The 56,925-nt window shown below is 63.8% G+C and carries 47 protein-coding genes and 1 pseudogene; 22 read left to right on the forward strand and 26 right to left on the reverse strand.

Annotated elements, in window-relative coordinates; all coding sequences use genetic code 11:
• Positions 1–32 precede the first annotated feature (32 nt).
• The 6 genes from D3872_RS20125 to D3872_RS20150 all read left to right on the forward strand — a co-directional run bounded on the left by D3872_RS20125 (position 33) and on the right by D3872_RS20150 (position 5,498).
• Positions 33–1,334 (forward strand): M20/M25/M40 family metallo-hydrolase, encoded by a 1,302-nt coding sequence (locus tag D3872_RS20125; RefSeq protein ID WP_119812492.1) that lies wholly within the window; start codon positions 33–35, stop codon positions 1,332–1,334.
• A 99-nt stretch (positions 1,335–1,433) separates the two neighbouring features.
• Positions 1,434–2,882, forward strand: a complete 1,449-nt coding sequence (locus D3872_RS20130; protein ID WP_119812493.1) for a PQQ-dependent sugar dehydrogenase — start codon at positions 1,434–1,436, stop codon at positions 2,880–2,882.
• 37 nt (positions 2,883–2,919) lie between these two features.
• Positions 2,920–3,363, forward strand: a complete 444-nt coding sequence (locus D3872_RS20135; protein ID WP_119812494.1) for a thioesterase family protein — start codon at positions 2,920–2,922, stop codon at positions 3,361–3,363.
• A 72-nt stretch (positions 3,364–3,435) separates the two neighbouring features.
• Positions 3,436–4,029, forward strand: coding sequence for an RNA polymerase sigma factor (locus D3872_RS20140; protein ID WP_229459439.1), 594 nt, complete (start codon positions 3,436–3,438; stop codon positions 4,027–4,029).
• On the forward strand, positions 4,026–4,538 hold the full coding sequence (locus D3872_RS20145; protein WP_229459440.1) for a hypothetical protein: 513 nt from the start codon (positions 4,026–4,028) through the stop codon (positions 4,536–4,538). The genes D3872_RS20140 and D3872_RS20145 overlap by 4 nt, the downstream gene beginning before the upstream one ends.
• A 21-nt stretch (positions 4,539–4,559) precedes the next feature.
• Positions 4,560–5,498 carry a hypothetical protein gene (locus D3872_RS20150; RefSeq protein WP_119812495.1) on the forward strand — a complete coding sequence of 313 codons (939 nt, stop codon included), beginning with the start codon at positions 4,560–4,562 and terminating at the stop codon, positions 5,496–5,498.
• A 51-nt stretch (positions 5,499–5,549) separates the two neighbouring features.
• On the opposite strand, the gene D3872_RS20155 is transcribed toward D3872_RS20150, so the two are convergent.
• Positions 5,550–6,038, reverse strand: a complete 489-nt coding sequence (locus tag D3872_RS20155; protein WP_119812496.1) for a DUF3016 domain-containing protein — start codon at positions 6,036–6,038, stop codon at positions 5,550–5,552.
• Positions 6,039–6,399: 361 nt separating this feature from the next.
• Here D3872_RS20155 and D3872_RS20160 point away from each other — a divergent pair, with 361 nt between their 5' ends.
• A complete protein-coding gene (locus D3872_RS20160; RefSeq protein ID WP_119812497.1) occupies positions 6,400–7,905 on the forward strand; it encodes a DUF3369 domain-containing protein in 1,506 nt (501 codons plus the stop codon).
• A 127-nt stretch (positions 7,906–8,032) separates the two neighbouring features.
• On the opposite strand, the gene D3872_RS20165 is transcribed toward D3872_RS20160, so the two are convergent.
• The 3 genes from D3872_RS20165 to D3872_RS20175 form a co-directional block, all read right to left on the reverse strand.
• Complete coding sequence (locus tag D3872_RS20165; RefSeq protein WP_119812498.1) at positions 8,033–9,997, reverse strand: GAF domain-containing sensor histidine kinase; 1,965 nt, start codon at positions 9,995–9,997, stop codon at positions 8,033–8,035.
• Between the two features lie 224 nt (positions 9,998–10,221).
• The gene (locus D3872_RS20170; protein ID WP_119812499.1) at positions 10,222–10,716 is read right to left on the reverse strand and encodes a hypothetical protein; all 495 of its coding nucleotides are present in this window, start codon (positions 10,714–10,716) and stop codon (positions 10,222–10,224) included.
• A gap of 89 nt (positions 10,717–10,805) precedes the next feature.
• The gene (locus D3872_RS20175) at positions 10,806–11,009 is read right to left on the reverse strand and encodes a hypothetical protein (RefSeq protein ID WP_119812500.1); all 204 of its coding nucleotides are present in this window, start codon (positions 11,007–11,009) and stop codon (positions 10,806–10,808) included.
• A gap of 205 nt (positions 11,010–11,214) precedes the next feature.
• On the opposite strand from D3872_RS20175, the gene D3872_RS20180 reads away from it, so the two are divergent.
• A complete protein-coding gene (locus D3872_RS20180) occupies positions 11,215–11,589 on the forward strand; it encodes a hypothetical protein (RefSeq protein ID WP_119812501.1) in 375 nt (124 codons plus the stop codon).
• A gap of 10 nt (positions 11,590–11,599) precedes the next feature.
• Here the strand turns inward: D3872_RS20180 and D3872_RS20185 are convergent, their stop codons facing one another.
• The gene (locus tag D3872_RS20185) at positions 11,600–12,343 is read right to left on the reverse strand and encodes a metallophosphoesterase family protein (RefSeq protein ID WP_119812502.1); all 744 of its coding nucleotides are present in this window, start codon (positions 12,341–12,343) and stop codon (positions 11,600–11,602) included.
• A 1-nt stretch (position 12,344) separates the two neighbouring features.
• Positions 12,345–13,058 (reverse strand): 7-cyano-7-deazaguanine synthase QueC, encoded by a 714-nt coding sequence (gene queC, locus D3872_RS20190; RefSeq protein ID WP_119812503.1) that lies wholly within the window; start codon positions 13,056–13,058, stop codon positions 12,345–12,347.
• A gap of 135 nt (positions 13,059–13,193) precedes the next feature.
• Between queC and D3872_RS20195 the strand changes: the two genes are divergently transcribed.
• The 3 genes from D3872_RS20195 to D3872_RS20205 all read left to right on the forward strand — a co-directional run bounded on the left by D3872_RS20195 (position 13,194) and on the right by D3872_RS20205 (position 20,177).
• Entirely contained in the window at positions 13,194–14,990 is a 1,797-nt protein-coding gene (locus tag D3872_RS20195; protein ID WP_229459441.1) for an autotransporter assembly complex protein TamA, read from the forward strand.
• Positions 14,990–19,393: a translocation/assembly module TamB domain-containing protein gene (locus tag D3872_RS20200; protein WP_119812505.1), complete on the forward strand. Its 4,404-nt coding sequence runs from the start codon at positions 14,990–14,992 to the stop codon at positions 19,391–19,393. Before D3872_RS20195 ends, D3872_RS20200 begins: the two co-directional genes overlap by 1 nt.
• 277 nt (positions 19,394–19,670) lie before the next feature.
• Positions 19,671–20,177, forward strand: coding sequence for a CcdC protein domain-containing protein (locus D3872_RS20205; protein WP_119812506.1), 507 nt, complete (start codon positions 19,671–19,673; stop codon positions 20,175–20,177).
• 67 nt (positions 20,178–20,244) lie between these two features.
• On the opposite strand, the pseudogene D3872_RS20210 reads toward D3872_RS20205, so the two are convergent.
• The 8 genes and pseudogenes from D3872_RS20210 to D3872_RS20250 all read right to left on the reverse strand — a co-directional run.
• Positions 20,245–20,508: pseudogene (locus D3872_RS20210) on the reverse strand (group II intron maturase-specific domain-containing protein); the annotation flags it as partial.
• 79 nt (positions 20,509–20,587) lie between these two features.
• Entirely contained in the window at positions 20,588–21,832 is a 1,245-nt protein-coding gene (gene ltrA, locus D3872_RS20215; RefSeq protein WP_119812508.1) for a group II intron reverse transcriptase/maturase, read from the reverse strand.
• A gap of 403 nt (positions 21,833–22,235) precedes the next feature.
• Positions 22,236–23,465, reverse strand: a complete 1,230-nt coding sequence (ltrA, locus tag D3872_RS20220; protein WP_119812509.1) for a group II intron reverse transcriptase/maturase — start codon at positions 23,463–23,465, stop codon at positions 22,236–22,238.
• Positions 23,466–23,912: 447 nt separating this feature from the next.
• Positions 23,913–26,744: an AAA family ATPase gene (locus tag D3872_RS20230; protein ID WP_119812510.1), complete on the reverse strand. Its 2,832-nt coding sequence runs from the start codon at positions 26,742–26,744 to the stop codon at positions 23,913–23,915.
• Between the two features lie 3 nt (positions 26,745–26,747).
• Positions 26,748–27,470 carry a hypothetical protein gene (locus D3872_RS20235; protein ID WP_119812530.1) on the reverse strand — a complete coding sequence of 241 codons (723 nt, stop codon included), beginning with the start codon at positions 27,468–27,470 and terminating at the stop codon, positions 26,748–26,750.
• Positions 27,463–28,836 carry a hypothetical protein gene (locus D3872_RS20240; RefSeq protein WP_229459442.1) on the reverse strand — a complete coding sequence of 458 codons (1,374 nt, stop codon included), beginning with the start codon at positions 28,834–28,836 and terminating at the stop codon, positions 27,463–27,465. The genes D3872_RS20235 and D3872_RS20240 overlap by 8 nt, the downstream gene beginning before the upstream one ends.
• A 110-nt stretch (positions 28,837–28,946) precedes the next feature.
• Positions 28,947–29,675, reverse strand: a complete 729-nt coding sequence (locus D3872_RS20245; RefSeq protein ID WP_119812511.1) for a DUF3108 domain-containing protein — start codon at positions 29,673–29,675, stop codon at positions 28,947–28,949.
• A complete protein-coding gene (locus D3872_RS20250) occupies positions 29,672–30,742 on the reverse strand; it encodes a DUF3108 domain-containing protein (RefSeq protein ID WP_229459443.1) in 1,071 nt (356 codons plus the stop codon). Before D3872_RS20250 ends, D3872_RS20245 begins: the two co-directional genes overlap by 4 nt.
• 245 nt (positions 30,743–30,987) lie before the next feature.
• On the opposite strand from D3872_RS20250, the gene D3872_RS20255 reads away from it, so the two are divergent.
• On the forward strand, positions 30,988–31,461 hold the full coding sequence (locus D3872_RS20255) for a PhaM family polyhydroxyalkanoate granule multifunctional regulatory protein (protein ID WP_229459444.1): 474 nt from the start codon (positions 30,988–30,990) through the stop codon (positions 31,459–31,461).
• Between the two features lie 6 nt (positions 31,462–31,467).
• On the opposite strand, the gene D3872_RS20260 is transcribed toward D3872_RS20255, so the two are convergent.
• The 5 genes from D3872_RS20260 to pdxR are packed head-to-tail and all read right to left on the reverse strand — an operon-like array spanning position 31,468 to position 37,579.
• On the reverse strand, positions 31,468–33,156 hold the full coding sequence (locus tag D3872_RS20260; RefSeq protein WP_119812512.1) for a tetratricopeptide repeat-containing response regulator: 1,689 nt from the start codon (positions 33,154–33,156) through the stop codon (positions 31,468–31,470).
• Positions 33,153–33,860, reverse strand: coding sequence for a sensor histidine kinase (locus D3872_RS20265; RefSeq protein ID WP_119812513.1), 708 nt, complete (start codon positions 33,858–33,860; stop codon positions 33,153–33,155). Before D3872_RS20265 ends, D3872_RS20260 begins: the two co-directional genes overlap by 4 nt.
• Entirely contained in the window at positions 33,860–35,524 is a 1,665-nt protein-coding gene (gene mnmC1 / locus D3872_RS20270) for an FAD-dependent 5-carboxymethylaminomethyl-2-thiouridine(34) oxidoreductase MnmC1 (RefSeq protein ID WP_119812514.1), read from the reverse strand. Before mnmC1 ends, D3872_RS20265 begins: the two co-directional genes overlap by 1 nt.
• A gap of 4 nt (positions 35,525–35,528) precedes the next feature.
• Positions 35,529–36,089 (reverse strand): DNA-3-methyladenine glycosylase I, encoded by a 561-nt coding sequence (locus tag D3872_RS20275; RefSeq protein WP_119812515.1) that lies wholly within the window; start codon positions 36,087–36,089, stop codon positions 35,529–35,531.
• A gap of 14 nt (positions 36,090–36,103) precedes the next feature.
• A complete protein-coding gene (gene pdxR / locus D3872_RS20280; RefSeq protein ID WP_119812516.1) occupies positions 36,104–37,579 on the reverse strand; it encodes a MocR-like pyridoxine biosynthesis transcription factor PdxR in 1,476 nt (491 codons plus the stop codon).
• A 110-nt stretch (positions 37,580–37,689) separates the two neighbouring features.
• Here pdxR and D3872_RS20285 point away from each other — a divergent pair, with 110 nt between their 5' ends.
• Both D3872_RS20285 and D3872_RS20290 read left to right on the forward strand, forming a co-directional pair.
• Entirely contained in the window at positions 37,690–38,151 is a 462-nt protein-coding gene (locus tag D3872_RS20285; protein ID WP_119812517.1) for an OsmC family protein, read from the forward strand.
• Positions 38,152–38,700 carry an FMN-binding negative transcriptional regulator gene (locus D3872_RS20290; protein WP_119812518.1) on the forward strand — a complete coding sequence of 183 codons (549 nt, stop codon included), beginning with the start codon at positions 38,152–38,154 and terminating at the stop codon, positions 38,698–38,700.
• A 435-nt stretch (positions 38,701–39,135) separates the two neighbouring features.
• Here the strand turns inward: D3872_RS20290 and D3872_RS20295 are convergent, their stop codons facing one another.
• Both D3872_RS20295 and D3872_RS20300 read right to left on the reverse strand, forming a co-directional pair.
• Positions 39,136–40,317 carry an IS91 family transposase gene (locus tag D3872_RS20295; protein WP_119809002.1) on the reverse strand — a complete coding sequence of 394 codons (1,182 nt, stop codon included), beginning with the start codon at positions 40,315–40,317 and terminating at the stop codon, positions 39,136–39,138.
• Between the two features lie 8 nt (positions 40,318–40,325).
• The gene (locus D3872_RS20300) at positions 40,326–41,192 is read right to left on the reverse strand and encodes a tyrosine-type recombinase/integrase (protein ID WP_119809001.1); all 867 of its coding nucleotides are present in this window, start codon (positions 41,190–41,192) and stop codon (positions 40,326–40,328) included.
• A gap of 244 nt (positions 41,193–41,436) precedes the next feature.
• On the opposite strand from D3872_RS20300, the gene D3872_RS25355 reads away from it, so the two are divergent.
• The 3 genes from D3872_RS25355 (at position 41,437) to D3872_RS20315 (ending at position 45,436) form a co-directional block, all read left to right on the forward strand.
• A complete protein-coding gene (locus tag D3872_RS25355) occupies positions 41,437–42,456 on the forward strand; it encodes a hypothetical protein (RefSeq protein ID WP_147373945.1) in 1,020 nt (339 codons plus the stop codon).
• Positions 42,457–43,343: 887 nt separating this feature from the next.
• Complete coding sequence (locus D3872_RS20310) at positions 43,344–44,357, forward strand: hypothetical protein (protein ID WP_119812519.1); 1,014 nt, start codon at positions 43,344–43,346, stop codon at positions 44,355–44,357.
• A gap of 2 nt (positions 44,358–44,359) precedes the next feature.
• A complete protein-coding gene (locus D3872_RS20315; protein WP_119812520.1) occupies positions 44,360–45,436 on the forward strand; it encodes a hypothetical protein in 1,077 nt (358 codons plus the stop codon).
• Between the two features lie 840 nt (positions 45,437–46,276).
• Here D3872_RS20315 and D3872_RS20320 read toward each other — a convergent pair.
• Together D3872_RS20320 and D3872_RS20325 are read right to left on the reverse strand one after the other, a co-directional pair.
• Positions 46,277–47,458: an IS91 family transposase gene (locus D3872_RS20320; RefSeq protein ID WP_119812521.1), complete on the reverse strand. Its 1,182-nt coding sequence runs from the start codon at positions 47,456–47,458 to the stop codon at positions 46,277–46,279.
• 9 nt (positions 47,459–47,467) lie between these two features.
• The gene (locus D3872_RS20325) at positions 47,468–48,334 is read right to left on the reverse strand and encodes a tyrosine-type recombinase/integrase (RefSeq protein WP_119812522.1); all 867 of its coding nucleotides are present in this window, start codon (positions 48,332–48,334) and stop codon (positions 47,468–47,470) included.
• Positions 48,335–48,517: 183 nt separating this feature from the next.
• Here D3872_RS20325 and D3872_RS27660 point away from each other — a divergent pair, with 183 nt between their 5' ends.
• The 5 genes from D3872_RS27660 (at position 48,518) to D3872_RS20350 (ending at position 52,476) form a co-directional block, all read left to right on the forward strand.
• The gene (locus D3872_RS27660; RefSeq protein ID WP_119812523.1) at positions 48,518–48,736 is read left to right on the forward strand and encodes a DUF7661 family protein; all 219 of its coding nucleotides are present in this window, start codon (positions 48,518–48,520) and stop codon (positions 48,734–48,736) included.
• A 301-nt stretch (positions 48,737–49,037) separates the two neighbouring features.
• Positions 49,038–50,450: an IS66 family transposase gene (gene tnpC, locus D3872_RS20335; protein WP_119811618.1), complete on the forward strand. Its 1,413-nt coding sequence runs from the start codon at positions 49,038–49,040 to the stop codon at positions 50,448–50,450.
• A gap of 32 nt (positions 50,451–50,482) precedes the next feature.
• Complete coding sequence (locus D3872_RS20340; RefSeq protein WP_119808949.1) at positions 50,483–50,743, forward strand: hypothetical protein; 261 nt, start codon at positions 50,483–50,485, stop codon at positions 50,741–50,743.
• Positions 50,727–51,515, forward strand: coding sequence for a hypothetical protein (locus tag D3872_RS20345; RefSeq protein WP_147373946.1), 789 nt, complete (start codon positions 50,727–50,729; stop codon positions 51,513–51,515). Before D3872_RS20340 ends, D3872_RS20345 begins: the two co-directional genes overlap by 17 nt.
• Positions 51,516–51,708: 193 nt before the next feature.
• Positions 51,709–52,476, forward strand: a complete 768-nt coding sequence (locus D3872_RS20350) for a tyrosine-type recombinase/integrase (protein ID WP_119812525.1) — start codon at positions 51,709–51,711, stop codon at positions 52,474–52,476.
• Positions 52,477–52,608: 132 nt separating this feature from the next.
• Here D3872_RS20350 and D3872_RS20355 read toward each other — a convergent pair whose 3' ends face one another.
• The 3 genes from D3872_RS20355 to D3872_RS20365 all read right to left on the reverse strand — a co-directional run bounded on the left by D3872_RS20355 (position 52,609) and on the right by D3872_RS20365 (position 56,567).
• Positions 52,609–53,121 (reverse strand): hypothetical protein, encoded by a 513-nt coding sequence (locus tag D3872_RS20355; protein WP_119812532.1) that lies wholly within the window; start codon positions 53,119–53,121, stop codon positions 52,609–52,611.
• A gap of 280 nt (positions 53,122–53,401) precedes the next feature.
• A complete protein-coding gene (locus D3872_RS20360; RefSeq protein ID WP_441295136.1) occupies positions 53,402–54,757 on the reverse strand; it encodes an IS4 family transposase in 1,356 nt (451 codons plus the stop codon).
• A gap of 238 nt (positions 54,758–54,995) precedes the next feature.
• Positions 54,996–56,567 carry a hypothetical protein gene (locus D3872_RS20365; protein ID WP_147373947.1) on the reverse strand — a complete coding sequence of 524 codons (1,572 nt, stop codon included), beginning with the start codon at positions 56,565–56,567 and terminating at the stop codon, positions 54,996–54,998.
• Positions 56,568–56,925: the final 358 nt, after the last annotated feature.

Here is a 56,925-nt window from a genome sequence, read left to right on the forward strand (position 1 = left end):
CGATTTGCCAACCTCGGTCTGACCATACCCAAATGAAAATCTACGCCGCCGCCCTCTGTACCTTCGCCGCCCTCGCATCGACGCCGGCGTCAAGCCAGCAGCTTTCGCCCGCCGAGCAAAGGATCGTGGCGGAAGTCAAAGCCAATTCCGCCGCCGCGCTGGGCCTGCTCGAACGCAGCGTCAACATCAACAGCGGCACCATGAACCATGCGGGCGTGCGCGAAGTGGGCGCCCTGTTCCGCAAGGAACTCGACCAGCTCGGCTTCGCCACGCGCTGGATCGACATGCCGAAGGAGATGCAGCGTGCCGGCCACCTGCTCGCCACCCGCACCGGCACCCAGGGCAAGCGGGTGCTGATGCTGGGCCACCTCGACACCGTGTTCGAGCTGGACAGCCCGGTGCAGAAGTGGAAGCTGAACGGCGACCGGGTCAGCGGCCAGGGCGTGTCGGACATGAAGGGCGGCAACGTCGTGATGATCGAGGCCCTGCGCGCGCTGCACCGCACCGGCGCGCTGGACAACACCAACATCGCCGTGATGTTCACCGGCGACGAGGAGAGCGCCGGCGAGCCGAAGGCCGTGTCGCGCGGCGACATGGTCGCGCTGGCCAGGCAGAGCGACGTGGCGCTGGCCTTCGAAGGCACCGTGCTCGACCAGGACGGCAGGGCCACCGCCACCGTCGGCCGCCGCTCCTCGTCCGGCTTCGAACTGCAGGTCACGGGCAAGCAGGGGCATTCCTCCGGCATCTTCGGCGAACGCGCCGGCTACGGCGCCGTGTACGAAGCGGCGCGCATCCTCGACGGCTTCCGCCAGCAGGTGGTCGAGCCCGACCTGACCTTCAATCCCGGCCTGATCCTGGGCGGCACCGCGGTCAGCCACGACGAGCAGGGCTCGCGCGGCACCGCCTTCGGCAAGACCAACGTGATCGCCAACACCGTGACGGTCAAGGGCGACCTGCGCTACCTCGACAGCACCCAGCGTGACCGCGCCCACGCCAGGATGCGCGCGATTGCCGCCGACAGCCTGCCGGGCACCAGCGCCAGCATCAGCTTCCACGAGTCGTATCCGCCGATGGCCGTGACCCCGGGCAACCTGAAAGTGCTGGAACTGTTCTCGCAGGCTAGCAACGACGCCGGCCTCGGCCCGGTCGCGGCGGTGCCGGCCGGCTTGCGCGGCGCAGGCGACATCCAGTTCGCAGCGCCACACGTCGACAGCCTGGACGGCATCGGCGCCACCGGCTCCGGCGCCCATTCGCCGTCCGAGGACCTGGAACTGGCTTCGATCGAGCGTGCCGCGATCCGCACCGCCATCATGCTGTACCGCCTGACCCGCTGATGCAACGCAGGCGGCGCGCATTGCTGCGCCGCTCGATTTGCAATCGGCGCTAGACTGTTGGCGACCCGAACGTCCACCTGCCCCTCGGAGAGAGAACCCATGCTGATCGATCGTGCGCGCAATATCCTGCTCTGGCTTGCCCTTTCCCTGCTGGCCGCCTGTGGCGGCGGCGGCAGCCAGACCAGCGAACCGCCACCGCCGGCAAACGCAAGCCTCGCCGTCACCCTGTCCGGGCTGCCGGCCGGGCTGGTGGCGCCGGTGCGCATCACCGGACCGGCCAACTTCTCGCGCGAGATCACCCAGACCACCACCATCGGCCAGCTGGCCGCCGGCACCTACACCGTCGCCGCCTCCAACGTTGTCAGCGGCTCCACCACCTTCGTGCCGGCCCAGGCCGAGCAGGCCGTCGCCGTCGCGGCCGGCGCCACCGCCACGGTGACCGTCAGCTACAGCGCGCTCACGCTCACGCTCGGCCTGCGCGAAGTGGCCCGCTTCAACGGCGCCGTGTTCGCGCTGTCGCCGCCGGGCCAAGCCCGCCTGTACATCGTCGAGCGCGCCGGCCGCATCGGTATCCTCGATACCGCTGGCCGCATGCTGACCGTGCCCTTCCTCGACATCTCGTCGCGCGTCAGCACCCAGGGCGAGGGCGGCCTGCTGTCGGTCGCCTTCCACCCGCAATTCGCGACCAACGGCTTCTTCTTCGTGTACTACACCGATTTCCAGCGCAACATCGTGGTCGAGCGCTTCAGCGTCTCGCCCAACCTGAACCTGGCCGACGCCACCTCCGGCCTGCAAATCATCAGCATCCCGCACCCCAACTTCAGCAACCACTTCGGCGGCCTGGCCGCTTTCGGCATCGACGGCTTCCTGTACCTGGGCACCGGCGACGGCGGCGGCGCCGGCGACCCGCTGCGCAACGGCCAGAACGTGAACAGCCTGCTGGGCAAGCTGCTACGCATCGACGTCAACAACACCACCGTGGGCCAGCGCTATGCGATCCCGTCGTCCAACCCCTTCGTGGGCCAGTCGGGCCGGCGCGGCGAGATCTGGGCCTACGGCCTGCGCAACCCGTGGCGCTTCGCCTTCGACAGCAGCGGCCTGTACATCGCCGACGCGGGCCAGGACCGGCGCGAGGAAGTCGACATCGCCGCCCTGTCGCAGGCCGGGCTCAACTACGGGTGGAACACCATGGAAGGCACGCTGTGCTTCAACGCCACCAGCTGCAACCAGGCCGGGCTGACCCTGCCGGCCTTCGAATACGACCACGGCCCCACCGACACCGGCGGCTGCTCGGTGATCGGCGGTTTCGTTTACCGCGGCAAGGCGATTCCCGAACTGGCCGGGCGCTATTTCTTCTCCGACTTCTGCGGCGGCTACCTGAAGAGCTTCCAGGCCGGCGGCGGCGGCGTGCGCGAGCTGGCCAACTGGGGCATCCCCAACATCGGCAACGTGGTTTCCTTCGGCCGCGACAATGATGGCGAGCTGTACATCATCGGCCAGGACGGCCGTGTGCACAAAATTATCAGGACTTCGGCCCCAAGGAGCTAAAATTTCACTCCGCACACATTGCGAGAGAAATGAACATATGGCACGCCTGCACCTGGATTTCCCGGAAGACCAGTACTACTACACGACGCCGCTGACGGTGCGCGTCACCGACATCAACGCCGCCAACCACCTTGGCAACGACTCGATGATCTCGATGATCTCGGAAGCGCGCGCCCGCTTCCTGTTCGAGTACGGCGTCCCCGAAAACGAGCGCGACGGCACCGGCATCATCGTCACCGACCTGGCCACCACCTACCGCGCCGAGGCGCATGCGCGCGACCAGCTGCTGTTCGAGGTCGGCGTGATGGACTTCAACAAATACGGCGGCGACATCACCTTCCGCGTCACCCGCCCCAAGGACAAGGTGCTGGTGGCGATGGCCAAGTCGGGCTTTGTCTTCTTCAACTACAAGAGCAGCCAGGTGGTCGCCATGCCCGAGGAATTCCGCAACAAATTCAGCAGGGTCAACTGGATCGACTAGCCCTCTCCTCCGCATCATCGTAAAAAACGGGAACTTTTTGGCCCCGTGCCGGGAATACCGTCAGAGACTACGATGATGACCACGACCGCCGCCCCCGACACCGACACCGAACTGCTGCGCCAGATGCGCAGCGGGACGGCGGCCGCCTTCCAGGCGCTGTACCGGCGCCACCAGGGACCGCTGTTCCGCTTCTGCGTGCTGCGCAGCGGCTCGCCCGACACCGCAGCCGACATCGTGCAGGAAGTCTTCATGGGCCTTTTGACCGGCGCCCTGAACTTCGATCCGCTGCGCGGTCAGCTGCAGGGCTTCCTGTTCGGCGTGGCGCGCAACCTGATCCTGCGCCATGAGCAAGCGCGTGGCCGCACGGCTGCACTGCCCGAACACGACGACGGCGAAGATGGCGATGGCCCCGCCTGCAGCGAAGCCGAACCGCTGGCCCGCATGCTGAGCAACGAAGTAGCCGACAGCGTGCGCCACGCGCTGGCCCGGCTGGCCCCGCACTACCGCGACCCGGTCATCCTCTACGAAATGCACGGCCTGACCTACCAGGAGATCGCGGACATTTGCCAGGTGGACATCGGCACGATCCGTTCGCGCCTGTCGCGCGGGCGCGCCGCGCTGGCCAAATGGCTCGGGGCGCACCGCCCCGGCACGATCAACGCATGAGCTGCGAGAACGACATGGACATGAGAACCGACGAGGCGCGCGACCCGCGCATGGACCCCGCCCTGGACGAACTGCGGCGCGCGATGGCCGCCGTCGACACGCCGCGCGCGGTGGAAAAGGAATTGATGCAAGCCTTCGCGCGCCAGCACCGCAAGGCCAGCTGGTACCAGCGCATCGCGCCGGCGCGCTGGGCCATGGCCGGCGGCCTGGCCAGCGTGATGGCGGTGGCCATCGGCGTGCTGGTCGCCCTGCAGCCGGGGCAGCAGCCCGGCGCGGGCGCCCAGTTGATCAACCGCGATGGCGGCGACTTCTTCATCGCCATCGAATCGCTCGAAAGCATCGAGCAGGAACCGAATCCGCGCATGATCGAAGCCGACCTGCCGCGTACCGAACTGGCCAGCCTCGGCGTGCCGGTGACCCCAGAGAACGCCGGCGAGTCCGTGCGTGCCGAAATGCTTGTCAGCGCGGACGGCCGGCCGCTTGCTTTCAGGCTCAGCTCCATCCAATAATCCAACCAGCAAGAGGATCATATGAAGACCCAACACTTACTGCTCGCCGCCCTGATGGCAACCTGCCTGCCCGCGATGGCCGACGCGCCCGCGCCGCTGGCCGCCGTACGTCCGTTCGCCGCGGCGCGCATCGCCCCGCTGGTCGTCAGCCACCGCGTGGTGAAGAACGCGCCGTATTCGGCCCAGGTGGTCACCGAAAAGGTCCAGAACCTGCCCGACGGTAACCAGATTGCGCACCACGCCACCGTGATGACCTACCGCGACAGCGCCGGCCGCACCCGCAACGAGATCAGCAACGCGAACGGCGAAGTGCGCGCCATCACCCTGCGCGACCCGGCCGGCAGCAGCTATATCCTGCACCCGCAGGACAAGACCGCGACCCAGCTCGGCGGCTCGCCGGAGCAGGTGAAACAGGCGCGCAAAGCGGCGCGCGCCCGCATCGCCGAACTGCGCAAGGAAGGCAAGCTGCCGGCCACCGGCGCGGGCGGCGAGGCGATCATCGTCAAGCGTATCGAACGGGTCGACGGCGGCGCCCAGGGCAAGGTACAGGAAGAGGTGCGCATGCACGTGCGCACGCAGGAAGGGCTGCGCGGCGAACTGCCGCCGCTGCTGGCCGGCGCCTTCGGCGACCACAAGTGGGCCAGGAATGCCACCACGCGCGACCTCGGCACGCGCGAGTTCGACGGCGTCAAGGCCGAAGGCAAGATACGCAGCTACGAAATCCCCGCCGGCGAAGTGGGCAACCGCAACCCGATCGTCGTGACGCATGAGACCTGGCATTCGCCGGAGCTGCAGGTGGCCGTGTACACCAAGCACAGCGACCCGCGCCACGGCGACAGCATCTACAAGCTGGAAAACATCAAGCGCGAAGAACCGGCGGCATCGCTGTTCACGGTCCCTGGCGACTACACCGTGAAGACCCGGACGGTGCGCGTGCACAAGGCGGAAGAAAAGAAGTAAGGAAGTGCGACCTTAAAAAAACGGCCGGCACAATGCCGGCCGTTTGTCCATCTAGCGATGGGCGATGATGCGTTCCTTGAACCACTCGTCGAGCATCCGCTTCTCGTAGCGCAGCGGCTCGCCGTCGAAGTAGCGGCCGGCGCGCCGGTCGAGGTAGGTCATGTCCTTGACCCTTTCCTCGCCGCTGGCCAGCACTTGCCCGCCCCGCTCGACGGTATAGCGCAGGTGGATCACCGGCCAGTCCGCCATGCCGCGCAGCACGCGCAGGTCACGGGCGCCGCGGAAATTCGGATGCTCGCGCCCGGCCAGGTCGACGTCCAGTATCTCCACATGTAGGTTGACGTCGGGCGGCAGGCCGGCCGACATCTTCTGGAAGTGTTCCGTCAGCTCCTTGAGCACGTCATTGCGTTCCCACGTGGGGAATGGCAGGTCCGAAAACTTCTCCGGATTGGTGTAGGTAACCGTCACGCCGGCAGAGGCGCTGCCGGCCGACATCAACAACAGGCCGGCCAGTGCCAGGCCCTTTAACGCGGTGTTCATGATGCTTTCCTTTCGACTGTCGACAAGTTCCCTTGTCCGATAACACAGGTTCCTTGTTCAAATATACGCCGTTTTGCAGCAACTACTATTGTCGATATGTCGTGCTTTGTATCCAAATGTTATGCACCGCGGGTGACACTGCGGCGCAGCGTCTTCAGCGTATGCTGGCAAAAGCGCCATGCGTAAATATGCGGCAAGACAAGTTGTTAATAAAATATGTCTGATTCCATAAACAGCACACATATTGCCTGTTGTTAATAGATTGAGGTCGTACTACAATCGGAATGAAAGCGGCTGTCCGTGTATTGGCACGCAGCCTGACCGTTCGAGCGTATTACTACCGGTATCGGAACACGTCCACATGTCATTCCTGTCTTCAGCTACGCCAGCGCTCGCTCCGTGGAAGGTCCTGCTCGTCGACGACGAACCCGACATCCATGACGTGACCAAGCTCACCCTCAACCGCTTCCGCATGGACGGGCGCTCGCTGACTTTCCTGCACGCCTACAGCGGCGCGGAAGCGAAGGAGGTAATGGCACGCGAGAGCGACATCGCGCTGGTGTTCCTGGACGTGGTGATGGAAAACGAGGACAGCGGCCTGGAAGTGGCGCGCTGGATGCGCCAGGACCTGAACAACAACTTCACCCGCATCGTCCTGCGCACCGGGCAGCCGGGGCAGGCGCCCGAAGAGCGCGTGATCGTCGACTACGACATCAACGACTACAAGGAAAAGACCGAGCTCGACCGCACCAAGCTGTTCACCACCACCTTCGCCGCGCTGCGCGCCTACCGCGACATCATGAAGGTGGAGGAAGCGCGCCGGATACAGGCGAACTACCGCGAAGGCCTGGAGCGCGTGATCGCCGCCTCGGCCCACATTTTCCAGCAGCGTAACCTGAAGGACTTCGCCAGCGGGCTGCTGCAGCAAGTGGTGGCGCTGCTGCGCCTCGAGCAAAGCATGCTGCTGCGGATCTCCGCCGCCAGCATCGTGACCGGCGAAAGCCGCTACGAAGTGCTGGCCAAGATCGGCGACATCGGCGATGAGAACCTCGGCCCCGAACTGATGGCGCAGCTGGACGACGCCCGCAGCAACCGCATCTCGCGCCTGAAGGGCGACACCTACGTCGGCTACTTCCCGAACAGCAGCGGCAAGGCTTCGCTGCTGGTGCTCAAGGGCGTGGAAGAGATATCCGAGATCGACTCCAAGCTGCTGGAAGTATTCTGCAGCGGCGTCGCGATCGCCTTCGACAACATCCTGCTGACGCAGGAGATCACCGACACCCAGGCCGAGCTGATTCTGCGTTTGGGCGACGTGGTCGAATCGCGCTCCAGCGAAGCGGGCAACCACGTGCGGCGCATGTCGCAAGTGTGCTACCTGCTGGCGCAGGCGTCCGGGCTGCCGGACGACGAGACGGCGGTGCTGATGCACGCCGCGCCGATGCACGACATCGGCAAGATCGCCACGCCGGATTCGGTGCTGCTCAAGCCGGGCAAGCTGACGCCGGACGAATGGGAAATCATGAAGCAGCACCCGGAGGTGGGGCTGTCGATCCTGGACGGCTCGTCGCGCCCGATCTTGAAAGCGGCGGCGGTGATCGCGCACCAGCACCATGAAAAGTACGACGGCACCGGCTACCCGCAGGGCTTGAAGGGCAACGACATCCACCAGTACGCGCGCATCGTGGCGGTGGCCGACGTGTTCGACGCGCTGAGCCACAAGCGCTGCTACAAGGAAGCGTGGCCGATCGACCAGGTGGTGGGGCACCTGCGCGAGATCGCCGGACACCACCTCGACCCGCACTACGTCGAGATCCTGATCAAGAACATCGACAAGGCGCAGGAAATCAACCGCAGCTGGCCGGATTGATTTCGGGCCGCGCAGGCGCGGCTGGTATTCACGCAAAAACGGCGGGTGCGCTTTGCTTACCCGCCCTACTATTTTCATTCGATGACGCGTAGGGCGGATAAGCGCTTGCGCGCATCCGCCATCACATTCAAGCCGCCAGCTTCTCCTTTACCTCGCGCCGGCTGCGCGGGAACTTCAGGTAATACCGCAGCCCCTTGCCCGGCGCGCTCTCGACCCGCACCGTGCCGCCCAGCGGCCCGGTCACCAGGTTGTACAGGATGTGCGCCCCCAGGCCGCTGCCGCCCTGCCCGCGCCGGGTGGTAAAGAACGGGTCGAACAGCTTGCCCAGCACCTCCTCGTCCATGCCGGCGCCGTCATCGCTGTAATCGAACACCACCATCTCGTCCTCCAGCGCCACCTCGATGCGGATCTGGCCGGCCTGCGTGCGCTCATACCCGTGTACCAGCGAGTTCATGATCATGTTGGTTACGATCTGCGACACCGCGCCCGGGAAGCTTTCGAGATGGATGTCGGCGGCGCAGGCCACCTCCACTTTCACCGGCCGTCCCTTCAGCTTCGGCTGCAGCGACAGCAGCACTTCATCGAGATAACTCTTCAGCCGGAAGGTGCGGATATCGTCGGACGACTGGTCCACCGCCACCTGCTTGAAGCTGCGCACCAGCGCCGCGGCGCGCTGGGTGTTGGTGGTCATGATGCGCAGCGACTGGTCGACGATGTCCAGGAACTGCTGCAGGCTGTCCTCGGTAATCTCGCCGGCGGCAAGCTCCTCGCGCGTGAGCTTGAGTTCCTGCACCAGGTGGCTGGTCGCGGTGACGCAGATGCCGAGCGGCGTATTGATTTCGTGCGCCACGCCGGCCACCAGCCGACCCAGCGACGCCAGCTTCTCCTGGCGCACCAGCTCCGACTGCGCTTCCTGCAGCGCGGTCAGCGCCGAATTCAGTGCCGCGTTCCGGTTTTCGAGGTTCTCCTTGGCGGCGATGGTGGCCAGGTCGGCCTGCATGCGCGCCAGCGCCACCGCCACGTGGCTGGCCATGAAGGCCAGCAGTTCAAGGTCGGTGGCGGTGTAGAGGATCGCCGGGTCGTAGCTCTGGACGATGATCACGCCGTAGGCCTGGTCGTTCACCAGCATCGGCGCGCCCATCCAGCTGGCGATGTCGGTGCAGCCGAGCGGCTCGTCGACCACGCCGTCCGCCACCAGCTTCGCGAAGCCCGGGCCGTCGTGCAGGGTGGCTTTTTTACTCGCCAGTACATACGAACTCATACTGAGTCCGTAGGCGGCGTTGGATGCGGGCGCGTCGCCATGCTTCTGGTCGACGAAGTAAGGGATGCTGATGTCGCCCGATTCGGGGTGGTACAGCGCGATCAGGAAGTTATCCGCGACCACAAGCTCGCTGATGATCCGGTGCAGGCTGGCCGACAGCTGGTTCGATTCGATGGCCGACGCCGACAGGTTGGCGATTTCGTACAGCGCGTGCTGGACCGACTCAGCGCGGCGGCGCTCGGCCACCTCGTGCGCCAGCAGCGCGGTGCGCTCCTGCACCGCTTTCTCCAGCCTGTCCATGCTCTGCAGGCCCTGCAGCGCGTTCGACACATGGTTCGCGATCAGCGAGAACAGCGCCTGGTCCTCGTCGCTGTAGGTATATTCAGGGGCATAGCTCTGGATGACGATGGCGCCCAGCGCCTGCTGCTGCTGGTCGAGCAGCGGGCAGCCCATCCAGTGTTCCGCCATCGAGCCGTGGCCCCAGCCGTTGCCATCCTCGCCGCCCAGCGCATTATTCTCGTCGGCGGTCATGACCAGGTTGCGGCGATTCAGCAGCACCCAGGCGGTCGGCGACTCGTTGGCCGTGGCAAGCATGACTTTCTCGTTCGGGTCGGGCGTTTCGTCGCGCTCGTCGACGAAGTACACGAAGCGCACCGAGCCGTCCTCGCGGTTGCTGAGCGCCACGTAGAAGTTAGCGGCGTACATGATGCGCCCCAGCGAGCGGTGCACGGCACGGATGAATTCGGTGATATCGACGCAGGTGGTCGACAGCTGCGCGATTTCCAGCACCATGGACTGCACTGCTTCTAGGCGTTTGAGTCGGCTTTCCATCAATTTCCCTTTAATAATGCGCTCAGGAAATACTATCAGTACCCGATGGAAAAGCGAAGGCCGATCAAGCGCCAAGTCCGGTGGCAGGCCCCATTTCGGCGAAACTTGCCACAAATCGGGGACAGACCCGGGGACAGACCCCACATCGGGGACAGACCCCAAGTTCGGGGTCTGTCCCCGATGTGGGGTCACCGTGACCCGGTCTGTCCCCGAATTTCGGACGATCAGCGCGGAGCGCGGAAGCCGGCTTCGATCCAGCTGGCGGCGCTGGTAGAGGTTAGTTTGAAAGTGGGCGCCACGCGCACCTGCGCCAGCTGCTCGCCCATCTCGTCGATGGCCGCCAGCAGCGCGTAAGGATGGTCGTCGTCGGGGACGATGTCGAGCGTTACCTTGATCACGGCGCCATCGATCGCGACCACCGTGCTCTTGTGCAGCTGGGAGTGCAGCTGCTGTTCATGGCGGCGCAGCACTTCCGACGCCGTCTTGACCAGGGTGTTGAACGCCGCCGTATCAAGCGGTTTCGGGTTCTTCTTGTCGCGGCCCATCGTCCAGGGCCCGACCAGCGCCGGTTCCGGCTCGCCGTCCTTGATCATCGCCACCGCCCAGCCTTCGTCATCTTCATTCTTGATCACGCGGGCGGTCCAGCCATTTCCCTGCCACAGACGCGGCTCCTGGACCGGAGCACCTTCCTCAGGTCCTTCTGATACTTCATCACTCATTTTTCGTTACTTTATATCATCACCAACGGAGACACGGATGATAGACCAAATCCGCCCATGCGCACAGCGCGCACACGAAAAACCTCGGTTCAGGCGGGCAGCGCTTCATCGGCCCGGATGCCGGGCAGGCGCGGGGGCAGCACCGGCGGACGCAGCGGTATGACAAACGGGTCAATCGCCGGTTGCGGCGAGTGGTAACAGAAGGGATTGATGATGATCGGCGGGACGGCCGGCGGCGCCGACGGCGGCCCCTTGGATCCGCCACCCGCCACCACGGAACGATCGTGTCGCATAGATCCCCCAAAAGCAAAGCAGGCATTCAGTATAGGAAATATGTGCGCGTATTCAAGCCGCCTGGAGGGGCAAGCTGTTCGTCCGGGCTTTCCGCTCGCCCATCCCGTCGAAAAAGCATTCTGTCGCAATCCAATGGCTGATGCATATGGGCATGGCTACAGTGGAGCCATACCAACGACACACACGTCAACCAAGAGGCCCGCCATGAGAAAGATCCTTCCCTTCGTTATCCTGTTCCTGGTCGCCCTGCTCGCCTGGGACATGCTCGACAACAGCAACTTCGTCGTCGACGTCGATGGCGACGAGTTCGGCGGGCCGCTGGGCGCCCTGCTTGGGATGGTGTTCGGCAGCATCGGCCTGATCATCGGCGTGGTGGTTGCAGTGTGCGTCGCGGCCCTGCTTGCAGTGGTGTTCGCCGGCGTCGGCGTGATCGTGATCGGCGCGCTGGCCCTGGCCGCGGTGCTTGCGCTGCTGGCGGTCTCGCCGCTGCTGCTGCCGATCCTGATCCCGGTCGCGATCGTCTGGTTCTTCATGAGCCGCTCGCGCCGCAACCGGATGCGCGCCGAACCAGCGGTTTAATCCGGCTGGATCAGATCCCCTCCACCAGCCGCATCGCAAACACGATCGGCAATCCCTCCGCGATCACGCGCCGCGCCGCGGCGCCGTGATCGTAAGGCACCCTGAAGTAAGACAGCTCGCGCTTCTCGTCATCGAACATCGCATAACAGGCCGCGCAGTTTCCGTCGCGCGGCTGTCCCACCGATCCCGGAATCACAAGGTACTGGTGCTGCGGCGCGATCCGCACCTTCATCCCGTCGCGCGGCGTGTGCGATCCCATGCGGCCGTCGTCGGCACGCCGGTACAGCGACGGCGCATGCACGTGGCCCGAGAACACCATGCGGCTGCGGCTGGCGCGCAGGCTGCGCTCCGCCTCCTCCAGCCCGGTGACGTACTCCCACTTTTCCGGCTGGTGCGCGCTGGCGTGCACGAACATCATGTTTCCAAGCTCGCTGGTCAGCGGCAGCGCGTCGAGGAAGGCCAGCTGTCCAGGTTTGAGCCGCGCGCGCGTCCAGTCGATCACTTCGCGCGCTTCCGCATGCATGCCCGAACGCGAAGGCACCGACACCGCCTGGTCATGGTTGCCGCGCACCGCGACCGCGCCGCGCGCCACGTGGTCCATCACGGTGTCGATCACCGCTTCCGGGTCGGCGCCATAGCCCACCAGGTCGCCGGTGAACGCATACCGGTCGGCGCCGCGCACCCTGGCATGCGCCAGGCAGGCATCGAGCGCCTCGCGGTTGGCGTGCAGGTCGGTCAGGAGGGCGAGGCGCATGCTAGGCCGCCTTTTCGCCCCTGGCGTACTGCTGGTAGCCGCGCGCGCGCAGTTCGCAGGCCGGGCAGGTGCCGCAGCCATAGCCCCAGTCGTGCAGCGCGCCGCGCTCGCCCAGGTAGCAGGTGTGCGTTTCAGTGCGGATCAGGTCCACCAGCGCCTTGCCGCCGGCCTGCTCCGCCAGCTCCCAGGTCTGGGCCTTGTCGATCCACATCAGCGGCGTTTCGACTTTCAGGCGCGTGGCCATGCCGAGGTTCAGCGCCACCTGCAGCGCCTTCATGGTGTCGTCGCGGCAGTCCGGATAGCCCGAGAAATCGGTCTCGCACATGCCGCCTACCAGCACTGTCAGCCCGCGCCGGTAGGCCAGCGTGGCGGCCACCATCATGAACATCAGGTTGCGCCCAGGGACGAAGGTGTTGGGCAAGCCATTGGCCTGCATCGCGATCTCGACGTCGCTGGTCAGCGCGGTATCGGAGATCTGCCCGATCAGGCCCAGGTCGATCATGTGGTCCTCGCCAAGCCGCGCGTCCCATTCGGGGCGCAGCGCGCGCATCCCGGCCAGCACCGCCGGGCGCACTTCCAGTTCCACCGCATGGCGCTGGCCGTAGTCGAAGCCGATGGTCTCGACGCGCGGATAGCGCTCAAGCGCCCAGGCCAGGCAGGTGGTGGAGTCTTGTCCTCCGCTGAAAAGGACGAGGGCGGTGTCAGCTTGATGCATATGAGTTTTCCAGGTTAGACGTTCGCCATCTTCTTGGCCGATCCGGTAATATGTTTTCAACATTTTCCCAGACGGAGAGACATGTTTCTCGCATTACCAAAAACCAGCGCAGCGAAGGCGGGGCGATCACGAATTTTGGCACAGATTGCCCTCACCGTGTTCGCGCTGCCGGCCACCTGCGCGGCCCAGGCGCAAGGCGTGCAGTACACGGTCGACATCCAGGCTCCAGGCCGCCTGGATGACCTGCTCGAAACAAACCTCGACCTGGTGCGCTGGCGCGGCAACCCGCGCCTCGACCAGGACCAGCTCCTGCGGCTCGTAAAGGACGCGCCCGAACAGGCGCGCACGCTGGTCGCCACCGAAGGCTACTACTCGCCGAAGATCAGTTCCGGCCTCGATACCAGCACGCCGGTGCAAGTGGCGCGCGTCATCGTCGATCCGGGCGAGCCTGTGCTGGTGGGCGACCTTGACCTGGTGCTGCGCGGCTTCGAGCCGCTCGACCCTTCGGCGAAGCGCATCGACGCCGCCACCCTGCGCAACAATTGGACCCTTGGCGTGGGTTCGCGCTTCCGCACCACCGACTGGGAAGCGGCCAAGCGCAACCTGCTGCGCCAGGTGATGCAGACCCGCTACCCGCGCGCCCAGCTGGCCGAATCGCGCGCGGTGGTCGATCCCGACGCGCGCCGCGCGATGCTGTACGTGGCCGTCGACAGCGGCCCCGAGGTGCGCTACGAGGGCCTGCGCATCGAGGGCCTGTCGCGCTATCCGTCCCACATCGTCACCAACCTCAACCTGATCAAGCCGGGCGACGAATACAGCGAGGCGGCGATGCAGGCACTCCAGGCACGCCTGCAGGACACCGGCTACTTCAGCAGCGTCGAAGTGGGCGTCGACATGAGCGCCGCGCTGGAGGAGAACATCGACCAGCTGCAGGATGAACAGCAAGGCGCGCCCAGGGCGGCGCAGCAGAATCCCACCCTGCTGCCGCTGCTGGTGCGCGTCACCGAAAACAAGCAGCGCAACGCCTCGGTGGGCCTGGGTTATTCGACCAACACCGGCGCGCGCGCCCAGGTCAATTACGACGACCTGAACGTGCGCGGCCTGCGCATGAAGAGCAACGTGATCGCCGAGAGCAAGCGCCAGGAAGCGCGCGCCGACTTCTACGTGCCGACCAGCGCCAGCGGCTACAACGACAGCTTCGGCGCGGGCTTCGAACGCACCGACCTGCGCGGCGAAATCACCCGCGTGGCCACCGCCGCGGTGCGCCGCGCCTGGGGCACGCCGCTGATGGAACGCAGCCTGACGCTGGAGTACCTGAGCGAACAGCGCGACATCGACAACATCCCGACCACCAAGAGCAAGAGCGTGCCGCTCACCTACAGCATCACCAAGCGCGCCGTCGACAACCTGGTGCTGCCGACCCGCGGCTACGTCGCCAACGTACAGCTCGGAGGCGCCCTGCTGCCGGTGTGGACCGACGAACGCTTTATCCGCGCCAGCGCGCGCGTGGCCTACTACCGGCCGCTGACGGTCGCCACCTCGCTGATCCTGCGCGCTGAAGCAGGCATATTGGCGTCGAAGGAAAAGGAAGGCGTGCCAGGCACCTTCCTGTTCCGCGCCGGCGGCGACCAGTCGGTGCGCGGCTACCCCTACCAATCGCTCGGCATCCAGGAAGGCAACGCCATCGTGGGCGGGCGCTATATGCTGACCGGCAGCGCCGAATACCAGTACTGGTTCAAGCCGCCGTGGGGCGTGGCGGTCTTTGTCGACGCGGGCAACGCGGGCGACAAATTCGGCGATCTGAAACCCGCGTACGGCGTCGGCGTGGGCGCGCGCTGGCGCAGCCCGGTCGGCCCGATCAACGTCGACCTTGCGTATGGCGAAGCAATCAACAAAGCGCGCCTGCACTTCTCTGTCGGATTTACCTTCTGATGACTACCGAAGAAACCACCACTATGGCGCCGGCCGCGGCGCCCCGGCGCTGGCCGAAACGGCTCGCGATCGGGCTCGCCGCCACCGGCGTCGTGCTCGGCGCGGCGTACTGGTATCTTGGGCGCGAGACCACGCTGCAGATGATCGTGCAGCGCATCGCCAACGCAAGCGGCGGCAGCATCGTCATCACTGGCGTCACAGGCTCGCTGTACGGCGCCATGCACATGGAGCACGTGGTGTACCGCAGCCCGGAGCAGCTGATCACCGCCGACAAGGTCGACATCGACTGGTCGCCCTGGCAGTACCTCACCAGCGGGGTCGCGATCAGCAAGCTGCACGTGGCCAGCGTGCGCACGGAGACGCTGAAAAAATCGGAACCGCCCAAGATGCCTGAATCGCTGGCGCCGCCGTTCGCCCTCCACATCGGCGACGCGCGCATCGCGAAGCTGACGATGGTCACCCAGGGCGCCACGACCGTGATCGGCGACGCCCGCTTCAAGCTGGACAGCGACAGGTTGCAATGGCAGCTGCGCGACGCCAGCGCGCTAACGCCCTGGGGCCGCGCCGCCGCAAACGGCACTATCGGCTCGCAGCGCCCGTTCAAGCTCGATGCAACCGCCACCCTGGTCCAGACCGAAGTGAAGGCCGGCCAGAAGCCCGCGCAACTGAGCTTGCGCGCTACTGGCGACCTGGCAGCCACCCAGCTGACCGCCAGCGGCCAGGCCGGCAAGGCTGTCGGCGACGCGAAGCTGACGCTGGCGCCGTTCGAGCCGATCCCGCTGCGCGCCATGACCATCAACGGCCGCAACATCGACCCCGGCTTCTTCAACCCTGCCCTGCCGACCGCGGACCTGGCGCTTGCCGTCACCGCCAGCGTCAAGGCCGACCGCAGCGTGACCGGCACGGTCAGCATCGTCAACAGCGGCACTGTCGGCCCGCTCGACCGCGAACTGCTTCCGCTGCGCGAGATGCGCGGCCGCCTGGGCGGCAACCTGAATGCGATGCAGATCGACGACGTGCTGCTGGACATGGGCGCGGCCGGCAAGTTCGCCGGCCGCGGCGCAGTGCAGCACGGCCCCGACGAGACAGGCATCGGGGCCGTGCAGTTCAAGCTGCACACCGACAGGATCGACCTGAAGGCAATCCACAGCCGCATGAAAACCACCGCCATTGCGGGCGACATCCAGTTGGCCAACCTTGGCAAGGTGCAGAATATCAGCGCTCAGCTGTCCGAGCGCGGCATGCGGGTGGACGCGGCGGCCACGCTAGAGAACCAGCTGCTGCAGATCCAGCATGCGCGCCTCGTCGCCGGCACCGGCCGCGTCGACCTGGCCGGCAGCGCCAGCCTGGCCGGCAAGCGCGATTTCAAGGTCGTGGCCACGGCTTCGCGCTTCAATCCGGCGGCCTTCGGCGACTACCCTGCCGCCGACATCAATGCCGCGGTCAATGCCAGCGGCGCGCTCGCGCCCGAATGGAAGGTGGCGTCAAGCTTCACGCTGCACCCGAGCCGCCTGTTCGGCCAGCCCTTGTCGGGCCAGGGCCGTTTCAACGCCGACGCAAAGCACGTCAGCGGGGTCGACGCCACGCTGGCGATGGGCGGAAACACCGTCGCCCTGCGCGGCGCGTTTGGCGCGCCCGGCGAGCGCCTGCTCTGGAATGTCGACGCGAAGCAGCTGTCGGCGCTGCGCAGCGACCTGTACGGCGCCCTGGCCGCAAACGGCGTCGTCACCGGGACCATGGAACAGCCGCGCACCACCTTTGTTGCCGATGCTCGTGGACTTGGCTGGGTTGCCAAGGCGCGCAAGGCGAACAACAGCGTGCTGCGCGCAAGCGGCGAAGCCTGGCTGGCCAAGGCGAGTGCCAAGGCAGTAGCGCGCGACATCAACATCAGGGCCGCCGGCACGGCAAAGGGCTTCGACCCTGCCGCATTCGGATCGCCGGTGGCGGGCAGCATCAACGGCAGCTTCGACGCCAGCGGGCGCCTCGGCAAGGACTGGGGCGGCAGCGCCGGCGTCACGCTGCAGGAATCGACGCTGTCGAAAGCGCCCTTGTGGGGCCACGCCCGGCTGGCGGGCAGCGCACAGCGCATCGCCAGCGCCGACGTCGACCTGCATGTCGGGCCAAACGTGCTTGCCGCGCGCGGCGCGTTCGGCGCGCCTGCCGACCGGCTGGACTGGCGTATCGACGCCGGCCAGCTTGCCGTCCTTGGCGGCGATTTCGCCGGCGCACTGAAAGGCTCGGGCACGCTGTCCGGAACCGCGAAGGCGCCCGCGCTGACCGCATCGCTCGAAGGCCAGAACCTGAAAGTGCTGGGCATCCACCAGGCCAAGGCGCTGCGCGCCAGCGTGAACCTGGGCGCACGGCTTGGCGGCGCCACGCCGATGGTGTCGGACGTCGAAGTCACCGGCTACACCAGCGGCAGCACCCGCATCGACAGCGCGCGCCTGAAGACCACCGGCACGCGCGCGGCCCACACCATCAGCCTCGCGGCGCGCGGCGAAGCCTTCGACGCCTCCACCCAAGTGAGGGGCGGCTGGAATGGCGACGCCTGGGACGGCGTGGTCGATGCGCTGCAGAACCGCGGGCGCTACGCCTTCACCCTGAAGCAGCCCACGCCGTTGCGGCTGGCGGTGGCGCCTGGCGCGGGAGCGCTGGGCCTGATGCGCCCGCAACAGATCGCGCTGAACAACGCGGTGATCGCGCTCCCGGCAGGCACCATCGCCATCGCGTCGCTGTCCAAGGACGGCGCCCGCTGGAGCAGCAAGGGCGCCGCCAACGGCGTGCCGCTCAATTACGTGGCCCAGTTTTCGCCGGCGATGCGCGACAACGTCACCGGCGACTTGACGCTCGGCGGCGACTGGAGCCTCGACCTGCAGGCGGGCGGCACGCCCCAGCTGGCCGGCATGGTGCACGTGTTCCGCGAGAAGGGCGACCTGATCGTCAGCGCCGAAGTGCCGGTGGTGCTCGGCCTGCGGGTGCTGGACCTGCGCGCCGACGTGGCGGGCAACGCCCTGCGGACGCGGGTGGAGCTGGACGGCACCCGCGCCGGCCACGCCAATGTCGACGCCACCGTGCAGATGACCAATGGCCGCATCGGCACCGGCAGTCCTTTGAGGCTTGCGGTCAATGCCGACATGGCCTCGATTGCATGGCTGGCGCCGCTGGCCGACCAGCCGGGGCTCGAACTCGATGGCGCGCTGAAAGTGGCGCTGGCTGGCGGCGGCACCATCGGTGCGCCTACGCTGGACGGCACCGTCAGCGGCGACCGGCTCGCGGTGCGCTGGGCCGAACAGGGCGTCAAGCTGAGCAACGGCAAGCTGCGCGCGCAACTGGCCGGCGACCAGCTGCTGCTGCAGCGCCTTAGCTTTAACGGCGTGCAGGGGACGATGGCGGCGGACGGTTTCATCCGCTTCTCGGGGGGCGAAACGACCGCGCAGCTCAAACTGGTCGCCGACAAGCTCGAAGCGCTGTCGCGGCCCGACCGCACCGTGGTCGTCACCGGCAGCGCCACCATGGTACGTACGCCGGAACGCTTTACTCTCGACGGCAAATTCCGCGCCGACCGCGCGCTGGTCGAACTGGCGCCGCAAGGCCGGCCGACCATGTCCGACGACGTCATCGTGCTTGGCAGGACCAGCACCGCACAGAAAGCCAGGGAGAAGAAAGGCATGCCGCTGGCGGTCGACATCGAAGCGGACCTGGGCGACTCGTTCCGCCTGCGCGGCATGGGCGCCGACGCCGAACTTGCGGGCGCGGTGCGCATCCGTACCGCCGACGGCCGCACGCCGCGCGTCAACGGAACCATCCGTGTCGTCAGCGGCACTTACGCCGCCTACGGGCAGAGGCTGATCATCGAGCGCGGCATCCTGACCTTCAGCGGCCGCTACGACAACCCCGCTGTCAACATCCGCGCGGTGCGCAAGCGCCCTGCGGGCGAGCAGTTGTCCGAAACCAACGTCGAAGCAGGTGTCGAGGTGCGCGGTACCGCGCTGGCGCCGGCCGCCAAGCTGGTGTCGACGCCGCCGGTCCCGGACAGCGAAAAACTGTCATGGCTGGTGCTCGGGCATGGCATGGAAGGTACATCCGGTAACGAGGCCAGCATGCTGAGTGCCGCTGCGGCGGCGCTGCTGGGTGGATCCGGTTCGGGCGGCTTCCAGTCGCGGCTGGCCACCTCGCTGGGCGTGGATGAACTGGGACTATCGCAGGCGCAGGGCCTGGAGAGTACCGTGGTCACGATCGGCAAGCGGCTGTCGTCGCGCGCCTACCTCAGCTTCGAGCAGGGCGCCACCACGGCATCGAGCCTGGTGCGCATCCGCTACAAGCTCAATCCGCGCGTGACCCTGCAGTTCCAGACCGGTACCAATACCGCGCTGGACGTGCTGTATTCGTGGGCCTTCGACTAGTGGAAGGTGGTGCTGGGATTATGGTCCGGCACCTGTTCGTCGTCCTGCGGCGTGTGGACCGGCGGATGGTGCGGATGAGGATTGTCGAACGGCTCTGGCGTCGGCTCGTCCACTGGCCCCGGCGGTTCCGGGGCGCGGTGTGCTTGGATGGCGGCAGGAATCATGGTCGGACCTCCGTTATCATTAAGTTATGACATTACCATGGGATGTGGACGATGGGCGCAAAGTACGCCGCAGGGTCGATTACAATTGCCGTTCTTTCAAACACGCACTCCCCATGACTATCCAGACCATCATCCTCCTCGTCCTTGTCCCGTTGCTGATCTGGCGCGTGTACGCGCGCCTGAAGAAGATGATGGCGCGCCAGCGTTCGGTCATGTCGCGCCATTACACCGGCCTGCTGGTGTTCACGGCGATGGTGCTGGTGCCGGGCTCGGAACTGGTGGGCCAGCCCGCCTCGCTCGCATGGCTGGCGGTCGGCGCCGCGGCCGGCATCGCCTACGGCGTGTTCGGCCTGCGCAAGACGCGCTTCGAAGCCGCGCCCGACGGCTACTGGTTCACGCCGCCGATGCGCCTCGGGATGCTGGTGGGCCTGCTGTTCGTCGCCCGCATCATGTACGTCGGCCTCGAAATCTACGTCAACCAGGGCACCGCCAACGTGCTGCCGCGCTTTACCGACAGCCCGCTGACCCTGATCGTCCTTGGCCTGTTCGCCGGCTACTTCGGCAGCTTCTCGGCGGGCCTGATCCGCTGGCGCTACAGAATCGGCATAGGGGGCAGCTAATGATAGCTGCTCCCCTGCCACACCACCCGGCATGCGGGTCCGCACCGGGCGATTCGAGTAGTTGAGGTCAAGACAGGCGGGGTACGCCCAGTCGATCGAAGTACGCAATAGTGAGTACGCTGTTAAGCAGTTTATCGCTATTGCGCCACCAGCGACGGCCGTTGGCCGCCACTCGCTTTGCCACCGACGGCGCAGCTCCCAATTTGAGCAGTTCCCGATACATGGTGGTTCCGCGTTTCCAGTGCTTTAGCTGGATAGCCCGCAGCCTGTGACGCAGCCATTCATCGAGTTTGCGCCATACGTTAGGGGTTTGCGCCAACTGGAAGTATCCCTGGTAAGTAGGCCCAAGGAATTTCACCTTGAACCTCTCGCAGAACCGTACGTGAGACTCTCGCCTCATACGGCTCCCGTCATCCAACCTTGCTCTCCATGCAACGCCAGTGGACGAATAATGCCGGAAAATCCATCTTCATCTTGCCCAGCCAGTCAGCACTGAGCCTTTGATGCCGCCTCAGTGTTTGGTACTTCCGTCTGGCCCACTGCATCAACCTTCGATCAAGGTATTGAAAGAGCTTGTGCATTGCTGTCCGATAGAACGTCCCGTAGTAGTTCACCCACCCGCGTATTGTGGAGTTGTATTGCCACGCCAGTTCCTGCAGCGTTGCGGGTGTCTGCCGATGCAGTTTCCATCCCCGTACCGTCTCCCGCATCCGCTTCAGAGCTGTATCGCTGACTGCCGGTAAGAAGCTTGTAAATAACCGGCCCTCCTTGTTCTTCGCTCCCCTCGGACGGAAAGTAAATCCGAGAAAGGTGAATTGCACGAGTCGATACATCTTGGTGCGCTTACTGTGCTTGCAGTACACGATCTTTGATTTCTCCGGATGCATTGTCAGTCCACATTCTGCCAAGCGCGAGGCGATCGAATGCATCACGTTTTCCGCCTGCTCCTGATTGCGACAGTGAACTACTGCATCATCGGCATAGCGGGCGAAAGGACATTGCGGATAGCTGCGCTTCATCCAAAGATCGAACGCATAGTGCATAAACAGGTTCATCAAGATCGGACTGACGACCCCGCCCTGAGGTGTGCCTCGTTCCCTCGGAACGGAGACACCCTCCGCCGTCTCGAACGGGGCAGTGAGCCATCGCTCGATATATAGCAGAATCCAGTCTTCCTTGACGTGCTTGCGAACGGCTTTCATCAAGAGTACGTGATCGATTTGATCGAATGCCGCCTTGATGTCAAACTCGACCACCCAGTCATGCTTCCAGCACCGTTCTCTGGTGATGGCAACAGCCTGTTTCGCCGATTTACCCGGCCGATATCCGTATGAATCCGGATGAAACATCGGATCAAGGATCGGCTCAATGATGAGCTTGGCCGCTGTCTGCGCGACGCGGTCGGACACAGTGGGAATACCGAGCTTTCGAAATCCGCCCGATGCCTTCGGAATTTCAACCTGCTTGACTGGCGGCGGGAAGTACGATCCCGACGACATCCGGTTCCACAGCTTGTAGAGATTCTTCGACAGGTTCTGCTCGAACATCACGATCGTTTCATCGTCGATGCCAGCAGCGCCTCGGTTGGCCTTCACTTTCTGGTACGCATCCCACACGGTACGTTTTGCAATACTATAAGGTTTTGTTGATGTCATGTCACTCATCCCCAGCAAACAGGTTGGCGTCCTTCGTCAACCGGATAACGCCGCCCCTTCGCTCCGCCTTCATTACAAAGGCTTCATCACTACTACGAGCAGCTCCGCCCCTCGTTCCGGCATCGGTATTCTTCCTCATGGTGTCTGCCACTTGTCATTTTCCTTAGCATCCGAAACAAGGTTCTCACGTTCCATACCAAAGCCTGTATTGAGCTCATGCCGCCTATACACCGGCTGCCGACGGGTCCGTAAACAGGATTCGTCCCGACTTATCCCAGGGCGGATGGACGGCCCCGATTTTGACAGCACTTAAATGCTTAACGATGCGTCATCGAACGGTTTGCTTTCGCTCATCTTCTCAATACGTACCTGACACCTTTCTTGGCGCCTTTTCCACAGTCGCTCACCACCATGTCTTTTGAACACAGCAGCACTGGGTGGTTTGAAACCAGCTCCTGCAAGCCGATTTCGGGAGGCCTGCTCCCATCTTTGATACAGCATCGCAAGCTTGCGCTTGCGTTCGTGACACACTCCATCCCAGCATATAAGAACGCAGTCGTGTCACTACGTCCGGCATGCTGCGCCCGCCAGAACGGCAGGTCAGCTCCCGGATGCGTTGCTTAAACGTTTTCAGAGGCTTCTCAGCCACCTTGCGTTTGACTTCACCCCCACGCGCCACCCACAGACTGTAACCGAGGAACTTGCGGCCAAAGACGCTAGCCACCGCGCTTTTGCTTTCGTTGACCATGAGGTGCAACTTGGCATAACAGCGCCGCAGTAGCGCCATCACCCGCTGGCCCGCCCGCACGCTGCGCACATACACGTTCGCATCGTCGGCGTAGCGCGCAAAGCGATGGCCGCGCCATTCCAGTTCCTTGTCCACCTCGTCGAGCATCACGTTGGCCAGTAACGGACTGAGAGGCCCACCTTGCGGCGTTCCCTCATCGCGCGACTGCACCACGCCGTTGTCCATGATGCCGCTGTTCAGATATGCACGAGTTAGCCGGATTATCCCAGCGTCATCGATGCGTTTCCGCAGGCGGTCAATCAGGATGTCATGGTTGACCCGGTCAAAGAATTTCGACAGGTCGACATCGACCACAATTCGCAATCCAGACTGAACGTACGCTTGGGCGGCCAAAACCGCATCCTGTGCACGCCTGCCCGGACGAAAGCCGTAGCTATGCTCACTAAAGGTGGGATCAAGTATCGGTTGCAGCACCTGTAGCAGTGCTTGCTGGATCAGGCGATCCGTCACCGTCGGAATGCCAAGCTCGCGCTCGCCACCGTCGGGCTTCGAGATCGTCACCCGACGCACCGGACTGGGCCGGTACGTCCCTGCCAGCAGTTGCTCTCGTATATGCGGCCATGCGGTTGCCAGATGACGCGATGTCTGGTTGATATCCAGCCCATCCACGCCAGCAGCTCCCTTGTTGGCACGCACACGCTTGAACGCCCGCCGCAGGTTCTCTGTCGTCAGCGCCGCTTGCAGCAGCACTGACCCCGTGTCTCCGGTTGCATGTCGCGGGCAGAACGCTTCGTCGCTGAAAGCATCGGGCATGGCTTCACCTTGCCCTACGGCTTCCCGCCCCGCGTTAGCAAGCATCTGACGCTGTGCTTTCTGCATCGACATATCGGATTCACTCCTACTCGTTCAGTCCTTCGTCGGCGGAGTCGAGCCTTCCCGGCGCTACCACCAACTACTATGACCTCTGCTGAGACCCCGCTCCGGTTTTCACCGTCGCCCTTTCAGGCACAAGGCGGGGCGTCCCCAGGTAAGGGCCGCACTCCTTCATCACACAACCGCCGCATTTACGCCACCGATCCTTGACCACAAGAGCTTCGCGGTTTCATGCCCGCTCGCCCTGATCGGTAACGCCTTCTATGCGATTCTTGTCCATCGGCTCATGATTTATGCTCCACGCTTCCTTCCCACACTCAGTTACCCTCATGCAGTTGCGCTTCACTTCGCTCACTGTGGTCAGCTCGCGGCGGGACTTTCACCCACAGGAGTGCGCCCATGCTGGGCGCACATAAAAAAAGCCGCTGCGGTCGAGTGACGCAGCGGCCTTGGCGGTAATTACGCAGCGGCCTTGGTAGTACCAGGTGTCCGCCGCTGCAGCACGAAAATCGGCTGCGCCCACTGCGTGTCCTTCTTCTTCTTGCTCGTGATGAGCGTCAGTTCGGAAGGATCGTAGACGTCCGTGTTGTGCGTCAGCGGCGTCGTCATCAGGTACTGCGCCTCGGTGTTCTTGAGGAACTCGCCGACCAGCTGGATATTGCGGATGTCCAGGTGGGCAAACGGTTCGTCGATGAACACGAAGCCGCCCGAGCCCTCTTCCGACTTCAGCAAGCCAATCAGCAGCACCAGCGACTTCATCACCTGCTGTCCGCCCGACGCCTCGCCGTCGTTCATCCCGATCTGGTCCTTGCCGTCGAACTTGAAACGCACGTGCAGGCCGGCCTGCGACAGCTGGACATCGTCGTTTTCCAGCCGCACCGGGTCGGCATGCACGTCGATACCCGCCAGTTCGCCCAGCTCCCTGATGTTCTTGCTGTAGGTCTTGATGGTGTAGCGCAGGCGCTCGATGTAGGCGCCGCGCGCATTGCCGGTCGCTTCGATCGCGCGGTTGTTCTGGTAGCGGCGCTCGTCGGTCTCCGACTGGCGGCCGTGCAGCTGCTCGTTCAGGCGGTGGTACTGGTCGATCACGGTCGCATCGAGTTCCCAGTCGTCGCGCGCCAGCGCGTGCTGCAGCGACGATACGCGCAGGTCGACCTGGTGCGAGTTCTGGTGCTCGGCCACCAGCGACGCACGGCGCGCGCTGCGGCGCCAGCTTTTCGGCAGGTGGCGCCAGGTGCGGCGCAGCTCCACCAGCGCCTGCGCATGTTCGGCGCGCTGCTCGATCTGGCGGCAGTGCCCCAGGCGCAGGCCGGCTTCGGCTTCCGACAGGGCCATGCGCGCGTTCTGCCAGGTGGTGTCGGCGCGGGTGCGCGTGACCACCGCGTTCTTGGTCAGGCCCTGCAGTTCGCCCAGGCGCGAGCCGACCTGCAGGCGCTCGGCCTTGAGCGGTTCGATCGAGCGCAGCGCTTCCTCGAACTCGGCCTGGCGTGCCGCCAGTTCCTTGGCCGCGTCCACGCCGGCGATACGCGCTTTCAGCGCACCGACTTCGGCAGCCAGCTTGCTGATGGCGAGGGTCAGCGCGTCTTCCTGCGCTTCGAGCGCCGGCAGCGATTTCTGGATCGCTTCCATGCGCTGCGTGCGTCCGGCCTGGCCGAAGCGGTAGCGCGACGCTTCCACGAACAGCGAACGGCCGCCGCGGCGTTCGCGGTGGTAGGCGTCAGGGGTGATCCATTCCTCGTCCTTCGACAGGCGGAAGCCTTCGTCGACCGAGTCGACGCGGCTGATGCGCGACAGCTGGTCGATTAGCCACGACGGCGCAGGCGCCGAAAAGCGCACCACCGACAGCAGGCTGTCGTCCTTCGACTGCGGCGCATCGATGCATTCCGGCACGATAAAGTGGCGGTAGCGTTCCTTTTCCGCCAGGCGGTAGGCGGCCGCGGCATCCTTCGCGCGTTCCAGCAGCACCACCGAGGCGTAGCCGCCCAGGACGCCTTCGACTGCGCCCTGCCATTTCGCATCCGTCACTTCGACGATATCGGACAGCATCGCGTGCGGGATCGCCGCATCGCGCAGCGCGCGGCGCATGCCGCGCACCGCTTCCGGCTCCGGCATCGCGGTCTTGCCCTGCAATGCGGAGATGGTCGACATCTCCGACGCGATGCGCGCCGAGATGGTTTCGCGCGCCTGCTTCTGGCGCGCCAGTTCCGCTTCCTTGGCGTCCAGCTGGGCCGCCACTTCGGCGATGTCGGCGCCGGCGTCCGCCGCCAGCTTCTGCAGGCGTTCCTTCTGCTCCAGCAGGCTTTCGAGCGGCTTCAGTTTTCCGTTCAACTGGGTCAGGCGGCTGGCCAGCGCGGCCGCTTCCTGTTCCAGCAGGGTTTCCTGCTGCTGCGCGTCGGTCAGCGCGCGCGCCTGTGCGGCGACGGCGTTGCGTTTTTCGGTCAGCTGCGAATCGGCCTGCGCCAGCGGGCGGCGCGCTTCGCGCAGCGAACGGCTGGTGCCGGCGGCCTTCTCGCGCGCCTCGTGGTACTGCAGGCTGGGCAGCACTTCCTCCAGCAGGTTGCGGCGCTCCTTGTGCAAGTCTTCCCACTGGCGGTAGTTGGCCACGCGCAGGCGCAGGCCTTCCAGGTTGGTGCGCGACGCTTCCAGCTCGGTCTCGAAGCGCTTCAGTTCCACTTCGGTGTCGCGCTGGTGGCGCTTGGCTTCGTCGTAGGCGTCCAGCACTTCCTTGTCGCCGAAGACCTGGAATACCAGGTCCAGCAACTGGCGCGGCGCGTATTCGCACAGCTTGTCGGTTTCACCCTGCTCGAGCGCCAGCACTTTCGCCATCGCCGGCGACAGGCCTGCGTTGGCGAGGCGCTTGCGGTAGTTCTCGACGCCGAGCCAGTCGGTCGCTTCCGTCACTTCCTCGATCTGCACATTCCCGGGACGCATCAGGTACTGGCGCTTCCAGTCGCCGCCGTTCTTCTGGATCTGGCAGAACAGCGTCACTTCATCGTCGCTGAAAAATCCGGAGCTGCGGAACGGGCGGTTCGACAGCTGGCGGCCGACATTCTTGTTGTCGACCACCGCGCGGATCCATGCGGTCTGCTGGCCCGAGTGGCGCGCGTAGTGCTTGTAGGTGCGGCCCATCGAGCAATCGAGGCCGAACAGCGTGCGCAGCGCGTCGAGCAAGGTGGTCTTGCCCGAGCCGTTCTGGCCCGCGATCGTGATGATCTTGGCGTCCAGCGGGATGTTCTTGATCCGCTGCCAGTAATCCCAATGGACCAGTTCTAAGGATTTGATGTGGAACATGGATCAGGCTCCGGTTGGGGTGTCGATGGCGTCGGACGCATCGTCGGCGTCGTTGGCGGCGGCAGCGTCATGCACTACGGGACGCGGTGGCGCCACGGCCAGCGGCGCGCGCTTGAACACGTCGGCCAGCGCGCCGTTGATGATGCGCTCCTTCAGTACGTCGGTGTCCATCATCAGGTCCAGCAGCGGTCCTTCCAGGATCACGTCGCCGCGGCGCTCGATGAAGCCGAGCTTGGCCAGCGTGCCGAGGTTCATGTCCATGCGGGTTTTTTTGCCGAGCTTTTCGCCGAAATCGGCCAGCAGCGCGGTGTACGAAATGCCGATCGAGGTGTCTTCCGCGCGCGGCATCGGCTTCTCTTTTCCGAACAGGTCGGTCTGGTCATCGTCCGCGCTCTGGTGGGTTTCCTGGCGTTCGCGCTTGGGCAGGATGATCTGCGCCCACAGCACCACCAGCAGCGCCACGCCGTCGCGCGTGAGGCCGAAGTTGTTGTTCTGCCAGATGTCCTTGGCGCCGAAGATCTTCGGCTCGACGGCGCGGTGCAGCGCCAGCGTTACGTGGTCAGCATACACGTTATCGAGCAGCTTCAGGCCCGATTCGAGCAGGCGCTTGTCGACTTCGGCGCGGAACTGCTCGTCCGACAGCACGCGCTTGACCATCTTGTCGTCGCGGCGCAGGGTCTGGTGCGTCAGCAGGCGCGCAATCAGGATTTGGGAATCGTCATTCATCATCGGGCGGGCCGCTTTCGAGATCCAGTGAGAGGGTCGCAATCGACATGGCGGCGACGTGCGGGTCGTCCAGCTGCACCATGTCATCGGTAGGCGTAAAGGTTACGGGCAAGCGCGCCAGTTGGGCGGTGGCGCCCTGCAGGCTCGCTTCGGCGGCGTCGCCCAGCAGCGGCAGCAGCGACGCGCGGTAGGAAGCAACCGCGAAGGTCGCCGGCAGCAGCGAGTCCTGGATCGGTACCGACTTCGGACTCTCCTCCGAGAAGCTGGGGAAGTTGCCGAGGTTGGCGAAGTCCGACAGACGTGCCAGCCAGTCGTCCAGTTCCGCCTGCAGCGTGGGCGCGTCGTTGATCGTCAGCGGCGCATCCTGTCCTTCCGGCAGGCCGGCCTGGGCCGCCGCCGCGGCGCGTTCGGCCAGCAGTTCGGTTTCGGCCACGTCGATCATTTCGGCCGGGGTGCCGAACAGCGGCACCACCGGGCGGTCGATCGCGCCTTCTGCCAGCGAGGACAGGTCCTCGTGCGCCAGCAGCCAGCGCTTGACGTCGGTGGTGGACAGGCCGGACTGGCCGAGGTGCACGCGCTGGCGCTCGATCTGGTTCAGCGCGCGCGAGAACATGCCCTGCATGTTCAGCAGCGCGCTCTGGGCGCGGCCGATCGCCTGCGCCGCCCTGTGGGTGGCCGAATCGGCCCGTTCGTCGCTGGTGATCGCGCGCAGGATCTGCGAGCCCTTCTCGACCCAGTCGCAGGCCATGTGCCACTTGGCCTGCGAGGTACGCAGGCGGAATTCGGAGCCGGACGCGATGGCGTCGCGGAATTCCTCGGTCAGGTCGACCAGGCGTCCCAGCAGGTGCTTGAGCTGTTCGACGGTGACGCCGCCGACCGCCTGCGCGCCCGCCACCTGCGACAGCAGGAAGCCCATCTCGGCTTCGTCGTCGGCCTGGCCCATCGACAGCATGGTGTCGAGCGCGGACAGCACGTTGCGCGCCATCGGCGTAATACGGTAAACCGCGGCCGACGTGTCCCACGCCAGCAGGCCGTGCGAGCGCAGGCGCGTCAGCACGGTTTCCAGGCTTTCGGGAATCAGGTAGGCCAGCTTCTGGTTGATGTCGGAGCGCGAGAAGCCGGCGGTGTTGGTGTCGGACGCCAGTTCGCGCAGCACCAGCAGGCGGATCAGCACGCCGTCGAAGCCGCCGTGGAACAAGGCGGTGAAGGCCTGCAGCGTCGGCTGCGCGCGCTTCAGGTGGAACACCTGCTCGATCTCGTCGGCGGCAATGCCTGGGTGGAAGTGCGCCTGGAGCGAATCCGCGTCGTCTTGCCCTATTGTCAGTATTTCCGCAGCCTGGGCCGCACCTGCCGTTAATTCCATCATTGTTTCGGGCGTTGTTTCAACTCATACACGGGGCGTCAGTATATCAGTTAAGCCCAGGCAACCCGGACCGAAACGGGCCGCCAAGCAACAACGGAAGGCCGAAAGGCCGCTTATTTCATGGTGATTTTGGCAATAGTTTGTTCAACGACATCTTCGCCATCATGGTCGCTGAAGCGCACCTTGACCGGATACCACTCGTGCGCGGGCGCCAGCCAGATGTCGACCTGCTGCTCCTTAGAATCCGCGGACGGTTCGCGCACAAGGTGAACCGCATCGAGCTGCCCCATCGGCGTGCGCAGCTTTTCGGTCCTGGTCACCTTGAACACCCAAGGCTCGGCGTCGCGGCGGCCGGCGACGATCATGCGCCACTCCGAGCCGGCCACGAATTTCGACGGCGTGGCGCGCCCCAGCGCGGCGAGCTGCCACGGCGCCGAGGCGCGGTCCTGCTCGCCGCCCTTGATCGCAAACACCTTCGTCCCTTCGGTGAAGCGGATCGCCTTGGCCTCGCGGTCGAAGGTCACACTGTACGGGTCCTTGCGGAAGCGCTTCTCGGTAAATTTTTCGGGCGCCAGGCCATCGTCGCCGACGCTGCCCTCGCTGCGGTTTTCCTGGATCCTGCCGAGGATGGACGCACGCGACTCGCTGCTCAGGGTGTACCTGCCGCCGTCCACCCGCCACTTCACGTTCGATTCTCCGTCCAGGCTCATGCCTTTCTGGGTCGCGGTGATCGCATATTTCAGGTCGGCCGGCGGCGGCGCCTTGGCGGCCGCCAGCGCGCTGCCTGCGGCCAGCGACAGCGCCGTACCGGCGAGGATCGTGCTGAAGATCTTACTGTTCATTTTCTGTTCCCGATTCCCTGACTACGATGTTCGTGACTGTCTGCGTGGTGACCGCGCCGTTGGCTTCCGTGTTGCGGATGCGGACCGGATACCCAGCCGCGCTCCGGCGCCAGCCATACCTCGAGCCGCGAGTTGTACGATCCCGGCTTGGGCGGGCGCACCAGCCGCCACGTGTGCAGCCGGCCCAGCTTCGTCTGTATCTCTTCCTGGCCCGCCACCGAGAAGTGGTAGACCGCCGCGGCACGCTCCTCGCCGACCGTGATGTCCATGCCGCCTTCAAACTGGGCCGGGTCCGCGCGGGCGATGGCGGCCAGTTGCAGCGGCAGCGTCGCCTTGTCCTGCGCACCCGGCGGCAGCGGCGCTGCATCGGGCACCGCCGAAAACGTGATGCTGCCCTGGCCGCGGTTGAAGTGCGTCGCGGTCAGCGACTTGCCCCTGCGCTTCTCGGTCGCGAGCTGCGGGTCGAAGCCCGCGTCGCTGACGGCACCCTCGCTTGCCAGCGCCAGCAGGTTTACCTTCGTCACCAGCATGCTGATGCCTGCATCAAACTTCACCTTGTAGCTTCCGCCCGACACCTGCCAGGACATCCCGGCCTCGCCATGCCACAGCGTGCCCTTGGAATCCACACGCTCCAGTTCCAGCGCCAGTTCCGACGACGGCGGCACGCTGGCCCTGTACTGACGCGGCAGCGGCGCCGCGGGTGATTCGGCCGGCGGTTCTTCCACCACGGCTTCAGCAACGGGCGGCGCTTCGGCTATCGCTTCTGGCGGCGCCGGCACTTCCGGCTCCGGCGGCGCTTCCGCTTCCGGCGGCGGCACAGCTGCGATCGCCGGCATGGCAGCGGCCCGCCTGCGCGGCGCGGGCTTCTTCTTCGGCGGCGCCGGCGACGCTGGTGCTTGTGCTGCCGGCGGCGGCGCCCGCAACTGCGCGACGATCGCCACCGGTTCGGCCAGTTCCACGTCCTGCTGCGGCATGCCAATACGCCCTCCAACCCACCCCAGCGCCAGATAGTGCAGCAGGATCGTCGCGCCGGCCACTACGGGCAGGCGCAAACGAAAGGGAGGCAAGGCAAAGGTCATGCTGCTAGTTTAACGCGGCACGCCGTATTTCCGCTGACACATAAAGTGAAACACCGGTGCGCTTTGCCGTTTTCACAAGATTTGGTTGAGCGGCGCTTGCATAATCTGCTACGCTTGGAATCCCACCAGACGGAGATAGAGCACATGACCAAACCATCCATGCCCGGCGCCGATGCCATGACCGATACGCTGGATTTCGTCAAGAACCTGTGGGCGGCATGGGAATTCCCGGCATGGCCGTGCCCACCCTGTCGGTCGATGACCTCGACAAGAAAATCACCGACCTGAAAGCGGTGGAAGCCTGGCTTGCGCTGAATTCCTCGATGGTGCGCGGGACCATACAGACGCTGGAAGTCCAGCGCGGCACCCTGGCCGCGCTCAAGTCGATGGGCGACGCGTTCGCCCAGGCCGCGCAGCAGCCGGCGCCAGGCGCCAAGGATGCAGGCGGCGACGCAGCGGCCGGCGCCTTCGGCAATCCTGCAGCGTGGTGGAACATGCTGCAGGAGCAGTTCAAGCAGGCGGTAAATACGACAATGTCGCCGGAGGCGATGAGCGAAGCCGCCGCAAAAATGGCGGCCGCCATGCCAACCGCCGACATGGGCAAGGCGATGGCCGATTCGATGGCCAAGGCCGGCGCCGGCGCGGCGGCAGCAGCCAAGGGCGCCGCCAAGCCGCGCGCGGCAAAGGCGAAACCGGCAGCCGAATAAAGCCGTTCAGGCAGGGGGCGCCGCGAGTGCCGCTTCGACGGCGGCCTCAAAATCTTGCGGGTGCGCCTGCGCCGCCATCGCCGCCAGCTGTTCCATCAGCTGGGCAAAGCGCTGCTGTCCCGGCTGGATTCTATCCACGTGCAGCAGCACCTCGGTCGCCTCGCTCGAGAGCGCGGCGTCGAAGCCGTGCTTGCCCATGTGCGAAATCAGGATCTGCGCGGCGTTGAACAGGATGCGCAGGTTGTTCGGCAGTGCCTTGCGCGCGTCGCGCATCCATGCCACCGCCTCCGGCAGCTTGCCGGTCTTCCACAGCAGCACGCCCTGGTTCATCATGTCCGCCGCCTCCTTGCGCGACGATTTGATCAGTGCGTCGCCCTCTTCCCCCAGCCGCGCCTTGTCGAAGATTTTCTGCACTTCGTCCAGCAGCACCAGGTTGTCGTGGTTGTTGCGGATGACGTAGCACAGCAGCGCCACCGGCGCGTCCTTGACGCCGACCGCAAACAGCATCGTCGCCAGGTCCAGGCAGGTGGCCGTGTCCGGCCGCACCGCATCGGCTTCGAGCATTTCTTCCAGCTCGTCGCCGGCCTTGCGCGCACGCCGGAAGTCGCCGCTCTCGTGGTAGACCAGGCCTTCCACGATCTTGGCGCGCAGCTCGATGCCGTCGTCGGCAAAGTCGCGGCACGCGGTTGCCAGCAGCGCCAGCGCTTCCTTGGTGTCGTTCTTCTGGCCGCACACGCGCGCCAGGCCGAGGTAGGCATCGGCGGTCTTCATCACCGAATACTCGCCGATCGCGATGCACTTCCTGAACGCCTTTTCCGCCACCGACATGTTGCCGACCTTGAGCGCAATTTGACCGAGGTTGCGCTGGCGCGGTACCGAATTGGGCGACAGCCGCGCCGCGCGTTCGAGGATGGCGCAGGCTTCCTCGTGCTGGCCCATGTACTGGTAGGCCACCGCCAGCTGGTCGTAGGCGTCGATGTAGTTGCGGTTCTCCGCGATCACGCCCTGGAATATCTGGCGCGCCTGTTCGTGCTCGCCGTTGGCCATGCGGATCTTCGCCAGCCCGGCGCGCGCCCACTGGTACTCGCGCTCCTTCAGCACGCGCTCGTAGGCCTCGCGCGCCTTGGCCGGTTCCCCGCTCTTGAGCATCAGCGAGGCCTTCATGCGCAGCAGCTCGGTCTCGTGGACACGGCTCGCTTCGATCTGTTCGTCGCACAGGCGCGCCGCGCGCAGGTAGTCCTTCTCGGAGTAGGCCTGGTCGATGCCGCGGAAGACCTGCTTCTTGTGCCATACGCGGTTCAGGCGCGTCAGCAGCATGCCTTCGGTGATCGGCTTGATCAGGTAGGCGTCGGGCTGGTGCTCGGCCGCCCCCATCACCGATTCGACGCTCTTCTCGGCCGACACCATCAGCCACACGCTGCTGGGCAGGAGCAACTGGCGGATACGCGCTTCCTCCAGTACCTGCTGGCCGTTCTTGCCCTCGCCCAGGTTGTAGTCGCACAGCACCACGTCGTAGCGTATCTTCGCCAGCATGGCCATCGCCTCGCCGCCCGACGAAGCCTGGTCGATGTTCTTCGCGCCGAGGTTGCGCAGGCTTTCGCGCAACAGCTGGCGGATGCCGACGAAGTCGTCGACCACCAGGTAGGTCTTGCCGGCCCAGTCGACCGCGCCCATGTCCGGAACGCCGGGCTTCATGGAAGCGTCAGGATGAAACAGCCGCCGCCATATGCGCCGCCGTTCTCCAGGCGTATCGCGCCGCTGCGGCCGCGGTGCTTGTGCATCTTCGCCACTTCGCTGGAGAAGTACAGGCCGAGGCCGGTGCTGTTGGTGAGGAAGTTGACGCCTTCGTTCCGCCCGCTCATCGCGGCGGCCCCTGCGTCGAGCATCGCGGCCGGATATCCGCTTCCGTTGTCTTCGACGCGGATTTCAAGGCAGCCATCGGCCACCTTCAGCGACAGCCGCACTTTGTCCTGGGTGTAGTGGATGGAGTTGTTGATGGCATGGCCGATCACACCGATCACCAGGTCTTCGTCCAGGTGCCAGATCTGTCCTGGATCGTAGTCGGTCTCCAGCTTGACGCCGCGCGAGTCGAGCAGCACGCGCACGCTGGCAAGCACCTGGCCGACCAGGTCGGCCAGCTCCAATGGCTGCACGTCGAACGGGTACTCGGGCTTGCCGACCTGCTTGTACAGCGCCAGCAGCTGGATCAGGTTGTCGTTCAGGCGCTTGGTCTGGTACAGCATGTGCGCCATCTGCGGATAGGCCGCATCGACTTCCGGCGAGGCGTTGGCGAGCAGCTTCTCCAGCGTGCCCGCCAGCACACTGACGGAATTTTTCATGTCGTGCGCGGTGGACGCCAGGAACAGCGACAGTTCGTTCGAGCTGGAAGAGTCGTTCATTATGGGTTCTCTGCTTGTGGAGCCGTCGTGACTATAGCGTGTTTGGCTGCATTGCCCAGCATGAAACGCGCTGGGTCCAGCGCCTGCACGAGCGTCCGTTCCAGCGGCAGTGGCTCGCCTTCGAGCTGCGCGGCCAGCAGTTCGGCCGCCAGCGGCGCCCAGATCAGGCCGCGCGAGGCGTAGCCGAGCAGGCCATTCAGGCCGGGATGGCGCGGCAGGTCGCGCAGCCTTTCGGCGCGGCCGGTGGGCGTGGCGTCGCCGATGGCGCCCACCAGCGGCAGCCGGTCCGGGCCCACGCAGCGGAAGCCCACGCGTCCCAGCAGCGGCGCGTCCTGCGCCAGCGACGGGTCGCCCAGCAGCGAGCGCACCTTGGCCAGGTTGTCGTCGTGGCTGGACTGGCGCAGCGCCGGGTCGGGATCGTTCAGGTCGTAGGTGGCGCCGGCGCTGTGGATGCCGCCCGAAGCAGGCGTCAGGTAGGCTTCGCGGCAAAGCACGAACGGCAAGGCTGGCACCGCGCCTTCGGCAAGGTGGGACACCTGGCCGCGCACCTTCCACAGCGGCAGGTTCGCCGCCTGCGGCAACGCGGTGGCGCCGGTGCCGTTGGCAAGCACCATCACGGGCGCCTGCGCGATGCTGGCGCCGGCTGCGTCCAGCGCATGCCACTGGCCGCCGCGGCGTTCGATGCCGACGGTGCCGGCGCCGAAATGCGCCGTCAGCTTGCCGCCGCAGGCAGCCAGCATCGCGGCGCACACGCTGGATGGGCGCGCCCAGCCGCCCTGCGGGAACAGCCAGGCGCCGTCCGGCGCCGGGGCGCCAAGCAGCGCCGAGGCTTCCGCGCTTTCCAGCCACTGTGCGAAGTCATGCGGATAGTTCCAGCGCGCGGCAATGGCGCGCTGCACGCCGGCGTGCGCCGGGTCGCGCGCCAGCTGCATCACGCCGCAGCGCGCGCCTTCGATGCCGTCCAGACGGTTCCAGTAGTCGAGCGCAAACAGGAATGCGGCGCGTGCAAGCCGGGTCGGGATATTGTCGTCCTTCGACAGCAGCGGCATGTAGATGCCGGCGAGGTTGCCCGACGCTTCGCTTGCGGGCTGTCCGTGCCGTTCGATCAGCGTGACCTGCCAGCCACGCGCACACAACCTTTCGCAGGCGGCGCTTCCGGCCAGTCCGGCGCCCACGACAATCGCGCGCCGTTCCGCCGGCTTCGCGCGCGGCGCCACCGGCTTGCGGCTGGCGAAGATTGCGCTGCCATTCTGCGCGACGAAGCCGAAGCCCGCCTTCGACAGCGCCTCGCGCTGTTCCGAGCTGACCGAAGCAGGCAGGAGTATGGTGCCGGGCACGCACAGTTTGGCAAGCGGGCGGACGAAACCAGTACCGTCCCCGGGACTCGCATGCAGGGCGATGGCGTCGAGGCGGGCATCGAGCTGCACCAGCGCCTGTTCGAGCGGGCCGTTCAGCAGGTCGAGCGTGATCCCGGCGTCGGGCTGCGGGATGCGGCGCGAGCCGGGCAAGGCGGACGGCGCCAGCGCGACGTAGTGCAGGCGCCGGCAGCGCTGCGGGTCGGCGCGCCATGCGGCTTCGAGTGCGCTGAATTTCTCGCCCTCGCCCCAGGCGGTATCGAGGACGGTAAAGCTGTCCCTGCCCCGCCAGTGAGCCGTCAGCTCCACCTGCTCACCCGGCGTGGCGGAAGCAGGCCACGTCGTGGTCGTCGACCATGCCGATGGCCTGCATGTAGGCGTAGATGATGGTCGAGCCGACAAACTTGAAGCCGCGCTTGGCCAGGTCCTTCGAAATGCGGTCGGACAGTTCGGTCTTGGCCGGGCGTTCGCCCTTCTCCCAGCGGTTGACGATCGGCTTGCCGCCGACCCAGTCCCACAGGTACTGGTCCAGCGTGCTGCCCTCCTCGCGCAGGCGCAGGTAGGCTTTGGCATTGGTGATCGCGGCCGCCACCTTCAGGCGGTTGCGCACGATGCCCGGATTGGCCAGCAGTTCGGCCACCCTGGCGTCGTCGTAGCACGCGATTTTTTCGGCGTCCCAGCCGTCGAAGGCGAGGCGGTAGTTCTCGCGCTTGTTCAGGATCGTTTCCCAGCTCAGGCCCGCTTGCGCTCCTTCGAGGTTGAGCATTTCGAACAGGCGGTTCTCGTCGTGGCAGGGCGTGCCCCATTCGTGGTCATGGTAGTCGACGTAGCGGGGGTTGGCCATATTGGCCCAGGCGCAGCGGGTTGAAGTCATCACGCAAGTATAAATCATCGCGCCGCGCGCAGTACCGAGGCCAGCACGCCGACGCCGTGCCGGATCTCGGCCGGCGGTATCGCCGCAAAGCCAAGCAGCAGGCCGGGCGCCACCGCACAGGCGGGCGTGGCGGCACGGTTGGCGTAGTAGGACAGCGGCCGCAACTCGATGCCGCGTGCCAGTGCGGCCTTCACTACCTGCGCTTCGTCATGCCGGCGCCGGAAGTGCACGCACAGGTCGAGGCCCGCATCCGACGGCCCGCAGGCCAGTTCGTCGTCCAGTTCCGTTGCTATGGCCGACAGCAGCGCCTCGCGCCGTTCTGCGTAGGCGTCGCGGGTGCGCTTGATGTGGCGGCCGAAATGGCCGGCGGCCATGAAGTCGGCCATCGCCATCTGCGGCACGATCGGGCTGTGGCGGTCGACCACCGCCCTGGCCCGCACCAGCGGCTCCACCAGCGCGGGCGGCGCCACGATGTAGCCAAGCCGCAGCCCGGGGAACAGCACCTTCGACAAGGTGCCGACGTAGACCACGCAGCCGGCGCGGTCCAGGCTTTGCAGCGACGCCAGCGGCGGCCCGGTGTAGCGGTACTCGCTGTCGTAGTCGTCCTCGATGATCCACGCCTTGTTGGCCGCCGCCCAGCGCAGCAGCTCGAGGCGGCGCTGGAGGCTCATGGTCACGCCCAGCGGCAGCTGGTGCGAAGGCGTGGCCAGCACCATCTTCGCGTTGGGATAATGTTCGGCCGCATACGCGACGTCCATGCCTTCCGGGCCGACCGGCACCGTGCACACGCGTGCGGAGGCGGCGAACAGCGGCGCGCTGGCGCCCTGGTAGCCGGGCGACTCGACCCAGACGCCGTCGCCCGGCGCCAGCAGCAGCTGCGACAGCAGGAACAGCGCCTGCTGCGAGCCGGAAGTGATCACCACCTGGTCGGGCGTGCAGTTGACGCCGCGCGAGGCGCGCAGGTACACGCAAAGCAGCTCGCGCAGCGGCTGGTAGCCGGCCGGATCGCTGTAGCCGAGGTGGTAGTCGGGATGGCGCCAGCGGCGCGATTCAAGCCGGCTCCAGATATCGAAGGGGAACAGGTCGATGCCCGGCATGCTGGCGCGGAAGGCGCGCAGCTTGCCCTCGTGGTAGCGCACGTAGGCCATCGCACCCGCGTAGGCCTCGCCGCGCGCGGACAGGGGCCGCAGCAGGCCAAGGCCCGCCGGCGCGGCCTCGCGAACCGCCGGCAGGTGGGCGCTGATGAAGGTGCCCCTGCCGACGCTGCCGCTCAGGTAGCCCTCGGCCATCAGCTGGTCCCAGGCGTTGAGCACCGTCTGGCGCGACACGCCCAGCAGGCGGCACAGCTCGCGCGTCGGCGGCAGCTGCATGCCCGGCCCCAGGGTGCCGCGCAGGATGGCTTCCTTCACCTGGCTGTACAGCTGGCGGAACATGGGCAGCGGCGCGCCGCGGTCGAGCGGCAGGGCTTTGATGATGTCGGAGGTGTGCATTGGACGTGCGGTGCGAATTGGTATTCCAATATTTACCGTTATTGGTCATTTGAGCAAGCCAAATCGGACGCTAAGATGATGCCATCAATACATCCAGACGGAGAAAAAGCATGAAGCAGTTCGAAGCGACAGTGGCATGGCAGCGCGACAACCAGTCGTTCGCCGACCAGCGCTACAGCCGCAGGCACGAGTGGACCTTCGACGGCGGCGCGCGCGTGCCGGCCTCGTCCTCGCCGCTGTCGGTGCCGCTACCGATGTCCGACCCGGCCGCGGTCGATCCCGAGGAAGCGCTGGTGGCGGCGGCGTCGAGCTGCCACATGCTGTTCTTCCTGTCGTTCGCGGCGCAGCGCGGCTTCGTGGTCGATTCCTACCGCGACCGCGCGGTCGGCTACCTGGACAAGGACGCCAACGGTGTGATCTGGATGCCGAAGATCGCGCTGCGTCCCGAGATCGCGTTTTCGCTGACGCCGCCGACGCCTGCCGAACTCGAAGCCATCCACCACCTGGCCCACGCGCGCTGCTACATCGCCAACTCGATCAAGGCCGAAGTCGTGGTCGAAGCGGCGGCCTGAATGTACGTTCCCGCAAAATATGAGCAAGCCGATACCGGCGCCCTGCACAGCCTGATCGCCGCCAACCCGCTCGGCACCCTGGTGACGGGCGGCACAGGCGGACTGGACGCGAACCACATCCCGTTCGAGATCTCGCCCCCGACGCCCGGCGCGCCGCTGGGCGTTCTGCGCGCCCACGTGGCGCGCGCCAATCCGGTGTGGCGGCGCGACGGCGAACAGGTGATGGCGGTGTTCCATGAACCAACCGGCTACATTTCGCCGTCGCGGTTCGAGGAGAAGGAGCGCAGCGGGCGCGTGGTGCCGACCTGGGACTATGCGGTGGCGCATGCGCACGGCACCCTGCGCGCGGTCGACGACGCGCAATGGCTGGCGGCGCTGCTCGAACGCCTGACCACACGCCACGAGGCAGCGCAGCCGCGGCCCTGGGCGATCGCCGATGCGCCGCCCGACTACATCGACAAACTGATGAAGGCGATCGTCGGCATCGAGATCCGCATCGAGCGCATGCAGGGCAAGCGCAAGGCCAGCAGCGGCTTGATGGGCGCTTAAGAACGCCTGGCGAAATTCCAGCTTGCTAGGAGGGACAACAAATCCCGTACACTGAGCCGGTTTGAACGTCTGCGTTCGTTAAGGGTTGTCCGATGTCGGCCGCTTCCACAGACCTGAATTGATGCGCGCAAGCGTTCCCGGCCGGCGTTGGGCAAGCCCCGAAGGAGGAAACCGCGGGAAGTTTAGTTGTCGTCAGCCTTTGTCATAGGCTATGGCGATTTGACCGGCGCCGTTGGCTGGGAAGGTGCCAGTTGGAGCGGGCGAGTTGGCATCGATGGCGTATATAAGACCTGAAACGGTCACGGGGGGCGTCGCCTGTTCGGTGGTTAATCGATTGAAATTGAGACGCTGCGGCAGGACAGGCAAAGGAGCTCCGCATCGGTTTTGGCCGACGGTCGACGCGCTTGTGGCGCAAGCCTATGTTGTCGTTGTCGCTCATGGAGGTGCTCCCTGGTGCCGTGCTGGTGCCTGAATTGCTTTGATCGGCAAGAAGATGGCGGTGATCGCCATCGGCGCGCCGCAGTGCCGGCAAATGAACATCGTCGAATTGCGCTCGACAGGCTGTGTGTCGACGGCGGGCGCCGGGACGCGCAGTAATGCGCGCGCCCTGGCCAGGTTGGCCTTGCGTCCCGCGTTGGCGAACAGCCCGTAGTGCCGGATCCGGTGGAAGCCGCTGGGCAGGACATGCAGCAGGAACCGGCGCATGAACTCGTCGGCGCCGAGCGTCATCGTCTTGTGCATCTGATCCTTGGCACGGTAGTCCTTCCAACGAAATGTCACGCCGCGCTCGTCCATGGCGACAAGCCGCCGGTTCGAGATTGCGACTCGATGCGTGTAGCGGGACAGGTAGGCCAGCACCGCCTCGGGCCCGGCGAACGGACGTTTGGCGTAGACCACCCACTCGCAACGCCGCAGCGGCGCCATCCAGCGCGCGAAGGCGGTCGGTTCCGTCAGTGCCGCATGCTCGCCGAGGAAACGTAACTGGCCGGCGCGATGGGCCGCGCCCAGCGCTTCGAGGAAGCGCCGCCGGAACAAGCGCGAGAGCACGCGCACCGGCAGGAAGAATCCCCGCCTGCAGGCGACCCAGCGCTCGCCGTCCTGCGACAGGCCGCCGCCGGGGACGATGCCGTGCACATGGGGATGGTGGGTCAGCGCCGAACCCCACGTGTGCAGCACCAGTGTGGCGCCGATGCGCGCGCCCAGGTGCTTGGGATCTGCGGCGATGGTACACAGCGTCTGCGCCGCGAGCTCGAACAGCAGTCGGTAGAGTACGCTTTTGTTGTGCCAGGCGAGCGCGGCGACCGTCGCCGGCAGGGTGAAGACGACATGATAGTACTCGACCGGCAGCAATTCGTTGCGGCGCGCTTCAAGCCAGCGGCGCGCGGCGCCGGCCTGGCACTTCGGGCAGTGGCGATTGCGGCAGGAGTTGTAGGCGATGTCGACGTGTTCGCAGGTGTCGCAGCGCAGCGCGTGCCCGCCCAGCGCCGCGCTGCGACACTGCTCGATGGCCGACATGACCTTGAGCTGGCCCAGGCTCAGGTGTCCGCGTTGGGCTTGTCGCCAGGCCGGACCGTGGGCGCGGAAGATGTCCGCGACCTCCAGGTCGGGGTGCTCCATGGCGCCCCCTATGCCGGCTGCAAGGTGTCGAGCGGGCTGATTACTTCGCGCAATAGATCGGTGGCGACCTGGGCGTACAGCGCGGTCGTGTCGAGCCGCTTGTGGCCGAGCAGGGTCTGGATCACCCGGATGTCGACCTTCTGCTCCAGCAGATGGGTGGCGAAGCTGTGGCGCAAGATGTGCATGGACACGCGCTTGTCGATGCGCGCCAGGTCGGCGGCGGCGTGGATGGCGCGGTTCAGCTGCCGTACGCCGAGCGGGTCGACGGGATTCTGTCCGGGGAACAACCAGCCGCCGTGCAGGATCTTGCCTTCGGCACGTGCCGTCCTCCACCAGGCACGCAGGCAGTCGAGCAGCGCCGGCGACAGCATGGCGTACCGGTCCTTGTGCCCCTTGCCTTGTTCCACGCGCAAGACCATGCGCCCGCTGTCGACATCGGTCACCTTGAGCCCGACCACTTCGCTTGCGCGCAGGCCGGCGCCGTAGGCGACCGACAATGCCGCCCGGTACTTGGGACTGCACGCCGAGGCGATCAGGCGCGCGGCTTCGTCCCGACTGAGCACTTGGGGAAGTTTGCGGGGAACCGGTACGGGATGCATCCTGGCCATCAGTTCGGGATGGTGGACGGTGACTTCGAAAAAGAACTTCAATCCGGTGATCGTCACGTTCAGGGCGTTCGACGTGAAGCCTTGTTCGACCAGGTGCAATTGGAACAAGCGCAGATCCTCGCTCGTGGCGGTGTCGGGCGGGCGGCCCAGGAAGGCGGCCAGCCGCCGCACGTGCAGCAGGTAGGCCGATTGGGTCTTGGGTGCGAGCTTGCGCATCCGCATGTCGTCGATCATGCGTTGGCGCAGCGGGGTGATGGCTTGAGTCATGATGCTGCTCCTGTTGGAATGAGGCCGATTGCCTCATTAACCAACATAGGAAACAGTTTAGAATTGCATCAGAAACCCCTGTCGACGACGACCCGCCGGCAGCGCCGAAGCCCAACTACCGCGCGAGCGGTTTAGTCCTTCGACCCAAAGCGGACCCCAATATTTTGCGATCAACTTGTCCCTCTGGCAAGATAGAGGCTCCTATAATCAACCGATTCCAGTAACCTGTTGAGGATCCAACATCATGTTCGATCACGGCCTTATCGAAAAGTATTCGTTCGAGACCATTCCTCTCGACAGAGATTGCGTCCTCATGAGCGAAGTCTACATGGAGGAATTTTCCAAAGCGCTGGAGAACATGCTGCGGGGAGAAGAAACTAGCCCCTATGAGGTAGGCTACGTCAGTCCCGTGGCGGTCAGAAGGATCAATGGCCCGTCCATGGAATTGTCGTGGTACCCCAATACATGGGACCGGTTCCACGAAGTTTCCATCACGCTGCCCAATGAGGTGTTTAGAGCAGCGGTCGAATGCCGCGCTTACGATGTCATGCCATACATATTCGTGAGCGACGACTGGCTGGAACAGTTGCACCTGCGCGAATACTCCGTGTTTGCATTGATCGACGCGATCGGCGTCAAGCAGGCCATCGAGAATAATGCTCTCGACAGAACGAAGTTGCTGCTGCTGCGGGACAGGCTCGATGAGCTGGCCGAACGGCAGCTGGCAATCTCCTTTATCTCATTCGCTGACAGCCTTATCCTAAAAAGCAACTACGAAGTCGGCTATTTTGACAAAGGCAGGAAATGCTCATACAGACCTGAAATGCTTTTGCACGTTATTAAAGAGATCGACGGCATTTATCGGGACGTGTTGGGCTTGAGTATCTATGCCGTCCTCACACAAGGGAGCAACGAGTACTATGGGGAGTCGTTGCTGCATATTTCAAAGACCCGGAACCATGTGTGCCTCAACAGCCTGGGCGTACCATTTGCCGAATTGCTGGCGATCGAGTCCGCTGCGAAGAAGGCGATAAAAGCCGGAGTTCATCCGCCGATGCAGTTATATCTGGACGAGCAGTATTATTTGTCGCTTAACTTCAAGTATGGTTACGATAAATCCTCGAAGCCGAAGAGCGATTATCCAGCCATCATGAAAACGCACGGGACGAACTATTACTACTCCACGTGCGACACATTGCTCTCGGTCCTGGTGAACGAGATGGATGGCTCCCCCTCCTCCCTCGTGTACCGGGAGGGGGAGTGATCTGCAGGCGCGACGCCGTGCTTCCCGATGGTCACCCGCACGCGCCGACGAAGCCGCAATTGTCGCAGCGCTCGCAGCCGTCGACCTTGCGTACCGATGGGGCGCCGCAATCGCCGCATTTGGTCCCGCCAAAAGCCGGGCCGGGGCCGACCCGCGCCGGCGCCTGCAGCTTGCCGCCCTCCGCGCACGCCGTTCCCGCCCTGTGCGCCGCCAGCGTGCGGCCAGTTCCGCGACCGGCACCTGGTTGCCGTCCGCATCCAGGAAGCCTCGCCGGTACAGCATTTTCTGGAGCGTATGCGCGATCGCCGCCACTTCGGAGTCGTGGTAACGCTGGGCCTGGCCGCCATCGGCGCGCGGCGCAAGGCCGCCGCGCACCGGTCCCTTCTTCTAGGCCACAGCGCGCATGATCGTTGTTGAGTGACCAGCGCTGCACCTTTGGGATGGGCCTACGTCCTGCTTCGTAGGGAGCAATCCAAACGAACGTGTAACAGGCTGGCAGGTCTTCCGGCTGCAGATCGAGCGGACACTTCCCGCGTTGCTTCGAGGCTCCCAAAATTTCGTTGATCTGGCCGGGTGTTGCGATTCGCTGCCGGAGCCGGAGCCGAGGCCAGGCCAAGACCAAGGCTGTCCCCTTCGGCTGACCGTACGCAGGGCGTCAGCGGCCCTGCTTCCTACACAAAATTAGGGCATGAACTTGTATCCATCGCAATTCTGTGGTTCAATAAAAAGAGGGGCAGTCAGGTCCTGGTTCCAGCCGCGCAAGGTAATAGCCAAATTAACTGAATTGAGCTGTAAGCGACATTTATCCAACCCGGATTTGTTAATCCGATCGTGTAAGTCAGGCAATGCGCGGCGTCTGTCGAACCTACACCGATACGGAGAAGCAAATGCCAGCTCAGCACCTCATTCCTGACCACGTCCGGAAATCCCTGCCCCCTGAAGTTATCCGCGCCGTAGAGCTCGCTCTGAGCGACTTCGCGATCCCTGATCCTGTCCTCACGCCCGACGTTAAAGCCTTCGCCAAGGCGATCCGTAAGGCTGGCCTCGGCCTGAGCACGGAGATCAAGTACATTCCCGCGCTGAATGCGGCCGCGCTCACCCTCGTCGGCCGACCATGGCAGGACGCGGAGCGATCGCTGGCCACTGCGCCCGCCCCATTTTCGATCTCGCTCTATGTTCTCGGTGGCCAGCACCGTCCCCAGGTATTCCCGATCGCGTCGATCGGCGAAATGGCCGACGGCGCGATCAAGCAGATCCTGCAACAGGCCCAGGCGTCCCGCGGTGCCGTGATTGACATCGAGCGCTTCCCGTCTGGCCTGAAAATTACCGCCGTCGACCGCGATCGCCCGACCTTCGTGATCGAATGCCGCAGCCCTCTTACGCCAGAAGACCAGGCGCATTTCATGCATCGCCTGGTTGACGTGCTTGGTGAGCGCGCGCCGGCGCTGCTCGTCAACAATGCGCTGCTTCCGGCCAATCCAAAGCAAAAGCCGTACACCCAAGCCTTCTTCCAGCTCAACGCGGCACATGGGCCGTACCGATCTGGTCGCCTGGTCGGCGAGCTAGATCTGGCTGAGCAGTTTCATCTTCTTCACGTACCTGAGCTTGGCGAACATTATTCCGACACTACCAGTTCGCGGCTCGGTGCAGTCAAACTGCAGGTTGGGTTTCGCACGTACAACCAGCCCTTCCCGCGTGACTACGCACCCGTCACAGCGGCGCAGCTGGCCACACTGGTCTCGCGATACATCCGCTGGCGTGACGCGGTCGGCCCCGAGTTCGCTGAGCTGGTCGCTACCTTGAAAGCACGCCGGCGCTCGCCGCCCTTGGCCGCGGCGCAGTTGGCGCACGATCGTGGCCGCGCGGCTCTCGCGGTCCACGTGCGCGCCCTTCTGCCCTGACCATGGCGCTTGGGACCGACTTCATCGCCGCCGTAATCGACCGCGCACACCTTGCAGAGGCAAGCGCGGCCGTGCGCAGCGCCGCGCTCGCTCAGGTGTCAGACCATGTCGCGGCGATGAAGTCCCGACTCGAATCATCTCGCCCCGGCATTCTGGCCTGGCTCGATAAAAATCAGCATGCACGCGTGTGGCCGATGCCGCACCCGATGATGGGCGTGCTGGGAGATCATGACGTTGCACCGCTCGGCTACTGGGAGCACAGCAAGGACGTCGTTGGGGCGACAGGGCGCTACACGGCGCTCGAATACAGTGCTCGTATTGACACAATGGGTTTGACAAATGCACTCAAACGGAACTCGATTAAGACTTCTATCCCGTGCCCAGTGTGCTCGCAACCGGCTGCTGTCGCCGTTACGATTCTGCCCGCAGACGAATCGTTCGGCGTGTGGTCCCTCGAGTGCAGTACTTGCGGCCATAAGGAAGCGGTGCAGGATGCCCCGGACATGTCTTTCACGGCTAGTGCGCCGGCCCTTACCTGCAAGTGCAAGGCATGCGCCGCACGTGGCGACGAACTGTTCAGCGTTTATGGGCCCAGGGCGACCCGATTTCCGGAGCTCATGGACAATGTCCTGATCGAGGCAGCAGGCCGCCTGATGGGCCATGAGCCTGGCTGGACCCTAGCGCACGATGGGACGGCACACTTCGGAGAGGGGCTGGCCGGCCGTTACTTCGAGGTTCCGGTGCAGGTCGCCGCAGGCACTGCACGAGGGTCATTTTACTCGTCGCTCCCTGCAGACGTAAAAGCACAGCTGGGAAGCAGCGGCGTTTTTTCTGCACTGCTCGAACGCACCTACGGGGTAGACCCACAACTGTCGTACTGTGCGATCCCAGCCTTTGATGGGTCTGCTGGCTGGCAGCATACGTTTTCGATGGCGCGCGTCGGCTTCGATCCCAGCGATGGTCAGTCGTTTCTCCTCTGGGCTGAGCACGCCGTGGCATTCGCGCTCAGTGGCACACTGGTGCTTCCCATGTTGGTCACGGTACCCGAACCGTCTCGCCTCGTGGACGCGCCGGCGTAAAGCCGAGGTCTATGTGCAGAGCCGACTCGCAGTCGGCTTGCACTGCCCTTTGAGGAACTCGGTCGCCACCTTGAACTGCAACCACGCCGTCGTGCGCTTTCCCGCCCAGCACGGCGCCCCGTGTATGGTTCAGCCGTCGTTATTTGTTGTTCCTGAGGCGCAGGCGCTTAAGAGGAGTGGGTGTTCGTGGTCGAGTCACCGCTGGCCGAGCCGGTCGACTGGACGATCCGTCTGCACGCGGACCCGACTTCCCAAGCCGGGCCGTGGTCGACCAGAAGCACTGCCTGTTCTTCGAAGCAGTCACATGGTCGCTGGCCCAGACAATGGCGACGCTCGAGCAGATCGAGTGTGTAGCGCTGGCCGGGTAGGATAAGTGATACCGCTAGGCGTGTGGCGGCAGCTTGGGAATTCCTTCACGCAGGGTTCTTCGGCCAGCATGCTGGGTAGCGCCGCGAGCAAGTCGCCTTGCCGGCGTCCGCAACCGTTAAGGGTTGTCCGATGTCGGCCGCTTCCACAGGCCTGAACGGATGCGCGCAAGCGTTCGCGGCCGGCGTTGGGCAAGCCGCGAAGGAGGAAACCGCGGGAAGTTTAGTTGTCGTCAGCTTTTGCCACAGGCTATGGCGATTTTACCGGCGCTGTTGGCTGGGAAGGTGCCAGTTGGAGCGGGCGACTTGGCATCGATGGCGTATATGAGACCTGAAACGGTTACGGGATCGTCGCCTGTTCGGTGGTTAATCGATTGAAATTGAGACGCTGCGGCAGGACAGGCAAAGGATCTCCGCATCGGTCTCGGCCGACGGTCGACGCGCTTGTGGCGCAAGCCTATGTTGCTGGTGTCGCTCATGGCGGTGCTCCCTGGTGCCGTGCTGGTGCCTGAATTGCTTTGATCGGCAAGAAGATGGCGGTGATCGCCATCGGCGCGCCGCAGTGCCGGCAAATGAATATCGTCGAATTGCGCTCGACAGGCTGTGTGTCGACGGCGGGCGCCGGGACGCGCAGTAATGCGCGCGCCTTGGCCAGATTGGCCTTGTGTCCCGCGTTGGCGAATAGCCCGTAGTGCCGGATCCGGTGGAAGCCGCTGGGCAGGACGTGCAGCAGGAACCGGCGCATGAACTCGTCCGCGCCGAGCGTCATTGTCTTGCGCGTCTGATCCTTGGCGCGGTAGTCCTTCCAGCGAAATGTCACGCTGCGCCCGTCCATGGCGACCAGCCGCCGGTTCGAGATCGCGACCCGATGCGTGTAGCGCGATAGGTAGGCCAGCACCGCCTCGGGCCCGGCGAACGGACGTTTGGCGTAGACCACCCACTCGCAACGCCGCAGCGGCGCCATCCAGCGCGCGAAGGCGGTCGGTTCCGCCAGCGCCGCATGCTCGCCGAGGAAACGTAACTGGCCGGCGCGATGGGCCGCGCCCAGCGCTTCGAGGAAGCGCCGCCGGAACAAGCGCGAGAGCACGCGCACCGGCAGGAAGAATCCCCGCCTGCAGGCGACCCAGCGCTCGCCGTCCTGCGACAGGCCGCCGCCGGGGACGATGCCGTGCACATGGGGATGGTGGGTCAGCGCCGAACCCCAGGTGTGCAGCACCAGCGTGGCGCCGATGCGCGCGCCCAGGTGCTTGGGATCTGCGGCGATGGTGCACAGCGTCTGCGCCGTGACCTCGAACAGTAGTCGGTAGAGCACGCTTTTGTTGTGCCAGGCGAGCGCGGCGACCGCCGCCGGCAGGGTGAAGACGACATGGTAGTACTCGACCGGCAGCAACTCGTTGCGGCGCGCTTCAAGCCAGCGGCGCGCGGTGCTGGCCTGGCACTTCGGGCAGTGGCGATTGCGGCAGGAGTTGTAGGCGATGTCGACGTGTTCGCAGGCGCCGCAGCGCAGCGCGTGCCCGCCCAGCGCCGCGCTGCGGCACTGCTCGATGGCCGACATGACCTTGAGCTGGCCCAGGCTCAGGTGCCCGCGTCGGGCTTGTCGCCAAGCCGGACCGTGGGCGCGGAAGATGTCCGCGACCTCCAGGCCGGGGGGCTCCATGGCGCCTCCCTATGCCGGCTGCAAGGTGTCGAGCGGGCTGATCACTTCGCGCAATAGATCGGTGGCGACTTGGGCGTACAGCGCGGTCGTGTCGAGCCGCTTGTGGCCGAGCAGGGTCTGGATCACCCTGATGTCGACCTTCTGCTCCAGCAGATGGGTGGCGAAGCTGTGGCGCAAGATGTGCATGGACACATGCTTGTCGATGCGCGCCAGGTCGGCGGCGGCGTGGATGGCGCGGTTCAGCTGCCGTACGCCGAGTGGGTCGACGGGATTCTGTCCGGGGAACAACCATCCGCCGTGCAGGATCTTGCCTTCGGCGCGCGCCGTCCTCCACCAGGCACGCAGGCAGTCGAGCAGCGCCGGTGACAGCATGGCGTAGCGGTCCTTGTGCCCTTTGCCTTGTTCCACGCGCAAGACCATGCGCCCGCTGTCGACATCGGTCACCTTGAGCCCGACCACTTCGCTCGCTCGCAGGCCGGCGCCGTAGGCGACCGACAATGCCGCCCGGTACTTGGGACTGCACGCCGAGGCGATCAGGCGCGCGGCTTCGTCCCGACTGAGCACTTGGGGGAGCTTGCGGGGAACCGGTACGGGATGCATCCTGGCCATTAGTTCGGGATGGTGGACGGTGACTTCGAAAAAAAACTTCAATCCGGTGATCGTCACGTTCAAGGCGCTCGACGTAAAGCCTTGTTCGACCAGATGCAATTGGAACAAGCGCAGATCCTCGCTCGTGGCCGTGTCGGGCGGGCGGCCCAGGAAGGCGGCCAGCCGCCGCACGTGCAGCAGGTAGGCCGATTGGGTCTTGGGTGCGAGCTTGCGCATCCGCATGTCGTCGATCATGCGTTGGCGCAGCGGGGTGATGGCTTGAGTCATGATGCTGCTCCTGTTGGAATGAGGCCGATTGCCTCATTAACCAACATAGGGAACAGTTTAGAATTGCATAAGAAACCCCTGTCGACGACGACTCGCCGGCAGCGCCGAAGTCCAACTACCGCGCGAGCGGTTTAGTCCCTCGGCCAGGAGCGGTCTGACGAATTCACGCTTGATGGAGCTCGCATGAAGGAATTGAGGTTTAATGTTTTTGGAACACTCATCGCTGTAACCGGCGCTTCAGGGGCATGGCGTGCCTTTCACCTTGGCTCCGAGGGAAAGCGTAGGCCAGCCGACTTCATTGTGCCGGATGACGTCGCAGAGCATGAGCTATGCGAATACCTGGCTGACCTATTCCACGAGCACGCGACGCCTCGAAATAACACGGCAACTCAAATATCTTGATGTCCATGTTCGGCCAATAGCAGACACCGAATCCTGTCATGCGCAGAACGTCTATAGGTTTTACTTTAAGTTGTAAGTCTAAGCCGGTGGCTTAAATTTAATGGAGATTGTCGAAATGCCCGTCGAGTTCTTCTCTACACCGTCTGAGGTTCGCGTCAGGCAGTCCTTCGTTTCCCCGACAGTATATCTCGATCACTGGGCGATTCGGCTGTTCAGTGATGACTTGGTTGTAACTATTCAGCCTGAATGAACACGGCAATGAGCAGTTGTAAACTATTGGCTATTGCCGCATCATGTCGGCATGCCACCGAAACCGCCTCGTCCCGACCTCACGCAGCTGTCCGATACCGACAAGGATCGTCTCATCGACGTGCTCTTTGCACGCATGGATGCGCTTGAGGCAAAGCTGGGAATGAACAGCCAGAATTCGAGCAAGCCACCATCCTCGGATGGACTGGCCAAGAAGCAGAAGACTAGCTCGTTGCGCGGCAAGTCTGGCAAGGCGGTTGGCGGCCAACCGGGCCATAAAGGCAGTACACTCAAGCGGGTGGCCGAGCCCACCAGTACGAAGGATTATCCGCCGCCGTCGCATTGCAACCGCTGCCACAGTGCGCTGGCGCTCGAACAGGCGCAGGTGCTGGAGCGCCGCCAGGTATTCGATGTGCCTGCGATGAGCTTCGAGGTGGTGGAACACCGTGTCTACACGGTGGTCTGCGCCTGCGGTCAGCGGCACGACAGCGTATTCCCGGCTGCGGTCGGCGACCTTGCGCAATACGGCCCGAACGTGCGCGCACTGGGCGTGCATCTGACCCAGGGCCAGATGCTGCCATATGCCCGCGCCGCCGAGTTGATTGGCGAGATGACGGGCTTGTCTGTGTCGCCAGCAACCCTGCTTGCCTGGGTTGGCGAAGCGAGCCTGGCCCTGCAGGGTACAGCCGACCTGATAGCGCGGCAATTGCACCACGCGCCAGTGCTGTGCGCCGACGAATCGGGCTTGCGCGTGGATGGCAAACTGCACTGGATGCATGTGGCGGCCACGGCGGAACTGACCTGGTATGGCATGCACGCAAAGCGCGGCCTGGATGCCATCGTCGCGCATGGCATTCTCCCCAAACGCATCGGCGTTCTGGTGCATGATTGCTGGGCCCCTTACTGGAAACTCGACGATGGCCTGCATGCCTTGTGCAATGCCCATCTCCTTCGAGAACTGGTGTATGCGCAGGAAGTGACTGGCCAGCAATGGCCGACCGCCATGACGGAACTGCTGCTCAACGCCCAACGACTGAGCGCGGCGGCGCGACAGCAGGGCCGGCCATTTGATGCCGATGCCATCGCCGCCTTCACCATCGTCTACAACGACATCGTGCGCCAAGGGGAGCAATTGAACCCTCCCCAACTCAAACCAGACGGATCATCCGGTCGCTGCAAGCAATCCGACGCCTATAACTTGCTGCGCCGCTTCCGGCTGCACGCCGATGCTATCTTGCGCTTCATCGCCGATCCGACCGTCCCGTTCTCCAACAATATTGCCGAGCGGGCCGTCCGCATGCCCAAGGTCAAACAAAAAATATCGGGATGCTTCCGCACCATTGCCGGCGCCGACAATTTCTGCATCATTCGCTCCTGCCTCGACACGCTACGCAAACAGGGGCACAGCATGCTGGAAGTGCTACGCCGCGCATTTACTGGCGATCCGATCATGCCAGCTGCGTAGCGGCCGAACAGTTAACAATCGCATTCAATACCATGGCCCCGAAGCGCAAACTGACCGTCGCCCAGAAGAGGGAGAAGGCACAGTTCATGACTATCTTCATCAACGGAAAACAAAGGCGGGTACGTCGTCCGGTCCTGATCGATGGCCTGGATCCCGATGAGTTCTACTTGCGAAATGCCGATTCGATCGCGCTGCATCAAGACGGCCTGTGGGAATGCATAGCTGAGGCCGAACAAGGCGACATCGCGTTCACCGATGCGGATGACGCGGATTGCTTTGGCCATTCAGGCTGAACAGTTACACTTGGTTTTACAAGATCACCTAGTAAATGCAATGCGAGATAAAGGTGGGACGCTGCTTCTCTCAAATATTTCACTCGGTGAGTTTGCAGGGCCGAGCGATCCTCAACATGCCATCGCCGCTGAGGCCTTTATTGAACGCCTCTTACCCAATATCTACCTTACAGACTTTGCTTTTGACAAGATTCTTGAAAGGGAACATAAAGAGCCCGACAACGTGACTCGCTTCTGGCCGTCTGCGGATTTGCCGCAACTGAAGTTACTCGCCGAACGCACGCAAAACCCGAACCTTGGAGTCACAATGCAAGGCTTCATCAGAATGTCTTATCAGAACCGCGTTGCTATGATAGCGGCGATGAACGAAGTTGTTCAGCAAATCGTAGGTGGAATCAAGGACGCCAGGGCTGATCCGTCTTACATATCCAAAGCTAAGTCGGTCACGCCAGATGGCTCGCGTCCTCGTACGCTTAACATTCTAAGTGAGCTAACGCGCGGTTTTTACCTGGATCTCGCCGCCCCAATTCGTGAAAACGATATTGTCGATATGCTGCATGCAATTATGCCAATTAACTGCTGCGACTACGTTCTTCTGGATGGTGCTTGGGCAGAGCGTGTGGAGAAAATGAAGCATCGAATTGAAAAATTTGGTGCGCCCATGCGGATAGCAAAATGCTTTTCAAAACGAAACCAAGGCGTACACGCATTCCTCAGCGACCTCGAGGAATTTGATCAACACAACTTGGTGAGCCCGGCAGTACCATATTGAGCGCTAACAGTCCGACGAAATGGCTCGGGCTGTCTAATGTCCGCTTTGGGGCGATGGACTAAACCGCTCGCGCGGTAGTTGAACTTCGGCGCTGCCGGCGAGTCGTCGTCGACAGGGGTTTCTTATGCAATTCTAAACTGTTCCCTATGTTGGTTAATGAGGCAATCGGCCTCATTCCAACAGGAGCAGCATCATGACTCAAGCCATCACCCCGCTGCGCCAACGCATGATCGACGACATGCGGATGCGCAAGCTCGCACCCAAGACCCAATCGGCCTACCTGCTGCACGTGCGGCGGCTGGCCGCCTTCCTGGGCCGCCCGCCCGACACGGCCACGAGCGAGGATCTGCGCTTGTTCCAATTGCATCTGGTCGAACAAGGCTTTACGTCGAGCGCCTTGAACGTGACGATCACCGGATTGAAGTTTTTTTTCGAAGTCACCGTCCACCATCCCGAACTAATGGCCAGGATGCATCCCGTACCGGTTCCCCGCAAGCTCCCCCAAGTGCTCAGTCGGGACGAAGCCGCGCGCCTGATCGCCTCGGCGTGCAGTCCCAAGTACCGGGCGGCATTGTCGGTCGCCTACGGCGCCGGCCTGCGAGCGAGCGAAGTGGTCGGGCTCAAGGTGACCGATGTCGACAGCGGGCGCATGGTCTTGCGCGTGGAACAAGGCAAGGGACACAAGGACCGCTACGCCATGCTGTCACCGGCGCTGCTCGACTGCCTGCGTGCCTGGTGGAGGACGGCGCGCGCCGAAGGCAAGATCCTGCACGGCGGATGGTTGTTTCCCGGACAGAATCCCGTCGACCCGCTCGGCGTACGACAGCTGAACCGCGCCATCCACGCCGCCGCCGACCTGGCGCGCATCGACAAGCATGTGTCCATGCACATCTTGCGCCACAGCTTCGCCACCCATCTGCTGGAGCAGAAGGTCGACATCAGGGTGATCCAGACCCTGTAACTAAACTTCCCGCGGTTTCCTCCTTCGGGGCTTGCCCAACGCCGGCCGGGAACGCTTGCGCGCATCAATTCAGGTCTGTGGAAACGGCCGACATCGGACAACCCTTAACGAGAGCGGACTTCCTCGCAAGATCTAAGGTGTCTTTTCTTCGGAACCGAGAGTCGACCAGGATACGCTGGCATGTGTTCCGGTTCCCTTGGCAAGTTTCCTTCGCTCAATGAAGCGACCTTCAAAGTTGAAATCCTGATCGATCTTAATTACGAGTAGCTTGTTGAAATTTCCCGACCGCTTGACGTGAACTGTTCCCCCATCCTTTTCCGGCGAGATGGTTTTCACTTCAATGAAGTCGTTGCCCAGTTTGCCGTCGGATCCTTGCGTATGCGGACGGTGCCGCTGAATGCCGTACTTCACCTCTGCGTACAACTCGCCGATCTCACCCCATATTTGTAAATAGCGACCCGTCATTGCGTAGTAATCCGCGGCGTTGCGTACTAACTCTTCAAAAAGGATCGCCAATTCTGGATCGACTTGAGGGTACTCGTTTCTGATATCTTGTTTGTATAGCTGGCCGTTTATCCAGTCCCAACTAACCCATTCGCCATCGCCATAGATCCCTTCTCCGACGCCCATTGGTAGGCCAGTCATCGCACACCGAATCATTGAGATTCCTTTTTTAGTAGACACGACTGTAAAGGGAGAGGTTCATGTGGAAGATCTCTACAGCATGATATTGGACTGCCCCGGCCCTTGCCAAACGACTACTTCTGGGCGCCTCAGCCATTCGGAAGCATAGCACCGTGCCGGGCTGGAAAAGTCACAGACGGTCACGTCCGGCTGAAATCGACCAGTTGCAGACGCCGGCCACATCGAACACGCGATCAGGTACTGAAACCAATACGCTTAGTGTCATATCGTTATACATAAGTCAGCCGAGTCCTTCGCGCAGCGCGCGTAGCGTTTCGGCGGCGGTCATGACTTGATCCAGTCCGCGCCAAATCGTCTTTACTCCCGGTTCGCCGTCACTCTTGCGACCGAGGAAGCCTCCCACCTGCGCGACAAGCCGGACGATTTCGTTGAGCGTGGGTGGAGCGGTCGGCATCTTCTTTTTTGTTAGCAGGTAAGCGCCCCGGATCTCGTCCGGATCGAAGAACAGCGCGGCATCGAGGTCGGGGCAGGTTCGGCCCAACCGCATCAGATTGGTGATACGCCAGGCAACAACCATAAAGAGTGCGAGCGCGCGTTCAATCCGATCGATCGCCGACAGTTGCAATGCCTCTACCTCGCAACCATTTTTGAGGACATTGAAATAGATCTCGATTTCCCAGCGTGCCCGGTACCATTCGATCAGCTCGATAGCTTGCTCAACTGTCGATGCCTGGCGGTTGGTCAGCAAGCGCCATTCGACGGGCTTGACGCCTTTGGGCGCGCCGATCTCGCGCGCCACGATGCAGGTTGCGGTAATGCGTCCACCTTTGCCATCCGATATCTCGACTGCGCGGGACCAGACTTGCTGGCGAACGGTACGCGCTTTCTGTTCGTCACGGGGACCCATCTTGAAGGTAATTTCTCCAACTGCCTCGCCCTTGGTCGTATAGGCCCACAACTTGTCGTCGCCGCCGTCGGGCAAGCAGCGATTGTGTTTGGCACGCACCAACCAATCGACAGGCGTTCCCAAGTCACGCGCGCGACGCATCATCGCTACCATGTCGGCTTCCCGGTCGGCCACGTACACCAACCGCGTGTCCGGCATCTCGGGCGCCATCTCCGCGAGGCGTTCATAGCCTTCGGGCCAGCGTGCGCTCTCACTTTGCCCAGGACGGACCCCGTCCGCACCGCGTTGCTCTCGCGCCCACATATAGGCATCGAGCACTCCCAACGGTTCGCGTTCCGGCGTGACCGCATAGGTCGGATGAAGATACATGCCGCGCCGCGCTTCGTAGTTCAGCGGGCCAAGACCTTCGGTTTCCTGTCCGTTGAAATCAAGCTCGGTCGTGTCCTGAATACAGAGCACCACGCGATGCGCGCTCATGCGCTCCTGCGTCCGCGTCCAGTGCGGGGCAAGAATGCCCTCCCACGTGACATCGTCGTTGCCGAGGAACCGATAGGCCGCGCACGTCTCATTCCAGCTATCGCACGCCTGCGGGATGCTGGCCGTCGGCTTTGCCGAAAGTCGTTCCATCATTATTCTTGCCCTCTTGTCGAGGCGGGCATCCCCAAGGGCCAGTCCTGCAAACTCGTGATCCGTCCAGCGCTGCGCTACCTTGGTCAATGCGTCACCCAAAATGAAAGAGTAAACGCGATCTCGCCAAAGTTTACAAGACCCATCTGCAACTCATTGAAAGTTAACGATATTTCTAGCTAAGCTGGGAGCGGCTTCCGACTTGTGTATAACGATATGGCTTAGTGTGACGCCTGCCCACTAAGCGATCAGCTCGCCCGTGCTGCCCCTCAAGTTGTCGAGCGCTTCTATGTGTGAGAACCTGACTTATTACTGCAGCGTGAAAACGCGACCGCGCATGCTACAACTGATGAGCGTAGTTTGCCCGCTCCATGATGGCGCGGACAAAATCGCGGTTCTCCTGGGTCGGTTCCTTATCGCGAAGCCATCGGATTTCTAACCCAATATACAAAGCCCAATTAATCCCTTTGTCGAAGGCGTTTTCTTTACGGTTTTTCGCCGCTAATTCAACGAACTGATTGACCAGATCGTATTGGAAGCGACCTGCTTTGTACTTCGCCAGGTCAAACGCTGTTTCGTAGTACGGATAAGCGGCCTCGAATTGTTCTCGGCGGTAGTGGTAGATGCCACGCAACCAAGGGACGAACCAGCACAACACCTCTTGCAACCCCATCTGCACGAGCGACTGCTCGAAAGCATCAATCTCGTCTAACCTAGTCGTAGCTTTGCGCCTGAGTTGAAATCCTTCAGCAAGTAGCTCAGCAAAACCTTCTGGTGGGACAAACGCTTGTTGCCGTGTGATTCTGTCCACATTAGCGTGCACTGCAAACCCGCCGAACTTATTGGTTAGTTCAGCGAGGAGTTCGGGCGAAAAGGGCGCTTGCGGCTCTTCTTGAAGTAAGCCCACTAGCGTCGCGGCGACCTGCGTGAGTTTGCCGCGCACAAAGCGTTCGTGGTGGGCGCATGCACGAAGCCAAATACCTACAGCCTGAGCAGCAGACGTCTGCCTTAGCATGATCGGAGCAAGCTGTCTCAAGAACTCCTGTACTTCATCTTCTAACAGTTCCGTCAACTGCTGGATCTGCGCGCACACATCCTTTAGGTAAGCTGCGTCGTACGTATCCAAAATCTGCTTCGCAACAAAGGTCGCGACCCGCGCGCATACCAAAGCGGTCAACACGCTTTGTTGGAGGGTTGGATCAACCGGACGCTCGTGTGCGTCTTGCGCAGCGAAAGATTCTTTGAAATTGGCCAATAGGGCCGGCAGTGACGGCGTCGCCTTTCCTCGTGCCCAGTTGACCGCATTGTCCAGGTTCTGCTGCTGTGCAGGTGACACAACATCCCCCAGCTTACCCGGACAGTGAAACTGTTTTTGTGATAGCCCAGAGGCTGTGTATGCCCAACGCATGACCTTGGCCAATGGCATTGTCACCTTATTGCCAGCCTCAAAAGTAGGCAGGTACCAAAACGTGTCGTCGTGCCATACACCTGGACCGTCACCTAATCCGCAGAGCAGCCTGCAGCGCTTCAGCGCTAATACCAGCACTGGCACGGCCTTAATGGACATGTAATACCGGAATGAGTCACGTCGGCTTAAATACGTCCCTTCGGTCTGAATCAACTCAGCATAGGCCGATTCCAAGTCGTCGAGAACCGTGCCGATCGCTTCAACGTACCCCGGCATGGGCACATACTGACCCAGCAACTGGCGCAAGGTATCGACGGCTTTTTGGTAATACTCGATGAGATTACCCTCTTCAGACGCGAGTCGCCCCAACTGTCTCTGCAGCGTTTTCTTGTCTTTTTCGTCGAAGTCCTCAGCACGTGCTTCTTTGCGTGGCAGTACACCGAAGGCGAGATACAACTGCTTGAGCACTTCGCCGTGCGTCGCAAAACCAATCGTCGATGTCATCATTACTCCAAGGTCCCCCAGGCAGCGCCTGAAGGACCGCATGCGATCAGCCAGAACGGCGATTTGGGTTAAGTTGGCCGCCTCGATTACCGTGCACATGGTCATACGCCTTGTTCGTACCTGGCGTGCCGCGATTCGGATTAGCTTGGTCAGCCTTGTAATTTCGGTCTACGCGCTGGCCTGCGGTAGGGGACGCACTGTGATCTTTTGATTTACTCATGAAGCTCTCCTGAGGTAGTGGAAGAACCTTTATCATAAGGATCAATTGACGCGCGTTGAATTGGAATTTTGGCGACGACATCTTTCCGGACACCGACCTCCTGCTCCAGAACTGGATAACCGGTATTGGCCGATGGAC

Origin of the sequence: Massilia cavernae (assembly GCF_003590855.1) — a bacterium.
Lineage (GTDB): Bacteria > Pseudomonadota > Gammaproteobacteria > Burkholderiales > Burkholderiaceae_D > Telluria_A > Telluria_A cavernae.

Bases quoted from the DNA above. Each gene is read 5' to 3' on its own strand.
- D3872_RS20125 (WP_119812492.1), top strand. From the start codon at position 33: ATGAAAATCTACGCCGCCGCCCTCTGTACCTTCGCCGCCCTCGCATCG.
- D3872_RS20130 (WP_119812493.1), top strand. From the start codon at position 1,434: ATGCTGATCGATCGTGCGCGCAATATCCTGCTCTGGCTTGCCCTTTCC.
- D3872_RS20135 (WP_119812494.1), top strand. From the start codon at position 2,920: ATGGCACGCCTGCACCTGGATTTCCCGGAAGACCAGTACTACTACACG.
- D3872_RS20140 (WP_229459439.1), top strand. From the start codon at position 3,436: ATGATGACCACGACCGCCGCCCCCGACACCGACACCGAACTGCTGCGC.
- D3872_RS20145 (WP_229459440.1), top strand. From the start codon at position 4,026: ATGAGCTGCGAGAACGACATGGACATGAGAACCGACGAGGCGCGCGAC.
- D3872_RS20150 (WP_119812495.1), top strand. From the start codon at position 4,560: ATGAAGACCCAACACTTACTGCTCGCCGCCCTGATGGCAACCTGCCTG.
- D3872_RS20155 (WP_119812496.1), bottom strand. From the start codon at position 6,038: ATGAACACCGCGTTAAAGGGCCTGGCACTGGCCGGCCTGTTGTTGATG.
- D3872_RS20160 (WP_119812497.1), top strand. From the start codon at position 6,400: ATGTCATTCCTGTCTTCAGCTACGCCAGCGCTCGCTCCGTGGAAGGTC.
- D3872_RS20165 (WP_119812498.1), bottom strand. From the start codon at position 9,997: ATGGAAAGCCGACTCAAACGCCTAGAAGCAGTGCAGTCCATGGTGCTG.
- D3872_RS20170 (WP_119812499.1), bottom strand. From the start codon at position 10,716: ATGAGTGATGAAGTATCAGAAGGACCTGAGGAAGGTGCTCCGGTCCAG.
- D3872_RS20175 (WP_119812500.1), bottom strand. From the start codon at position 11,009: ATGCGACACGATCGTTCCGTGGTGGCGGGTGGCGGATCCAAGGGGCCG.
- D3872_RS20180 (WP_119812501.1), top strand. From the start codon at position 11,215: ATGAGAAAGATCCTTCCCTTCGTTATCCTGTTCCTGGTCGCCCTGCTC.
- D3872_RS20185 (WP_119812502.1), bottom strand. From the start codon at position 12,343: ATGCGCCTCGCCCTCCTGACCGACCTGCACGCCAACCGCGAGGCGCTC.
- queC (WP_119812503.1), bottom strand. From the start codon at position 13,058: ATGCATCAAGCTGACACCGCCCTCGTCCTTTTCAGCGGAGGACAAGAC.
- D3872_RS20200 (WP_119812505.1), top strand. From the start codon at position 14,990: ATGACTACCGAAGAAACCACCACTATGGCGCCGGCCGCGGCGCCCCGG.
- D3872_RS20205 (WP_119812506.1), top strand. From the start codon at position 19,671: ATGACTATCCAGACCATCATCCTCCTCGTCCTTGTCCCGTTGCTGATC.
- ltrA (WP_119812508.1), bottom strand. From the start codon at position 21,832: ATGACATCAACAAAACCTTATAGTATTGCAAAACGTACCGTGTGGGAT.
- ltrA (WP_119812509.1), bottom strand. From the start codon at position 23,465: ATGTCGATGCAGAAAGCACAGCGTCAGATGCTTGCTAACGCGGGGCGG.
- D3872_RS20230 (WP_119812510.1), bottom strand. From the start codon at position 26,744: ATGTTCCACATCAAATCCTTAGAACTGGTCCATTGGGATTACTGGCAG.
- D3872_RS20235 (WP_119812530.1), bottom strand. From the start codon at position 27,470: ATGAATGACGATTCCCAAATCCTGATTGCGCGCCTGCTGACGCACCAG.
- D3872_RS20240 (WP_229459442.1), bottom strand. From the start codon at position 28,836: ATGATGGAATTAACGGCAGGTGCGGCCCAGGCTGCGGAAATACTGACA.
- D3872_RS20245 (WP_119812511.1), bottom strand. From the start codon at position 29,675: ATGAACAGTAAGATCTTCAGCACGATCCTCGCCGGTACGGCGCTGTCG.
- D3872_RS20255 (WP_229459444.1), top strand. From the start codon at position 30,988: ATGGCCGTGCCCACCCTGTCGGTCGATGACCTCGACAAGAAAATCACC.
- D3872_RS20260 (WP_119812512.1), bottom strand. From the start codon at position 33,156: ATGAAGCCCGGCGTTCCGGACATGGGCGCGGTCGACTGGGCCGGCAAG.
- D3872_RS20265 (WP_119812513.1), bottom strand. From the start codon at position 33,860: ATGAACGACTCTTCCAGCTCGAACGAACTGTCGCTGTTCCTGGCGTCC.
- D3872_RS20275 (WP_119812515.1), bottom strand. From the start codon at position 36,089: ATGACTTCAACCCGCTGCGCCTGGGCCAATATGGCCAACCCCCGCTAC.
- pdxR (WP_119812516.1), bottom strand. From the start codon at position 37,579: ATGCACACCTCCGACATCATCAAAGCCCTGCCGCTCGACCGCGGCGCG.
- D3872_RS20285 (WP_119812517.1), top strand. From the start codon at position 37,690: ATGAAGCAGTTCGAAGCGACAGTGGCATGGCAGCGCGACAACCAGTCG.
- D3872_RS20290 (WP_119812518.1), top strand. From the start codon at position 38,152: ATGTACGTTCCCGCAAAATATGAGCAAGCCGATACCGGCGCCCTGCAC.
- D3872_RS20295 (WP_119809002.1), bottom strand. From the start codon at position 40,317: ATGGAGCACCCCGACCTGGAGGTCGCGGACATCTTCCGCGCCCACGGT.
- D3872_RS20300 (WP_119809001.1), bottom strand. From the start codon at position 41,192: ATGACTCAAGCCATCACCCCGCTGCGCCAACGCATGATCGACGACATG.
- D3872_RS25355 (WP_147373945.1), top strand. From the start codon at position 41,437: ATGTTCGATCACGGCCTTATCGAAAAGTATTCGTTCGAGACCATTCCT.
- D3872_RS20310 (WP_119812519.1), top strand. From the start codon at position 43,344: ATGCCAGCTCAGCACCTCATTCCTGACCACGTCCGGAAATCCCTGCCC.
- D3872_RS20315 (WP_119812520.1), top strand. From the start codon at position 44,360: ATGGCGCTTGGGACCGACTTCATCGCCGCCGTAATCGACCGCGCACAC.
- D3872_RS20320 (WP_119812521.1), bottom strand. From the start codon at position 47,458: ATGGAGCCCCCCGGCCTGGAGGTCGCGGACATCTTCCGCGCCCACGGT.
- D3872_RS20325 (WP_119812522.1), bottom strand. From the start codon at position 48,334: ATGACTCAAGCCATCACCCCGCTGCGCCAACGCATGATCGACGACATG.
- D3872_RS27660 (WP_119812523.1), top strand. From the start codon at position 48,518: ATGAAGGAATTGAGGTTTAATGTTTTTGGAACACTCATCGCTGTAACC.
- tnpC (WP_119811618.1), top strand. From the start codon at position 49,038: ATGCCACCGAAACCGCCTCGTCCCGACCTCACGCAGCTGTCCGATACC.
- D3872_RS20340 (WP_119808949.1), top strand. From the start codon at position 50,483: ATGGCCCCGAAGCGCAAACTGACCGTCGCCCAGAAGAGGGAGAAGGCA.
- D3872_RS20350 (WP_119812525.1), top strand. From the start codon at position 51,709: ATGACTCAAGCCATCACCCCGCTGCGCCAACGCATGATCGACGACATG.
- D3872_RS20355 (WP_119812532.1), bottom strand. From the start codon at position 53,121: ATGACTGGCCTACCAATGGGCGTCGGAGAAGGGATCTATGGCGATGGC.
- D3872_RS20365 (WP_147373947.1), bottom strand. From the start codon at position 56,567: ATGACATCGACGATTGGTTTTGCGACGCACGGCGAAGTGCTCAAGCAG.